The following is a 57671-nucleotide window of genomic DNA, read 5'->3' as shown; positions in this document are numbered from 1 at the left end:
AACAGAATGTGAAGTGGCGGAGATCAGCTACGCCAAGTTCCGCGAGCTCAGTCAGCATGATCCTGAATTGATGTACGCCATTGGTGCGCAGATCGCCGAACGGCTGCGCAACACCACGCGCAAAGTAGGCGATCTGGCATTTCTGGACGTGACTGGCCGCGTCGCCCGCAGCTTGCTCGATCTATGCAAACAGCCCGACGCGATGACCCACCCCGATGGCATGCAGATCAAGATCACCCGCCAGGAGATCGGCCGTATCGTGGGGTGTTCCCGAGAAATGGTCGGTCGTGTGCTCAAGTCGCTCGAAGAGCAGAATCTGGTGCATGTTCGGGGCAAAACCATGGTGGTGTTCGGCACCCGCTAACGACGTGATCGATGCCCGCAGCGGAATCAGGTCCGGGCGAGCAGTCGTGTGTAGCGGTCACTCAGGCGGGTCAGAAAATCCGGCGCGTCAAATAGCTCATGCAAAGCAATATGGCTTTCTGCTTTGCAGCGTTGATCCAGCTCGCAGGTCTCATTGAAACGGTTGACCGCGTTGACCATTGCCACGCGCTCATCATCCAGCAGCATCGCGGCATGGGCCAACACCACCGGCCGTTTGCCACCCTGACTCTGGCGCCAGCGCTGCGCGGTGCCGACCATCTTGCGAGCGTTGAGGTTGACGTTGAAGCGGCCATCGCAGAAGGCACCTTCGACTTCGCCCAGGGATGCAGCGCCGCCCAGCTCACCCAGCGTATCGAGGATCGGCTGACACAGGCGCATGTAGGCATTTTCGATGCGGTCGCGATCCAGATCGGTGTCCGGCTGGACATACACGAGCGCCACGTTGACGGTTGAAGATGATTGCGGCACCGGCTCGCCACCACTTTCACGCAATAGCACGGGCCAGCCGCTGTCAGCGAGGGTTTCGCTGGCTTCAGTGAAACCGGGAAGCCGACTCAACCGGCGTGGCATGACCAACGCGCGATCAATAGGCCGCCAGAACAGCAAGCCGCTGTCAGCGTGGCCATCACATACCGACGCCAAGAGGTCTTGCTCGGCCTTGAGGCCGGCTTCAACGCAGGTTTCCAAGAGCTGAAGGGTCATGCTGCCTCCTGACGCGAAGAGCGATGGCTTTCTGGCCTACAACCCTGGATCAGTCCAGCCCGCCGGACTTGATCGCCGTGCCTTTCTCCGGGAAGAACAGTCGCTGCAGTTCCACGCCCGGCTTCTCGGCGCGCATGAACGCCTCGCCCACCAGGAAGGAATAGACATCGCTGATTTCCATGAGCTCGACATCGGCGCGGTGGAAAATACCGCTTTCGGTGATGACCAGCCGATCACGGGGAATACGTGGCAGCAGGTCGAGGGTGGTTTCCAGGCTGACGTCGAACGTGTGCAAGTTGCGGTTGTTGACGCCCACCAGCGGGGTGTCGAGGGTTTTCAATGCCCGCTCCAGCTCGTCGCCATCGTGGACTTCAACCAGCACGTCGAGGCCGACATCTTTGGCGACCGACGCTAGCTCGGCCATCTTCACATCATCCAGTGCCGACACGATCAACAGAATGCAATCGGCGCCCAATGCCCGCGCTTCGACAATCTGATACGGGTCGATCATGAAGTCCTTGCGGATCACCGGCAGCGAGCACGCCGCCCGGGCTTGCTTCAGATACTCGTCAGCGCCTTGAAAGAAATCAATGTCAGTGAGCACAGAAAGGCAGGTGGCCCCGCCCGCTTCGTAGCTCTTGGCGATCTCCGCTGGCTGGAAGTTTTCGCGGATCACGCCTTTGCTCGGCGAAGCCTTCTTGATTTCCGCAATGACGGCCGGCTGCTTGCGCTTGGCCTGGGCAATCATCGCTTTGGCGAACCCACGCGGCGCATCGGCTGCGGCCGCCAGGGTCTCTAATTCGGCCAAGCTGACACTGGCTCGACGCGCAGCGACTTCCTCAACCTTTCGGGCCAGAATCTTTTCCAATACCGTCGGCACGCTCATCCTTCATTCTCCTGCTTGAATACCGCGGTAAAGGCACCCAGTTCTTCCAGCTTCTCGCGGGCCAGGCCCGTGTGCAATGCGTCGTGGGCCAAGGCCACGCCTTCTCTCAATGACGACGCATGGTCAGCCGCGTAAAGCGCGGCGCCGGCGTTGAGCACGATCATTTCAGCGGCTTTCTGGCCGTGCTCGGATTTGCGCCGACCCAACGCGTCGCGAATCAATTCCAGCGACTGCGCCGGGCTGTCGACCACCAGGCCGAACAGGCTCTGGCTCTTCATGCCCAGATCTTCCGGCTGCACCCAATATTCGGTCACTTCGCCGTTCTTCAGTTCCGCGACAAACGTCGGCGCGGCGATGCTGAATTCGTCCAGGCCATCCTGGGAGTGCACCACCAGCACGTGTTTGCTGCCCATGCGCAGCAGCACCTCGGCCAATGGCCGGCACAGCGCCTGACTGAACACGCCGACCACCTGATGCTTGACGCCGGCAGGATTGGTCAGTGGGCCCAGCATGTTGAACAGGGTCCGCAGGCCCAGTTCCTTGCGTGGCCCGGCGGCGTGTTTCATGGCGCCATGATGGGTTTGCGCGAACATGAAACCGATGCCGACGCTGTCAATGCAGCGCGCCACTTGCACCGGGGTCAGGTTCAGGTAAACGCCTGCGGCTTCCAGCAAATCAGCGCTGCCGCTCTTACCGGAGACCGCGCGATTGCCGTGTTTGGCCACCGTGCAACCGGCCGCCGCGATCACAAATGAAGCGGCGGTCGAGACGTTGAAGATGTTCGCCCCATCGCCACCGGTGCCGACGATGTCGACCACGCCGTCGAGGGTTTTGAGTTGGACCTGATCTGCCAGCTCGCGCATGACCGACACGGCACCAACGATTTCGTCGATGCTTTCGCTCTTCATGCGCATGCCCATCAGGAATGCGCCGATCTGCGCCTGGGTGCACTGGCCGGTCATGATCTCGCGCATGACGTCGCGCATTTCATCGGTGCTCAGGTCCAGTTGATTCACAACCCGGCCCAGCGCGGTTTTGATATCCATTGCCATGTCGAATTGCCCTTAACCCTGACGGGTGCCGCCGGTCTGCTTGAGGAAGTTGGCGAACAGCTCGTGGCCCTGCTCGGAAAGAATCGACTCAGGGTGAAATTGCACGCCCTCGACGTTCAGGGTCTTGTGGCGCAGACCCATGATTTCATCAACGGAGCCGTCTTCACGTTGGGTCCAGGCGGTCAATTCCAGGCAGTCCGGGAGGGTTTCGCGCTTGACCACCAGCGAGTGATAGCGGGTCACGGTCAGCGGATGCTTGAGGCCTTCGAATACACCTTTGTCTTCGTGGATCAGCTCGCTGGTCTTGCCGTGCATGACCTGGCGCGCACGAACCACGTCGCCGCCAAACGCCTGGCCGATTGACTGATGGCCCAGGCAGACGCCGAGCACGGGCAGCTTGCCGGCAAAGTGTTTGATCACGTCAATGGACACGCCGGCTTCGTTCGGCGTGCACGGGCCGGGGGAAACGACAATGCGCTCGGGGTTCAGGGCTTCGATTTCGGCGACGGTCATCTCGTCGTTGCGAATCACTTTGACGTCGGCACCCAGCTCGCCCAGGTACTGCACGACGTTGTAGGTGAAGGAGTCGTAGTTATCGATCATCAGCAGCATGGTGCTTAACCTTTTGAATGACTGACTTTTAACGTGGCCTTCTGTTTTCTGACCTCAGTGGCACGCAGAGGGGGTCGCAGGAGGGGTTCCGGCGAGGCACTGCAAAACCGAGACATCAGAAGGCATATCAATACAGATCCGGCGGGGCCGGCGGGGGAAATGGTCAGGCGCGCCAACGCCAACGGGCGTGGCCCTTGATAACGCGCATCAAGAAGCTGCTGACAATCGACACAGGAAAGGTCTCGTTCATACGTTGCCGCACAGTAGCGTACCGCCGCAGGCCGCGCAATATCGCAATGCCCGTATGGCGCGGCCCAGAGGCCGATTGGCAGGATTTGAACGCCCGCAAGGTGCAGATTGCAGCATGGAAGCCGGTACAGAATATTTGCCGTGAATGCCACAGCATCGTGGGTGATTTTTGTCGCGGCTGCTACCTTCTCGTACAGCACTAAAACAATAAGGGATGCCCCCATGCTCAAAGCCACACTGCGCTGGCCGTTCGCGGCTTGCCTGCTCTCGCTCGCCTGCTCCTCCGCCCTAGCCGCCTCTTCCCCCTATTCAACGATGATCGTGTTCGGCGACAGCCTCGCCGACGCCGGACAGTTCCCCGATGCGGGCGGACCACCGGGCGCCACCTTGCGCTTCACCAACCGCACCGGCCCGACGTACCTCAACGGCAGCGGAGAGGCATTTGGTCTGAATTCATCAACGTTGCTGGGCGGAATGCTTGGCGTAGCGCCCGGTGATTTGCAGGCGTCGACCTCCCCCGTTCGCGCGGCGCAAGGGTTGGCGGACGGCAATAACTGGGCCGTGGGCGGCGACAGGACCGATCAGATCCTCGCGGCGATCACCACCCAATCACAGGTTGCCAACACCGACGCGTCGACGGGCGTCACGAGGGTGTTCCGGACACGACCCGGTTATCTGGTTGAACACAGCTCGCGGGCTGACCCGAACGCCCTTTACTACCTGACCGGGGGCGGCAATGACTTCCTTCAGGGCCGGGTGCTGAGTGCGGGACAGGCCGTCAACGCTGCCAACAACCTGGCGAACGGTGCACAAATCCTGTCCCAGGCCGGCGCGCGTTACATCATGGTCTGGCTGCTGCCGGACATCGGCCGCACACCCGCTGTATTCGGCACTCCATTACAGGGGCCATCGACGTTGCTGAGCGGTGTGTTCAACCAGCAGTTGGTGAATCGGCTGGGGCAAATCGATGCCGAGGTCATTCCGCTCAATGTGCCGGGGCTCATACGTGATGTCCTGACCGACCCGGCGCGCTACGGACTGGCGGCGGATCAGAACCTGGTCGGCACCTGTTTCAACGGCAACAACTGCACCGCCAACAGCGTCTACGGGATTGGCGGCCGGACGCCGGATCCGACCAAGCTGCTGTTCAACGACGGCGTGCATCCGACCGTCGCGGGTCAGCGCCTGATCGCCGACTACGGGTATTCGATTCTGTCGGCACCGTGGGAGATCACCCTGCTGCCGGAAATGGCCAACGGTACGTTGCGCGCGCAACAGGATGAGCTGCGCAGTCAGTGGCTGGCGGACTGGGGCAACTGGCAGAACGTTGGTGAATGGCGCGCCATTGTCGCCGGTGGCGGTCAGAAAATGGATTTCGACGCGCAAAGCAATTCCGCGAGCGGCGACGGCCATGGCTACAACCTCACGGTGGGCGGCAGCTACCGCTTCGCCGAGGACTGGAGAGCTGGCCTGGTTGCGGGCGCTTACCGGCAAACCCTGGAAGCCGGTGCCAAGGATTCGGACTACAAACTCAACAGCTATATCGCGACTGCGTTCGTGCAGTATCAGGCGCAACACTGGTGGGCAGACCTGGCAGCCTCGGGCGGAAAACTCGACTACGACAACCTCAAGCGCAAGTTCGCGTTGGGCATCAGCGAAGGCGCGGAGAAAGGCGACACGGACGGCGATCTGTGGGCGATCAGTGGCCGCGTGGGCTTTGATCTGGCCGAGCAGAGCAGTCGCTGGCATTTCTCGCCGTTCATCAGCGCTGACTATTCCCACGTCAACGTCGATGGCTATTCGGAGAACAGCGCCCGTGCGACAGCACTGAATTATGACGACCAGACGCGCAAGTCGAAGCGGCTAGGCGCGGGGCTTCAAGGCAAGTTCGACGTCACGCCGCAGACTCAAGTGTTTGGCGAAGTGGCCCATGAGCGTGAGTTCGACACCGATCAGCAGGACGTGACCATCGCGCTGAACAGCGTACCGGGCGTGGACTTTGACCTGAAAGGCTACGATCCGCAGCGCAGCTTGAATCGCGCAAGCCTGGGCCTGAGCCAGAAGCTGGCGCCGGACCTGACGCTGCGGGCCGGCTATAACTGGCGCAAGAATGATGACGTGACGCAGCAAGGGGTGAATCTGGCGGTGAGTCTGGATTTCTGACGCACTTAAAACATGTCGGAGCGCCCCGGGTGGCGCTCCACCGGCTCGCGAAGGTTTCGTTGAGCACGCTAAAGATTCAGCGGCGCGAAATCAGCCTTCGCGAGCAAGCTCGCTCCCACAGGGACGTCTAAACTTTCAAACCTCGGGCGTTTGCTGCGCCAGGGCTACGGCGCGGAACATCGCGCGGCGCTTGTTGAGGGTCTCTTCCCACTCCAGCGCTGGCACAGAGTCGGCGACAATCCCGCCGCCGGCCTGCACGTGCAGCTCGCCGTTTTTGATCACGGCGGTGCGGATGGCAATCGCGGTGTCCATGTTGCCGTTCCAGGCAAAGTAGCCCACTGCGCCGCCGTAAACCCCGCGCTTGACCGGCTCCAGCTCGTCGATGATTTCCATCGCGCGAATCTTCGGTGCGCCCGACAACGTGCCCGCCGGCAGGATGGCCCGCAGCGCGTCCATCGCCGTCAGGCCGCTTTTCAGCTGACCGGTGACGTTGGACACGATGTGCATGACGTTCGAATAACGCTCGATGACCATCTTCTCGGTGAGCTTCACCGAACCGACTTCAGAAACGCGCCCGGTGTCATTGCGGCCCAGATCGATGAGCATCAGGTGCTCGGCGATCTCTTTGTCATCGGACAGCAGGTCGACTTCCAGCGCGTGATCTTCTTCCTCGGTGGCGCCACGGGGACGCGTCCCGGCAATCGGGCGCACAGTGATCAAGTTGTCTTCGACCCGCACCAGCACTTCAGGCGAACTGCCAACGACATGGAAGTCGCCGAAGTTGAAGAAGTACATGTACGGCGTCGGATTGAAGCACCGCAGCGCGCGATACAGGTCGATCGGGGCGGCGCTGAAGTCGATGGACATGCGCTGGGACGGTACGACCTGCATGCAATCGCCCGCCAGGATGTATTCCTTGATCGTGTCGACGGCTTGTTCATAATCCGACTGGGTGAAGCTGGATCGGAACACCGGATCCGCCGCCTGCGGACGGGTCAGGTCCAGACCACGACGGGGCGTGATCGGCTGGCGCAGTTTCTCCATCAGCGCCTCGAGTCGCGCCAGGCCACCTTCGTAGGCTTCAGGCTGAGCCGGGTCGACCAGCACGATTGCGTGCATCTTGCCGGCCAGGTTATCGAACACCACAACGGCATCGGACACCATCAGCAGAATATCCGGCATGCCCAGGGGATCAGGATTTGGGCACTTGCCCAGACGCGGCTCTACATAACGCACGCAGTCATAACCGAAGTAGCCCACCAGGCCGCCGTTGAAGCGTGGCAGACCGGCGATGGTCGGGACGTTGTAGCGAGCCTTGAAAGTCTCGACGAAGTCCAGCGGGTCTTTGACTTCCAGGCGCTCGATCTCGACACCGTCGTGGGTCACGCTGACGGAGTGGTCATGCACGCGCATGACGGTGCGGCATGGCAGCCCGATGATCGAATAACGCCCCCACTTCTCCCCGCCCTGCACCGACTCAAGCAGGTAGGAGTTGGGTTCGTGAGCGAGTTTCAGATAGATCGACAGCGGCGTATCGAAGTCGGCCAGGGTTTCGTAGGCAAGGGGGATGCGGTTGTAGCCTTCAGCGGCCAAACGCAGGAATTCTTCGCGGGTCATATCAGCCTCGTGGTCTGAGGGAAAACGGTCAGGGATGCAAACGCGCCGGGGTTCCGGCCAGATTCAAGTCAGGCGCGCCAACGCCAGCGGGCCAGGGCCTTGATGACTTTCATCCAGAGTTTGCGAGTGACCACCACGATGGATTCTCTAAAGGAGGGAGACTTGAGGTCGAGCAACGTTATCTCAGCGCCTTGCGCTAAGCAACCGGCAGAACTGCCCGGAATCAGCATGCGCAAATCGTCGATGACCAGTGCCGGTGACTCTTCCGCGATCGGGCGTCCGTGGTTGTAGCCGTAACTCAGCGCCACACAGGCCACACCCGCCGCTTTCGCCGCCAGCACGTCGTTACGCGAGTCACCCACGAACAGCGACTGCGACCCCGGTACGCCGGCCATTTTCATGACAAAGAACAGCGCCGCCGGGTCGGGTTTCTGCTGCGGCAGCGTGTCGCCACCCACGATCCAGCGAAAAAAACGGCCGAGCTTCAGGTCATCCAGCAAGGGCGCAACGAAGCGCTCCGGCTTGTTGGTGATCAGCGCCATTTCGACGCCCATCTTCTGCAGCCATTTCAGGGTTTCGCGCACGCCAGGGTAGACCTTGGTCAGCGCGTGGCTGCCGCTGTAGGCCTCCATGAAAATCGCCAGCGCAACCTCCGTGGACTCTTCATCCACGGCGGTGTGATCCATGCCGTTCGCCAACGCGCGGCGTACCAGCACGCGCACACCGTTGCCGATCCAGTCACGTACCCGTTCGATTCCTGCCGGCGGCCGGCCAAGCTGGATCAAGGTTTTATCCACAGCTGCAGCCAAATCCGGCACCGAGTCGACCAGTGTGCCGTCGAGGTCGAACATGATCAGCCTGGGCAGACGGCCCGGAAACAGCTGCTCGAAGCCGCTGGTCAACGGGCCAACGCCAGTTCTGCGTGCATCTTCGCAATGACTTCGCGGTAATCAGGGGCGTTGAAAATGGCCGAGCCTGCGACGAAGGTGTCGGCACCGGCTGCGGCGATCTCACGGATGTTGTTGACGTTGACGCCGCCGTCGATCTCCAGACGGATGTCGCGACCGGACGCGTCAATGAGTGCGCGGGCCTCGCGCAGCTTGTTGATCGTGCCGGGGATGAATTTCTGACCGCCGAAGCCCGGGTTGACGCTCATGAGCAGGATCATGTCGACCTTGTCCATGACGTATTCGAGCAGGTTCAGCGGGGTCGCCGGGTTGAACACCAGCCCCGCCTTGCAGCCGCCTTCGCGGATCAGTTGCAGAGAGCGGTCGATGTGCTGGGTTGCTTCCGGGTGGAAGGTGATGAAGGTTGCCCCGGCTTCGATGAAGTCGCCGATGATGCGATCCACCGGGCTGACCATCAGATGAACGTCGATGGGCGCGGTGATGCCGTATTTGCGCAATGCCGCGCAGACCATCGGTCCGATCGTCAGGTTGGGGACATAGTGGTTGTCCATGACGTCGAAGTGGACGATGTCGGCGCCAGCGGCCAGGACGTTGTCGACTTCCTCTCCCAGGCGGGCGAAATCGGCGGACAGAATCGAAGGAGCAATAGCGAAGGGCTGCATGACGCACCTTTTATGAGCGAAATCACGGTGGCGCGCATTGTACTCCAAGAGTTTGAAACGTGGGTTGGGTCGCACGCGAGTGAGCTGGAAGGCTTGATTCAGAGAGCCGAACAGCACAAGGCCCGGTGCAACAGAAGTGCGCACCGGGCCCAGGCTTGATTCAGGTATTCAGAGTCAACAAGAGACGGCTGAAACCTTACACAGTCTCGACCAGCAGACGAGGACGCGAGCTCAGGGCATAACGGGCCAGACCAAAGCTCAACGCCGCGCCGATGATCAGCATGAAGAACGTGCCCCACGCCGCTTTGGCGACCTGCTTGGCCGCGACATCCGCCGCTTCACGGGCTTGTTGCTCAGCCTGCTGCTTGAGCTCCGCCACTTTGGCCGCTGCCTGTTGATAGGCCTGAGCGTAGTTGTCGACGATCTGCTGCGCCTCAGCTTTGCTCTTGCCAGTGCGGGCCGCCACGATGTTGACCAGCGCGTCTTTGTCGGCTGCATTCAAGGCCGGTTCGCCGGCTTTCTGGACGCGATCAAACCACTGCTTCAACTGATCGGCCGCCTGGGTTGGATCGGTAGACGCTTGTTCTGCTGTCTGCTTGGCATCGGCGCCAGCGACGTCAGCTTTCTGATCCAGCTTCGAAGGATCGAGCTCTGGCTTGCCGGACTGCTTCAGGGTGGTGTCCAGCTGTGATTTCAGGCTGTCCCAATCCAGGCTGATGCCGTTCTTATCCAGCTCTTGCTTGATGCTCTGGCCCACACCGGGTGCGGCAGCAGCCACGCCGTCGGCCGCCAGGGAAATACCCTTGCCGGCGATGTTGCCGGCAGTGCCGACGAGCGAGCCGGCCAGCGATGCGAGGAGCCAGGTGGTCAGCAACGTGCTGACTGTCCAGCTCAGCAAACCGTGCAGACCGCCGCGGTCCGGCGCAGTACGACCCGACACCCAGGCACCGGCGGCAATGGCCACCAGGGTACTGATGAACAACCAGGCGCCGGCGCCCTTGCCGAAACCGCTGAGCGGGTTGCCTTGAGCCATCGGATCAAGCGCACCCGCGCCGATCGCCGTGCCAAGCACGCTGAGCACCAGATAGGTCACCAGCGTGATTGCCGCACCAGCGAACACCGATCCCCAAGACACTCGAAACGGCGAAGCGCTGCCCAGAACAGCAGATGTTGCGTAGGTCGAAGCCATGAAAATTTCCTCTGGTGCAGGGGGTGCACATCAGGCGTGCAACCGACGTATCAGTGCAAATGCACCCCCTGCGTTGATAAGGGCGAGCCTGCGAGGGCGGACTCACCGCGTCTTATGAGACGTGAAACCAGTTTGATCAGCGCGTTGAGCGATGTGATGGCGCATTTGCACCGCTTCGTCTGGTGCATTCGCACCGACCCTCGCAAGCATGCCTGCACTAAGCTGCAGCACTAAGCTTTTGCCAGCCGGTCCGATAGTGTGGAGCGCCCGGCTGACCGAAGCCCGACCGCATTGAGACGTCAGGAGAGCAAGCATGTCAGAGGCCATCCTCGCCAGAGAAACCAACCGCCGCCAGTTGCAGCAGATCATCTCGGGTCTGTCGGACGGGGTGATGCTGGTGGAGGTCGATCAGACCATCATCTGGGCCAACGAAGCGGCGCTGCTGATGCACGGGGTCGAAGAGATCAGCGAACTGGGCGCCAACGGCGAGGCCTATCGCGAAAGGTTTTCCCTGCGCTATCGCAACAATCATCCGCTGGACGTTGATCAATACCCGATCAGCCGCGTGGCGGCAGGCGAGGTGTTCAGCGACGTGCTCATCGAGGTCAGCAAGATCGGTGAAGAAGAGGAGCGCAGCTGGGTCCATCGCGTTCGCAGCATGGTGCTTGAAGACAGCACCGGCACTCCCGAATCGCTGGTGCTGATCCTCGCCGACGCAACGGAGTGGGCCGGCGCCGAACAGCGCTTCGAAAAGACCTTCAACGCCAACCCCGCCCCCGCCGTGATCTGCCGCCTGAGTGATCTGCGCTTCATCAAGGTCAATCAGGGCTTTCTGGAAATGACCGGGCACTCGAGAGAGAACGTGATTGGCCGCTCGGTGTACGAGGTGGACGTGCTGGAAAATGCCGAGCGCAAGGACCTCGCCATCGAGCGCTTGAATCAGGGCGCGACCATCCCGCAGATGCAGGCTGAGCTGAAGCTGCCGGAGGGCGGTACCAAACTGGTCATCGTCGCCGGGCAGCCGCTGGACATGAACGAAGAAGATTGCATGCTGTTTTCGTTCACCGACCTTGAGCCGAGACGCAAAGCCGAAACCGCGCTGCGCCAGAGCGAAGAGCGTTTTGCCAAAGCGTTCAAGCTGACGCCGGTGCCGACGCTGGTGTGTACAGCCGATCGGCAACAGATCGTCGAAGCTAACGAGGCGTTCTTCAGCACACTCGGTTACACCCCCCAGGAGCTGATTGGCCGGACTGTCGCGGAGTTAGGCTTCATTGAGGACGGCGCGGTGATGGACGGGCTGTTCAACGTCCTGGAAACCACCGGCCGCGTCGACGGGCTCGACCTGAAGGTCCGCAAGAAAGGCAGCGAGTCGATGGATTGCGTGCTGGCCGCTGACACGGTGACGATTCAGGACAACGCCTGCTACCTCTTCGTACTGATGGACATTACCGAGCGCAAGCGATCCGAGCTTGAGCTGGTCGAGGCCATCGAAACGGTGATGCAGGACGCTTCGTGGTTCAGCCAGACGCTGATCGAAAAGCTGGCCAATGCCAAGCGGGTCAACGGTCGACAGATGCCCAGCGCTTCATTCACCGACCTGACCGCTCGCGAGCGGGATGTGCTGGGTTTGATCTGTGAGGGGCTGGCGGACAAAGAGATCGCTGCACGGTTGAACCTCGCGCTCAACACCATTCGCAACCACGTCGCGACGGTGTATTCCAAGCTCGACGTGCACAGCCGGGCGGAAGCCATTGTCTGGGCGAGGGAGCGAAACCTGTTCGCCAATCAGGGCAAAAGCAAACGCTGAGTGATGCAAATGCGCCAGTGCCTCTGGTGCATAGTCACCTTCATGGGGTGATGCCCGGGCTCTACGCTATCAGTGTGGCTGACCCGTCTGGGTCAGCGAGATATTCATCACTGATACTCATTTCCTGGAGCCAAGATATGAAAAGCGAACAAGTGAAAGGCGTTCTGGAGCAGGCAGCTGGCAAGGCTCAAGACGTCTTCGGCAACCTGACCGGTGACGAGCGCACCCAAATGGAAGGCAAGGCGCGTCAAGCAGCGGGTGAGCTGCAGGAACGTTACGGCGATCTGCTGGACGAAGTGGCGACCTTCACCCAGCAACGGCCACGTACCACGCTGATGGTGCTCGCTGGCCTGACGCTGACCGTCGGCTGGTTGCTGGCCCGTCGTAAGGGTTAAGTGGTGTGGATCAGCACGCCTGATCAATACGCCGCGCGGTAGATTTTCTCGATGTCGGCGGCGGTCAACTTCCTCGGGTTGTTGCGCATCAGGCGCTCGATCTTGCTGGCCTCCTCGGCCATCGCGGGAATGGCGTCTTCGGGCACATTAAAGCTGCGCAGGCCAGACGGGATCTCCACTGCTGCGCACAAATCGGCCATGGCTTTCACGGCCAGATCGGCGGCGTCCCTGTCGCTCAAGTGTGCGACGCGGACGCCCATCGCGTCGGCAATGTCGCGCATCCGTTCGACGCAGGCCAGCTTGTTCCACTCCATCACATACGGCAGCAACAGCGCGTTACTGACACCGTGAGCAATGTTGAAACGTCCTCCCAGCGGATACGCCAACGCATGCACCGCGCCAACCCCGGCATTACCGAACGCCATGCCGGCCATGAGGCTGGCGGTGGCCATGTCTTCTCGCGCCTGCAAGTTCGACGGATTGGCGTAGGCCTTGGGCAGCGCTTTGACGATCAGCTTGATGGCGCCCAAGGCTATGGCGTCGGTGATCGCCGAAGCATTCACTGATAGATAAGCTTCGATGGCGTGCACCAGGGCATCGACTCCGCTGGCTGCCGTGACACTGCGCGGACAGGTCAGGGTCATCAACGGGCTGACCAGCGCGACGTCGGGCAACAGGTGATCGCTGACGATGCCTTTTTTCAGCTGTGCCTGCTTGTCCGAAAAGATCGCCACGTTGGTGACTTCCGAACCGGTACCGGCCGTGGTGGGGATGGCAATCAGCGGAGGGCCTTTGCGCTTGACCTGATCAACCCCGAATAACTCGGCCAGCGGCCCTTCGTGGCTGGCAAACGCGGCGACGCCTTTTGCGACATCGATAGCACTGCCGCCGCCCACCCCGATCAGCCCGTCGTGACCGCCCTCTCGGAAGGCCCGTGTGCAGTCCTCAACAATAGAAATTTCTGGCTCGGGTTTGACCTGATCAAACAGGCCATAACGACGACCGCCCAATTGGGCCAGCGCGAGGTCGACCGTTCCGGATTTGACCAATATCGCGTCGGTGACGATCAGCGGGTTTTGAACGTTGAGCCGGGTCAGCTCGGCCGACAACTGCTCGATGGCGGCCGGGCCGGTGATCAGTTTGTTGGCGATTTTGAAGGCAGAAACACTCATCGGGCTCGTCCTTTACGTTGTTGTTGGAGACGTGGCTCTTTTACGAGGCAGGGTCAGCGTGCGTTGAGTGAAACATAGACCGGATCGTGCAGGGCGTCAGTTTTGTGGTGTGGCGGGAGAAGAATGTGGTTTTCACCAGAGACTTCGACCCCTACCGAGATCCTGTGTGGGAGCGAGCTTGCTCGCGAAGAGGTCGGCACATCCAACTGATCTTCAGCGGCTTGACTGCCGTCTTCGTGAGCAAGCTCACTCCCACAGGGGCTGTGTTGACTGCGCGATAGAGCGGCATCTGGGAGACCGTCGATCTCCTGCACATGCTGGTGTCACCAAAGATCATGGACGCCATCGAAACCCATTATCTGGATTGATCATTCCACCGCCGTGCGCAATTTCTCGCTGCGACCACGCAGCCATTCCAGCACCAGCAGCAGCACCACCGAGAACCCGATGAGCAACGTCGCGGCGGCGGCAATCGTCGGGCTGAGGTTTTCGCGGATGCCGCTGAACATCTGCCGGGGCAAGGTCGCTTGGCCTGGGCCTGCGAGGAACAGCGTGACCACCACTTCATCGAACGAGGTCGCGAAGGCAAACAGCGCACCGGAGATAACCCCCGGCGCAATGAGCGGCAGGGTCACACGCCGAAACGCCGTCGTTGGCGAAGCGCCCAGACTCGCCGCTGCGCGCACCAGGTTGTAATTGAAGCCCTGCAACGTGGCCGACACCGTAATGATCACGAACGGCACACCCAGCACGGCATGCACGAGGATCAGCGAGATGTAGCTATTGCCCAGACCCAGCGGCGCAAAAAACAGGTAGCTCGCCACCCCGACAATCACCACCGGCACCACCATCGGCGAAATCACCAGCGCCATTACCAGCGCCTTGCCGGGGAAGTTGCTGCGGGTCAGACCGATGGCCGCCAACGTCCCGAAACCCATCGCCAGCACCGTGGCGGCTGGCGCCACGATCAGGCTGTTCTTCAGCGCGCGCATCCACTCCGCCGAACCAAAAAAGTCCTGATACCAGTGGAGCGAAAAGCCTTGCAGCGGGTAGACCAAAAAGCTGCCGGCGTTAAACGACAGCGGCACGATCACCAGCACCGGCAGCACAAGAAACAACAGAATCAACCCGCACAGCGTGCGCAGCGTGTAATGCCAGACCCGCTCGATGGGCGAGGAATAAGGGCTCAACATGGTTGTTCTCCTCAGCTCAGACGCAGGCGGCTGGCGCCGACCAGCCAGTTATAGATCAGGTACAACACAACGGTTGCCAGCAGCAGCAACCCGCCCAGCGCCGTCGCCATGCCCCAGTTGATGCTGGTGTTGGTGTAGAACGCCACGAAATAACTGACCATCTGATCGTTCGGGCTGCCGAGCAGCGCCGGGGTGATGTAGTAGCCGATGGCAAGAATGAACACCAACAGACAGCCCGCGCCCACACCGGCGTAGGTCTGCGGGAAATACACGCGCCAGAAACTCGCGAACGGGTTGCAGCCCAGGGAAATCGCGGCGCGCATGTAGGTCGGCGAGATGCCTTTCATCACGCTGTAGATGGGCAGGATCATGAACGGCAGCATGATGTGCACCATCGAGATGTAAACGCCAACCCGGTTGAACACCAGCTCCAGCGGTTTATCGATGATGCCCATGGCCATCAGCGCGCCGTTGATCAGGCCGCTCGATTGCAGCAACACAATCCAGGCGGCGACGCGCACCAGGATCGACGTCCAGAACGGCAGCAGGACCAGAATCATCAACAGGTTGCTCTGCCGTGCGGGCAGATTGGCCAGCAGGTACGCCAGCGGATAGGCCAGCAGCAGGCAGATCACGGTGATCACCAGGCCCATCCAGAAGGTGCGGGCGAAGATGTCGATGTAAATCGCCTGATCGGGTGTGGCGGGCGCCAGCTCACCGAGGTCATCGATGCGGTGGTCGACAGCGGCCAGCAAATAATAGGGGGTGAAGCTTGAGGTGTTGCGGCGGATCGCCTGCCAGTACGCGGGATCGCCCCAACGTTCATCGATGGCTTCCAGCGCCTCCTTATAAGAAGCCGGTTCTTCCTTGAAAGGCATGGCGCGGGCCGTTTTCGCCAAGAGACTGCGGTAGCCCGCCAACTCCTGGTTCAAGCGCTTGGACAGATCACCCAGCGTCTGATTCTTGCGCGCTTCGCCCAGGTCCTGGCTTGCGGCTTTGTAGACCGCGTCAGGCGGCAGCCCCTTGCCGTCCCATTTCGCCACCTCGACCACAGTGAGCGGCATGCCACCCACCACTTCCGGGTTGCTGACGCTTTTGTAGAGCAGTGCCGCGATCGGCACGAGAAACACCAGCAGCAGGAAGATCACCAATGGCGCGATCAACGCCTGAGCCTTCCAGCGATTGACGCGCTCGGCACGAGCCAGGCGTTGCTTCAGGGTCGGGCTGGCGCCTTCAGTCAGGGGCACGGCGATGGCCATAGTGAACTCCGAAATCTTTTAACAAAGAGCGCGTCCCCTGCCCTGCTTTCAGACAGGTCAGACGACGCACCCGGATCTAACTCACAACGAAGCGCTTACTGGGCAGTGCCCTTATTTGGCGGCCCACGAGTTGAAACGCTGTTCCAGCGACTCACCGAAGTCGGCCCAGAATTTCACGTCGATCTGCACCTGATCCTTGATGTTCTCAGGGGTGGTCGGCATGTTTTTCAGGGTGTCAGCGCTCAGCAAAGGGACCGCGCCAGTATTGGCCGGGCCGTAAGCGATGTTTTCGGAATAGGTCTTTTGCTGCTCTGGCTTGAGGGAGTAAGCGATGAACTTCTTCGCTTCTTCGGCATTTTTTGCGCCCTTGGGAATGGCCCATGCGTCGAAGTCATACACGCCGCCGGTCCAGACCACTTTCAGGTTGCTCTCCTTCTGCACGGCAGCGATGCGACCGTTGTAGGCCGAGCTCATCACGACGTCGCCCGATTGCAAATACTGAGGCGGCTGTGCGCCCGCTTCCCACCACTGAATGCTTGGCTTGAGCTTGTCGAGCATCTTGAAAGCGCGGTCCTGGCCTTCCTTGGTCGCCAGCACTTTGTAGACGTCTTTCGGCGCAACGCCGTCGGCCATCAGGGCGAATTCCAGGGTGTATTTGGCGCCCTTGCGCAGGCCACGCTTGCCCGGGAATTTCTCGGTGTCCCAGAAATCAGCCCAACCGGTCGGCGCGGATTTCAGCTTGTCGGCGTTGTAGGCCAGCACGGTGGACCAAACGAAAAAGCCTACGCCGCACTCGGAGATTGCGCCCTTGACGTAGTTGTCCTTGTTGCCCAGATCGACCGACGCCAGCGACTCGAACATGTCTTCGTCACAGCCACGGGACAGCTCTGGCGATTCCACTTCCACCAGATCCCAGGTCACGCTTTTGGTGTCGACCATGGCTTTGACCTTGGCCATCTCACCGTTGTATTCGCCGGCGATGATCTTGCCGTTGCCGGCTTTTTCCCACGGCGCGTAGAAGGCCTTTTCCTGGGCCGCCTTGTTCGCGCCGCCGAAGGAAATGACCGTCAGGTCCGCTGCCATGGCTTGCGCCGCGCACATCATGCCGACCGATAAGGCGGTGAGCTTCAATGTCTTGAGCATCAGTTTTTCTCTCCACGAACAATGTTGGTTAAGCGATGGGGCGATTGGCTCGCCTCTGGGTTCTTCGGTTGACGCATAACGCGGGTGTATCAATGTGCATCCAGCAACGGGTCCAGCGCGCGCGCGTGCTCGACCTGCCATCCAATGGGCACGACATCGCCAACGCTCAGGGCAGGGTCAAGCTCGGCGATGGGCTGCTTGACGAAGAAATCGGTTTTACCGGCCACTTCCAGGCGCACGCGCACGTGGTCGCCCAGGTAGATGAATTCGGCAACACGGCCGGAGAAGCGGTTGACGCAACTCTCGCTGCGGCCGTTGAGGTTCACTCGTTCGGGACGAATCGACAGCGTGACCGGGCTGCCGGTGGCGCCGACGTTGATCGCCAGCGCTTCGACTTTTTCGCCGCGCGCCAGGCCGACCACGCACCGATCGCCGTTCTGGCTGAGCAAGGTGCCGTTGATGCGGTTGTTCTCGCCGATAAAGTTGGCGACGAAGGTGTTTTTCGGCTCTTCGTAGAGGGTGCGCGGTGGGGCGATTTGCTGGATCTCGCCTTGGTGAAACACTGCGACGCGGTCGGACATGGTCAGCGCTTCGCCCTGATCGTGGGTGACGTAAACAACGGTCACGCCCAGGCGCTGGTGCAGGTGTTTGATCTCCATCTGCATGTGTTCGCGCAGTTGCTTGTCGAGCGCACCGAGGGGTTCGTCCATCAGCACCAGCTGCGGTTCGAACACCAACGCGCGGGCCAGCGCGACACGTTGCTGCTGGCCACCCGACAACTGCGCGGGGTAGCGATGGGCGAAGGTGCCGAGCTGGACCATGTCGAGGGCACGTTTGACCTTTTCGGCGACGTCGGTCTTGCTCATGCCGCGCACCGACAGCGGGAACGCGAGGTTCTCAGCGACGGTCATGTGCGGGAACAGCGCGTAGTTCTGGAACACCATGCCGATGTCGCGCTTGTGCGGCGGCACATTGTTGATCGAGCGGCCGGCCAGCAAAATCTCGCCAGCGGTGGGCGTCTCGAACCCGGCGAGCATCATCAGGCTGGTGGTTTTGCCGGAGCCCGACGGCCCGAGCAGGGTGAGGAATTCGCCTTTGCAAATATCCAGGTTGAGGTCTTTGACGATCAGGGCTTCGCCGTCGTAGCTCTTTTGCACACCGCGAAAGCTGACCAGAACATCACTCGCCCCAGCGCTTGAATCGACGTTGCTCATTGCCCACACCTTTGTTTGATCCACCGTAGGGATCAAGCCTAGATGAGCCTGAAGGCCGCGCAAATCGGGGCGTGAGAGAGAATGACCTAGGTGGGCTGGAAGGTTTCGGGTAGGGATTGCCCTACAGGGATGGCGGGGATAGGTATGTCGCCCGGAAGTTATTTATGGCCTGGTCTGGCGTCTTCGCGAGCAAGCTCACTCCTACAGGGGATCGCAATAACCTGTAGGAGTGAGCTTGCTCGCGATAGCGTTTTACGAAGCACCACAGGAAGTCGTTTTTAGACACGCAATCAAACCAACTTGTGCTCCATCGCATACTTCACCAGCTCGGCCAGCGAATTGATTTTCAGCTTCTGCATCAGGCGCGCCTTGTGGGTGCTGATGGTCTTGCTGCTCAGCGCCAGTTGCTGGGCGATGTCGTTGACGTTGGCGCCCTGGGCCAGGCGCTCGAACACTGAAAACTCGCGCTCGGACAACAATGAGTGCAAAGGCCGGCTATCCGTCAGCCCGACTTCAAATACCATGCGATCGGCCAGGTCCGGGTCGATATAACGCCCGCCTGCGGCCACGCGCCGGATTGCCGTTAGCAGCAACGCGGGGTCGCTGTCTTTGGTCGCGTACCCGGCGGCGCCGACCTTCAAGGCCCGCGCGGCCATTTGCGCCTCATCGTGCATCGACAGCACCAGAATCGCGGGCGGATTGTTCAGCGCGCGAATTCTCGGGATCGCCTCCAGGCCGTTCACCCCCGGCATGGAAATATCCAGCAGCACGACCTCGCACGGGATGTGGCGCAAAGCCTCCAGCAACTGCTCGCCATTGCTGGCCTCCCCGACCACTTGCAGATCTTTCGCCAGGCCGATCAGCTGTTTGATGCCCTCGCGGACAATCGTGTGGTCTTCGGCAACCAATACGCGAATCAATGCACGTGCTCCTCAGCGACCGGGTCCAGCGGAATGTGGATGCGCAAGGTTGTGCCTTCTCCGGGCAAGGTGTCCAGATGCAATTGCCCGCCCATGATCAGCACCCGCTCGCGCATGCCCACCAGTCCGAACGACGCCGGCCGTTCTGCGCGCTGATCGAAACCCTTGCCGTCATCGGCGATGCGCATGCACAGCACGCCATCGCTGAGGGTCAGGCTTAGCTCGACCGTGTGCGCTTCGGCATGGCGCATGACGTTGGTCAGCGACTCCTGAAGAATGCGAAACAGCCCGATGGCCGTGGCGTCCGGCAGGCTGGGCAGGTTGTCCGGCACCTGCACCAGGCACGGAATCTGGGTGCGTGCTTCAAAGCGGCGGGCCTGCCATTCAATCGCCGACGCAATGCCTGCATCGAGAATCGGTGGCCGCAGCGCGGTCGCCACGTCCCGCACCAACTGGAACAACTGCGCAATCAGGCGCTTCATGCTGTTCAACCGATCACGCAGGCCAGGGTCAAGATCGGCGTAGGCCAGCTCACACATGGACGTTTCCAGCTTGAGCACGGTCAGCATCTGACCCAGCTCGTCGTGAACTTCCCGGGCGATTCGGGCCTTTTCTTCTTCGCGCACGGTTTCCAGGTGCGCCGACAGCTCGCGCAACTGCTCGGCCAGCACCTGCAACCGCGCTTCACTTTCTTGCAGCGCGGCGAGGGATCGACGGCGTTCGGTCACGTCAGTGATGAACACCACCAGGTACTCGGCGTCGCGAAAACGCAGGAAGCTCAGCGACACATCGGCAGGCAGGATGCTGCCATCGGCGCGCACGCAAGTGCTTTCGTAGTTCTGCGGCCCTTCCTCGCTGGAGCGCGCGGTTTTCCACAGAGTGAGCCAGCGGTCCATGTTCAGCCCCGGCTCGAAATCAATCAGCGGCCGGTCCACCACTCCACCCGGCGCATAACCCAACATGGTTTCGGCGGCCTGATTGGCGTAGCGCACGTGGCTGTCCCAATTGACCCAGAGAATACCGACGGTGCTCTGATCGATGGAGAACTGCGCCAGCCGCAATGCCTCCTCCCCTGCCAGGCGCCTGGCGATGTCATCCCGGGCGGCGAGTAATTGTTTCTCCAGTTGCTGCTGTTGTTTGCGCTGCCAGTAAACAATCGCCGCGCTGGCCAGAAGCAGGACCAACAGCAGCAGCGCGATGTTCTTCCACAGCCCCGGCGATTCACTGATCTGCGGGTATTTGGGCTGGAGCCACTGCGCATGCAGTTGTTCGAGATCCCGGGCCGGAATGGCGCTCAATGCCTGGCTGATAATCTCGGCGAGCTGCGGCGTGTCACGTCGGGAGGCCACGCGCAGCAGCTGCGGGAAGCCAATGTCGCCAACCACGGCGAGCCCGGCAAACTCGGCTTCGCGGGACAGGCGACTGAGTTGCGCCTCATCGATCACGGCGTATCGCGCCTGCTGACTGAGCAAGAGCTGCAACGCCTGACGCTCCAGCGGCACGCCTTGCAGATTGAGGTGGGTGTAATTGCTGCGCAGGTAGTCAGCGGTGGCGCTGGGCATGCGCACGGCGACGCGCACCTGGCCGTCGAGCTTCTCCAGATCCACCGCGCCTGCGCCGTCACGTTCGCCAACGATCAGTTGCGGCACGCGCATGTACGGATCGGAATACAGCCACAGGCGCAAGCCGCCGGGCGTCTGGGTCAGGCCCGGCGCGAAGTCGATCTGGCCGTCGGCAAGGGCTTTTTCGAGCTCGGCCTGATCGGCATAACTGCGCCACAGCAGCTCCACCTGAAGGGTCTTTGCCATGAGGTTGATGAGGTCGACGTTCGCGCCGGACAACTGCTGCGCACGGCGATCGAGCTGGGCGTAAGGCGTTTGGAGGACGAGCCCGACGCGCAACTGCCCGCGCTGGGTCAGCCAGTCCCGTTGCTCGCGGCTTAAGGGGTCGGTCTGCGTGGGCGAGGCGACGGCATGGTGCGATATCGGCAACGCGATCAGCATCAAGCCGATCAAGAGCGCGCGGGTATCGCCGATAACCCGAAGGCACAGCGCACGGATTCTCAAACTGTCGTCTCCATTTCCCTGAATCCCATGCCGATCATGCTCTGTGTCTGTCGCTCGCTTGAGACACGACGATTGCCTGGCCTGACAAACCGCCGTCAACCCATTAGTCTGCCGGAATTGTTTCCGGCCTTTGGAATATTCGATGTCCTACACCCTTCGCGCACTATTTCCTGCGCTGTGCCTGACGCTGATACTACCTTGCTCGTCGCTCGTCATGGCTGCGGATCCGGCGCCGGACAAAGACGCCAAGCCTGCTGACGCGCCGGTCGAGCGAGCGGCATTGCCGTCGCGCACTGAAGAAGACACCTTGGCGCTGGAGCGTCAGGTGCCGCAAGCGGAGCAACAGCAGTTGCAGGCGGGCGACGAGACGTTTCTGGCGTTGTGGAAACCGGCGAATGTCGACGCGCCCAAAGGTGCGGTGATCATCGTGCCGGGCGCCGATGAATCAGCGGACTGGCCGACTGCGGTAGCACCGCTACGTCGCAAGTTGCCGGACGTCGGGTGGTCCAGCCTCAGTCTGAGCATGCCGGACGCACACAATGACGGCGTATTCGCGCGCGCGGCGGATGCTCCGGCTGCGGCCTCTACGGGTGATAAACCCAAGGACGCGCCGGTGAAGGCACCGGATCCTGCAGCCACTGCTGAAGCGGAGGCCGCAGCAGCCGCTGAACAAGCCGCTGCCCAGGCCGAGATGGCCAAGGCCAACGCCGAGAAAATCTTTACCCGGATCGACAGCGCCGTGGCCTTCGCCCAGCAGAACAAAGCCCGGAGCATCGTCCTCCTCGGTCACGGCAGCGGCGCTTATTGGGCAGCGCGTTACATGAGCGAGCGGCCCTCGCCGGCCGTTCAACGCCTGGTCATGGTCACGGCCGTGGACACTGGCAAGGAAACGCCGTCGCTGATGGAGCTGCTGCCGACGCTAAAGGTCCCGACGGCCGACTTCGTCAACAAGGACCGTTCGGTGCCGCGTCAGCAGGCACAAGACCGCCTGGACGCCAGCAAACGAAACAAAAACGCCAGGTTCACCCAAGTGGCGTTGAGCGCCATTCCCGGCAATCCCGCGATGGAGCAAGATCAATTGTTTCGTCGCGTTCGGGGTTGGCTGGAGGGTGACGCCGCAAAGTAACCATTACCGCCTTCGACGCTTGTGCTGCCCTTGCTGCGGGCAGCATCCAGACCCGAAGCGTCAGCGAAACCCCCGCCGATCGCGAATGACCGCGTAGGCGTGGTGCAGCTCGCGGGTTTTCTCGGTGGCATCACGAACCTGTATCTGATTGGCGCCACTGCCAGCGATCTTGTCCGGGTGATGGCGACTGAGCAATCGACGGTAGGCGCGCTTGATCTGCGCTGGTTCCGCATCCGCTTTCACGCCCAGCAAACGCAGCGCGTCCTGAAACTCGCCGCCACTGCTGGCGGGAGCACCCCGCGAACGCTGCTCGTCTTCGGTCGATGACAAGCCTTCGACTTTGCCCGCCGGCCAGCCCAGCCATTTGCCCCACAGCACAATCAATTCACGTTCGGTGCGCGACGCCCTGCCATCCGCCCACGCCATCCTCCAACAGGCACGCAACAAACCCTCCGCCGCATGGGGCTGGCTTTTCAGGCGCGTAAGGTGGACGCGCAAATTGTCGCGCCCGTCCTTGCCCCGATTGAATGCCTGAATGGCCCGACGCTGCGCTGCCTCGCTGAGGTCCAGTCGGCGCATTTCAACGCGCGCCTGTTGAATATGCCCGTCGACCACACGGCCATCGCTCTTCGCCAGACGGCCCAGCAGCATGAAAATAAGCTCGTCGTCGCGCGGCACCGTGCGGCCATTGGCACGCTCGCGCATTTCCGCCCAGCTCCGGAAATGCAGCCGCCGATCAAGCGCCTGCCCCAGAAGCGCGCCAAGCATGGCGCCCGGAATGCTGGCAATCAGGTACCCGACGCCACCGCCAACCACCGTGAATGGCCACAGCATCTAGGGCTTCACCGCAAGGATCTGCTCGACTTCGGCCAGTCGCTCATGGGTACCGACATCCACCCAGCGACCGGCAAAACGTTCGCCGGTCACCAAGCCTTTCGCCATGGCGTTACGCAACAGAGGCGCCAGCTTGAACGCGCCTTCGGTGCAGCCCGCGAAGAGTTGCGGGTGCAGCACCGCGATACCGCTGTAGGTCAGGCGCGGCTGATCAGCATCGTCGTGAACGTGCCCGTCGACCAGCGCGAAATCCCCGCCGGGGTGATGCGCCGGGTTGTCTACGAGCACCAGATGGGCAAGCCCCTTGAGCGGCTTCATCAACACGCTGAAATCGAAGTCGACCCAGATGTCTCCGTTGACCACCAGAAACGGCTCGTCGCCCAGCAGCGGCAGCGCACGAAAGATCCCGCCGCCCGTCTCCAGCGGTTCGCCCTCAGGGGAGTAGGAGATATTCAGACCCCACGGGCGGCCGTCGCCCAGATAATCTTCGATCTGCTGGCCCAACCACGCATGGTTGATCACAACGTCCTCAACGCCGGCCGATTTGATCGCGCGCAGGTGATATTCAATCAGTGGAACGCCGCCGGCACGCACCAGCGGTTTGGGCATGTGCAGGGTCAACGGGCGCAGGCGCTCGCCTTTACCCGCCGCCAGAATCATCGCTTTCATGCGGCCCTCATCGAGACAATCTTCAAGTGCAGTCCCTCTTCAATTGCAGTCCATTCCATCACACAACAGATGCTGGTTTTGCCTGTGTCGGTTTTGTATGGCCAAGGCTGGTCAGCAGATTACTCAGTTCAACCAGCTCCGGGCGTCGCGCCAACACCGCTTCTATATAGGAGAAGAAGCGCGGCACGTCGGCGATGTAGCGTGGCTTGCCGTCACGGTGACAGATGCGGGCGAAAATGCCGATCACCTTCAAATGCCGCTGCACCCCCATCAAATCACTGGCACGACGGAATTCATTGAATTCGCCCTGCACCGGGATGCCCGCCGCAGCGGCCTTGTTCCAATACAGCTCGAGCCAGGCCGCTACACGCTCCTCCGGCCAACTCAAAAAAGCATCCTTGAACAGACACGTGATGTCGTAGGTGACCGGGCCGTACACCGCATCCTGAAAATCCAGCACGCCAGGGTTCGGTTCGCTGAGCATCAGGTTGCGCGGCATGAAATCGCGGTGCACCAACACCGTCGGCTGGGCCAGCGCGCTTTCGATCAGCAGATCGCTGACTGCCTGCCAACTGGCCTGCTGCGCCTGGTCAAACTCGACGCCCAGATGACGCTTCACGTACCACTCGGGAAACAGCTCCAGCTCGCGGCGCAGCAGTGCCACATCATAACTTGGCAACGGCGCGTCCATCGGCAGTTGCTGGTAGGCGAGCAATGCGTCGATCGCGTTAATGAACAGCTGATCGGCGTTTGCCTCGTCGATGACATCCAGGTAGGTCTGACGACCCAGGTCATTCAACAAAAGAAAGCCCTGATTCAGGTCTTCGGCATAAATTTTCGGAACATTAATGCCCGACCCGCTCAATAAATGAGCGATATCCACGAAGGGTTTGCAGTTTTCCTGGGGCGGCGGCGCGTCCATGACAATAAAAGTTCGGCCCTCCCCCTCCCAGCGAAAGTAGCGACGGAAACTGGCGTCGCTACTGGCGGCAGTCAACGTGGCCGGGGGAATCGGGCCCCAGCCCTGGGCCTCAAATAAACGCGGGAGCTGCTCATCGAGCCAAACTTTCAGGTGTTGCAGGCGTACATCTTGATCTGGCATTGCAAGGGTCTCCGACGGCGCTAGCCGTCAAGCGGGTCATGCTTTATTATCCGACATCTTTTTCAGCCCATCGAGAGGCGTGCGGCCCCCCCGCGGGCAGATGGCGCGCAGGAAGCCCGGACTAATAAGATGGCATTGAAATCCCCCGCGTTTCGTAAAAAATTTCCGTTGCTCGTAACCGGCAGTTTGCTGGCGATGCAACCCCTGGCCGTCCCGTACGTGGTTGCCGCCGAACAGTATGACTGCTCGGTGTCTGCAACAGGTGCATGGGATTGCTCTCCGAAAACCAACGCAGCCCAGTTGCCTCCGCGCCCCGTGCACGACGCCAACAGTGTTTCGTCCAACAGCAGCACGGCAGATGGCGCTCAGACGACCACCACCTCCGATGGCGAAGTCGTGCCCAAGACGATGCTGGTCACCGAGGCCAAGGGCCGTGGCCTGAAATCGCGCAGCGCCGATTACAGTCACCTGGACTGGGTGCCACGCGAGAAGCTGACCGCAGCCCAACTGGCCGAGACCGGTCCGTATTGCTCGGGCGCCTACATCGAACCGATCCGTCCGGGCATGGACGACAAGACGCCGAAGAGCGACGCACCGACTTTCATCGGCGCCAAGGCTTCGCGTTATCAGCAGGAAGAGCAGGTTGCGACCCTGGCCGGCGACGTCGTCCTGCGTCAGGGCAGCATGCAGGTCGAGGCTGACGAAGCCAGCCTGCATCAGGCCGAGAACCGTGGCGAGCTGAACGGCGATGTCCGTCTGCGCGACAACGGCGCCCTGATCGTCGGCGACCATGCTGAAGTTCAGCTCGACACCGGCGAAGCCAAAGTCGACAACGCCGAGTACGTGCTGCACAAGAACAACGTTCGCGGTAACGCCCTGTACGCTCGTCGTGCCGAGAACGCGATCATCCGCTTGAAGGACGGCACGTACACCACGTGCGAACCGAACAGCAACGCGTGGACCGTTAAGGGCAACAACATCACCCTGAACCCGGCCACCGGTTTCGGTACTGCCACCAACGCCACACTGCGCGTTCACGACATTCCGATTCTTTACACGCCTTACATCTATTTCCCGATCGACGACCGTCGCCAGTCCGGGTTCCTGCCGCCGACCATCGGCACGGACAGCGACACCGGCTTCTCGTTGCTCACCCCGTACTACTTCAACCTGGCGCCGAACTACGACGCCACGTTGTACCCGACCTACATGGCCAAGCGCGGCATGTTGCTGGAAGGCGAGTTCCGTTACCTGACCAAGACCAGTGAAGGTCAGTTCGGTGCGGCTTACCTGAACGACGACAACGACGATCGCAAAGATCAGTCGGACTACAAAGACACCCGCTGGTTGATCAACTGGCAGGATCGCAGTGGTCTGGATTCGCGTCTGACCAGCAAGGTCGACTACACCAAAGTCAGCGATCCTTACTACTTCAAGGACCTGAAAAGCGGTCAGGAAGGCGTGAGCACCCACGATTACCTGAACCAGCAGGGCGCGGTCTACTACCGTGGTGATAACTACACCGCGACGCTGAACGCTCAGCAGTATCAGCTGACCACCGTGACTCAGATCACTCCTTATGGCCGCCTGCCCCAGCTCACGCTGAATGGTTCGCTGCCGTTCCAGCCTGCAGGCTTCAAGTTCGATTACGAGACTGAGCTGGTTCGCTTTGATCGTGATTTGAGAACGGGTGGCTACACCAACGAAGACGACGTGACCTCCCCGCGTCTGGACACCAACGTTCGGGGGCTTGCTCGTGCGAATGGCGATCGTCTGAACCTGGCGCCGTCCATCAGCCTGCCGCTGACTGCCAGCTACGGTTTTGTAACGCCCAAGCTCAAGTACGTTTACACCCAGTACGATCTGGACCTGGACTCGCAGGGCAAGAGCACGTTGCTGGCGGATGAGACTTATCACAGCAGCGAAAACCGCAGCGTGCCAATTTTCAGCGTCGACAGCGGCCTGTATTTCGATCGCAACACCAACTGGTTCGGGAAAAACTACCGCCAGACGCTGGAGCCTCGTGCGTACTACCTCTACGTGCCAGAGAAAGATCAAACCGATATCCCGATTTTCGACTCGGGTGAAACCACGTTTAACTACGCCTCGCTGTTCCGCGACAACCGCTTCGTCGGCTCCGACCGTATTGGTGACGAGAACAAGCTGTCGCTGGGCGTAACCAACCGCTGGATCGAAGACAACGGTTTCGAGCGTCAGCGTGTCAGCATCGGCCAGGCGGTGTATTTCGCCGACCGTAAGGTGCAACTGCCAGGCATTGCCTACGAAGACCGCAAGGACGCTCAGTCCGACGTGTCGCCTTACGCACTCGAATACGAATACCGCTTCAACCGCGACTGGCGGGCGACGTCGGACTTCAACTGGGACCCGGACAGCCGCAGCACTCGCTCCGGCAGCGCGATGGTTCACTACCAGCCTGAAGACGAGCCGGGCAAGATCATCAACGCCGGCTACCGCTATCGCAATGACCAGGTCCGTTACGATCAGACAACAGGTCGCTGGAGCGTAGGTGGGGGTGACTACACCTACCCGGATGGCACCGTCATCAAGGACTACTACAAGATTCAGCAACATGACTTCTCGGTCATCTGGCCTGTGGTACCGCAGTGGAGCGCCATCGCTCGCTGGCAGTACGACTACAACCGTGACCGTACCCTCGAAGCCTTTGGTGGTTTTGAATATGACAACTGCTGCTGGAAGCTGCGTCTGATCAACCGGTACTGGGTCGACTATGACGAGTCCACCCAAGAGATACCGCAGAACGAGAAAGGCGACCGCGGCGTCTTCCTACAAATCGTGTTGAAGGGACTTGGCGGCGTCGTTGGCCAAAAAGTTGAAAGCTTCCTCGACAAAGGCATCCAAGGTTATCGTGAACGTGAAGACCAAGCTTTCTGATTGTCTGCGCCCGCTGATGCTGGGCGCGCTGCTTATCGGTACTGTTGCGCACGCTGAAGTGCGCACCATCGACAAGGTAGTTGCCATCGTCGACAACGACGTGGTCATGCAAAGCCAGCTCGACCAGCGCACCCGTGAGGTTCAGCAAACCATCGCCAAGCGTGGGCAGGGTGTTCCGCCTGCCAGCGCGCTGGAGTCTCAGGTCCTGGATCGTCTGATCCTGGAAAACCTGCAGATTCAGATCGGCGAACGCTCCGGCATTCGCATCAGCGATGAAGAACTGAATCAGGCGGTTACGACCATCGCTCAACGCAACAACATGACTGTTGACCAGTTCAAGGCTGCACTGACCCACGACGGGCTGTCCTACACCAGCGCACGTGAACAGATTCGCCGGGAAATGATCATCAGCCGTGTGCGTCAGCGCCGGGTTGCCGAACGTATTCAGGTCTCGGAGCAGGAAGTGAAGAACTTCCTCGCTTCCGACCTGGGCAAGGCTCAGTTCTCCGAAGAATTCCACTTGGCCAACATCTTGATCCCGACGCCGGACAGCGCGACGTCGGATCAAATTCAGGCCGCTGCAGCCAAAGCCAAGGACCTCTACGGCAAGCTGCAACAGGGTGCGAACTTCGAGCAGATGGCGATCGCGTCGTCGGCCAGTGAAAGTGCTCTGGACGGTGGTGACATGGGCTGGCGTAAAGCCGCTCAGTTGCCGCCTCCGTTCGGCGACATGCTGTCGTCGATGCGTCCGGGTGAGGTCACCCCGCCTGCACGCACACCGGGCGGCTTCATCATTCTCAAGCTGCTGGAAAAACGCGGCGGCGAGACTCAGACCCAGATGCGCGACGAGGTTCACGTGCGTCACATCCTGATCAAGCCAAGCGAAATCCGCAGCCCAGCCGAGACCAAGCTGCTGGCGCAACGGATTTACGACCGGATCCAGAATGGCGAAGACTTCGGTGAACTGGCGAAGAGCTTCTCTGAAGATCCAGGTTCGGCGCTCAACGGCGGCGACATGAACTGGGTTGACCCGCGTTCGCTGGTTCCGGAGTTCCGCGACGTCATGAACGAGACACCTCAGGGTGTCGTGTCCAAGCCGTTCGAGACTCAATTCGGCTGGCACGTTCTGGAAGTCCTCGGCCGTCGCTCGACTGACAGCACCAGTCAGGCCCGTGAGCAACAGGCGATGACCGTGCTGCGTAACCGCAAGTACGACGAAGAGCTGCAAACCTGGCTGCGTCAGATCCGTGATGAAGCGTACGTCGAGATCAAGCTCCCCGGAGCTGATCAGGCGGCCAAGTGAAACCCCAGCGTTTCGCCCTGACACCGGGCGAGCCAGCCGGCATCGGTCCTGACCTTTGCCTGCTGCTCGCCGCGCAGTCCCAGCCCCATCCCCTGATTGCCATTACCAGCTGCGACCTGCTCACCGAGCGGGCCGCCCGGCTGGGTGTGGCTGTTAGCCTGATACCCGTCACACCCGCCGCCTGGCCTGACGTCCCCGCCCCCGCTGGCAGTCTGTATGTATGGGATACGCCGGTTCAGGCGCCGGTCATTGCCGGCCAGCTCGACAAAGCCAACGGCGGCTTCGTGCTCGAAACCCTGACCCGCGCCGGCCAGGGCTGCCTGGACGGCCACTTCGCGGGCATGATCACAGCGCCGGTGCACAAGGGCGTGATCAACGACAGTGGCATCGAGTTCTCCGGGCACACTGAATTTCTTGCCGAGCTGACCCACACCGAACAGGTGGTGATGATGCTGGCAACCGGTGATTTGCGGGTGGCGCTGGTGACCACTCACCTGCCCCTGCGTGAGGTTGCCGATGCGATCACCGTTGAACGGCTGGAGCGCGTGACGCGCATCCTGCACGCGGATCTGGTCAACAAATTCGGTATCGCCCGCCCGCGGATTCTGGTCTGTGGCCTGAACCCCCATGCCGGCGAGAGCGGCCACCTGGGCCGCGAAGAAATCGACATCATTGAACCTACTCTGGCGCGTCTGCGCAGCGAGGGCCTGGATTTACATGGCCCGCTGCCTGCCGACACGCTCTTCACCCCCAAATATCTGGAGCACTGCGACGCAGTGCTGGCGATGTACCACGACCAGGGCCTGCCCGTGCTGAAGTACAAAGGCTTCGGCGCCGCCGTCAACATCACGCTGGGCCTGCCGATCATTCGCACCTCCGTCGATCACGGCACGGCGCTGGATCTGGCGGGCACCGGCAAGATCGACACTGGCAGCCTCAGGGTCGCTCTGGAAACCGCCTATCAGATGGCCGAGACCTATTCATGAACGAGCAATTCCAACACAAGGCGCGCAAGCGTTTTGGCCAGAACTTCCTGCACGATGCCGGCGTGATCGACAAGATCCTGCGCTCCATTCGTGCCAAGACCGAAGACCGCATGCTGGAAATCGGCCCGGGGCAAGGCGCCCTGACCGAGGGCCTGCTGAACAGCGGCGCACAATTGGACGTCGTCGAGCTCGACAAAGACCTCGTGCCGATTCTCATGCATCAGTTCGGCAGCAAGCCGAATTTCAGTCTGCACCAGGGTGACGCACTGAAATTTGACTTCACCAGCCTGAACGCCGCCCCCAACAGCCTGCGTGTCGTCGGCAACCTGCCGTACAACATCTCGACGCCGCTGATCTTCCATCTGCTGCAGAACGCCTACCTGATCCGAGACATGCACTTCATGCTGCAGAAAGAAGTGGTCGAGCGTCTGGCAGCAGGTCCGGGTGGTGGTGATTGGGGCCGCCTTTCCATCATGGTTCAGTACCACTGTCGCGTGGAGCATCTGTTCAACGTCGGGCCCGGCGCGTTCAATCCGCCGCCGAAAGTGGATTCGGCCATCGTTCGTCTGGTGCCTCACGAAACCCTGCCGCACCCGGCCAAGGATCACCGCGTGCTTGAGCGCGTCGTCCGCGAGGCCTTCAACCAGCGCCGCAAGACCCTGCGCAATACGCTGAAAGCCCTGCTGACCAGCGAAGAAATCACCGAAGCCGGCGTCGATGGCAGCCTGCGTCCGGAGCAGCTGGATCTGGCGGCGTTTGTGCGACTGGCCGACAAGCTCAGCGAAAAGCCAGTCGCCGCCTGACCTTCTCGGGACATGTCCGGTCAAAGCCTCATCGGTCTTTATCCGTGACATGTCCTAGACTGATTTCCAACCGGACGACTTCCGGCTATTTCCGCTTTCGCTTCTAAGGCCTCTTGCATGTCTGATTCTCGTTACCAGGTCGACGTCAGCGTCGAGACCCGATTCCTAGCCGAACAGTCTCAGCCTGAGCAAAACCGCTTCGCCTTCGCCTACACCATCACTGTGCAGAACAACGGCGAGTTGCCAGCCAAGTTGCTGTCACGCCATTGGGTAATTACCGACGGCGACGGTCAGGTTGAAGAGGTTCGCGGCGACGGCGTTGTGGGCCAGCAACCGCTGATCCAGCCGGGACAAAGCCACACTTACACAAGCGGCACCGTGATGACCACCAAGGTGGGCAACATGCAGGGCACTTATCAAATGCTCGCCGAAGACGGCAAGCGCTTCGACGCTGTCATCGCTCCGTTCCGTCTGGCTGTCCCGGGGGCGCTTCACTGATGGCAGTCTACGCAGTCGGCGACCTGCAGGGCTGCCTTGAGCCGTTGAAGTGCCTGCTCGAACGCGTTGCATTCGAGCCCGGCAAAGACAAGCTCTGGCTGGTCGGCGACCTCGTCAACCGAGGACCGCAATCACTGGAAACCCTGCGTTATCTCTACGCCATGCGCGACTCGATCGTCTGCGTGCTGGGCAATCACGACCTGCACCTGCTGGCGGCCGGCCGCAATATCGAGCGGTTGAAGAAAGGCGACACGCTGCGGGAAATCCTCGAAGCGTCAGACGCCGTCGTGCTGCTCGACTGGTTGCGCCAACAGAAGCTGATGCATTACGACGCCGAACGCGACATCGCACTGGTGCACGCAGGTATCCCGCCGCAATGGACGCTGAAGAAAGCGCTGCGCTGCGCCGAAGAGGTGGAACAGGCATTGCGCGATGACAATCGCTTCGAGCCCTTTCTCGACGGCATGTACGGCAACGAGCCTGCCAAGTGGGACAAAGACCTGCAGGGCGTCACCCGGCTGCGCGTGATCACCAATTACTTCACGCGCATGCGTTTTTGCACCAGCGATGGCAAGCTCGACCTCAAGAGCAAGGAAGGCCTCGACAGTGCGCCGGCGGGTTACGCGCCGTGGTTCAAGCACAAGGAGCGCAAGACCAAGGGCGTCGGTATCATTTTTGGTCACTGGGCCGCACTTGAAGGCCGATGTGACGAGCCCGGGGTGTATGCGCTGGACACGGGCTGTGTCTGGGGCGGCGCCATGACGCTGCTCAACGTCGACACTCGCGCGCTGATCCGTTGCGAATGCGACGAGCGTGGCAACGCAAAGGTACCCGCCCCTGCGGCACTCCCCGTCAGCGAGCCGATTCCGCTGCAGCAGTAAATTCTCCCTACGTTCTCGACCGTTCGAGGACCCGACGGCCCAGGAGCCCGAGCCATGACTGACTTCAAACGCATTTCACCCGAACAAGTCCATGCCCTGCGCGAACAAGGCGCGGTGCTGGTGGACGTACGTGACGCGCAGACCTACGCGACCCAGCACATTCCGGATTCCCATCACCTCGACAACCACTCCATCGCCGACTTCATCCGTCAGGCCGATCTGGACAAACCGTTGGTCGTCCTCTGCTATCACGGCAACTCCAGTCAGAGCGCAGCGGCCTATCTTGTAGGTCAGGGCTTCTCCGAGGTCTACAGCATGGATGGCGGTTTCGAGTTGTGGAAAACCCAATTCCCGGCGGAAACCACGCAAGGCTGATCGAAAAATATTTTTGCTGGCCGCTATCCCGCGTCCTACGCGGGCTCGCGCCCTCATCTGACGAACGGGTATGCCCTGTTCATCTCCATCGCTTCTTTCTGTGCCCGAATCCGAACTACTCTTAGCCTCAGGCCATCCGAATCAGGGGAGAGCCGGTACACCGGCGCGTGGGTCATCGGTAGCTACTTTTATGGTGTTTGGGGGGTAATGGCAGCCGCGTGATCGGCTTCCATCCAGCATCAACTGACGATCCGCCGCCGGCTCCACGTATCGAGCGAGGTGACGTCATGAGTATTTTTAGCCACTTCCAACAACGCTTTGAATCGACACGGCAGGAAGAGCTCTCGCTACAGGAGTATCTCGAGCTCTGCAAAACCGATCGCAGCGCATACGCTTCCGCCGCAGAACGTCTGCTGATGGCCATCGGTGAGCCTGAGTTGTTCGACACGTCGACCAATTCGAGGCTGTCCAGAATCTTCTCCAACAAGGTCATTCGGCGCTATCCGGCGTTCGAGGATTTCCACGGCATGGAGGACTGCATCGAGCAAATCGTCTCGTACTTCCGCCATGCCGCCCAGGGCCTGGAAGAGAAGAAACAGATCCTTTACCTGCTCGGCCCGGTAGGCGGCGGCAAGTCGTCCCTGGCTGAAAAACTCAAGACGCTGGTCGAAAAAGTACCGTTCTACGCCATCAAAGGGTCGCCGGTTTTCGAATCCCCTTTGGGCCTGTTCAAACCCACCGAAGACGGGACGATCCTCGAAGAGGACTACGGCATCCCGCGCCGGTACCTGAACACCATCATGTCGCCATGGGCGACGAAACGACTGGCCGAGTTCGGCGGCGATATCAGTCAGTTCAAAGTGGTGAAACTCTACCCTTCCATTCTCAACCAGATCGCCGTGGCCAAAACCGAGCCCGGTGACGAGAACAACCAGGACATCTCGGCGCTGGTGGGTAAGGTCGATATCCGCAAGCTCGAGGAATACCCACAAAACGACGCCGATGCTTACAGCTATTCGGGCGCGCTGTGCCGGGCCAACCAGGGCCTGATGGAATTCGTGGAAATGTTCAAGGCGCCGATCAAGGTGCTTCACCCACTGCTGACCGCCACCCAGGAAGGTAACTACAACAGTACCGAAGGCCTGGGCGCGATTCCGTTCACCGGTATTTTGCTGGCCCACTCCAACGAATCGGAATGGCACAGCTTCCGCAACAACAAGAACAACGAGGCCTTCATCGACCGGATCTACATCGTGAAGGTGCCGTACTGCCTGCGGGTCAGCGACGAGATCAAGATTTACGACAAGCTGCTTTTCAACAGCTCGCTGGCCAAAGCCCATTGCGCGCCGGACACGCTGAAAATGCTCGCGCAGTTCACCGTGCTGTCGCGGCTTAAAGAGCCGGACAACTCCAACATTTATTCGAAGATGAGGGTCTACGACGGCGAGAACCTCAAGGACACCGATCCAAAAGCCAAGTCGATTCAGGAATACCGCGACAGCGCCGGTGTCGACGAAGGCATGAACGGACTCTCTACCCGGTTCGCGTTCAAGATTCTTTCGAAAGTCTTCAACTTCGACCCTCACGAGATCGCGGCCAACCCGGTCCACTTACTGTACGTGCTGGAGCAACAAATCGAGCAGGAGCAGTTCCAGGCTGAAACCCGCGAGCGGTATCTGCGCTTCATCAAGGAATACCTGGCGCCGCGCTACATCGAGTTCATCGGCAAGGAAATCCAGACCGCCTACCTCGAGTCCTACAGCGAATACGGTCAGAACATCTTCGACCGCTACGTGCTGTACGCGGACTTCTGGATTCAGGACCAGGAGTATCGCGACCCGGAAACCGGCGAAATCCTGAATCGCGTGGCGTTGAACGAGGAACTGGAGAAGATCGAAAAACCGGCGGGCATCAGCAACCCGAAAGACTTCCGCAACGAGATCGTCAACTTCGTGCTGCGCGCCCGTGCCAACAACAATGGCAAGAACCCGACCTGGCTGAGCTACGAGAAACTGCGGGTGGTAATCGAGAAGAAAATGTTCTCTAACACCGAAGACCTGCTGCCGGTCATCAGTTTCAACGCCAAGGCCAGCAAAGAGGATCAGCAGAAGCACAACGACTTTGTCACACGAATGGTCGAGCGGGGCTACACCGATAAACAGGTAAGGCTTCTTTCCGAATGGTACCTACGGGTCCGGAAATCGCAGTAAGGCAGCTGCAAGCGTCAAGCCACAGGCTGCAGGAAGCAAGCGCGTCATCTGCTATCCGGATAACCGCTTCTACCTGCAGCTTGCGGCTCACAACTTGAAGCTCCCCGGAGGGGCCTATGAGCTATGTGATCGACCGACGTCTCAATGGCAAGAACAAGAGCACGGTAAATCGGCAGCGCTTTCTTCGCCGTTATCGTGACCACATCAAGAAGGCAGTTGAAGAGGCCGTCAGCCGGCGCTCCATTACCGATATGGAGCATGGCGAACAGATCAGTATTCCGGGGCGGGATATCGACGAACCGGTGTTGCACCATGGTCGCGGCGGCAAGCAAACGGTTGTTCATCCGGGTAACAAGGAGTTCACCACCGGTGAGCACATCGCACGCCCGCAAGGTGGCGGCGGTGGCAAAGGGCCTGGCAAGGCGGGCAACTCCGGCGAAGGCATGGATGAGTTCGTGTTCCAGATCACTCAGGAAGAGTTTCTCGAATTCATGTTCGAGGACCTGGAGCTGCCCAATCTGGTCAAGCGCAACCTAAGCGGCACTGACACGTTCAAGACCGTTCGCGCGGGCATCAGTAACGAAGGCAACCCGTCACGCATCAACATCATCCGCACATTGCGCTCGGCACATGCGCGGCGTATCGCGCTGTCCGGCAGCAGCAGGGCCAAGCTGCGCCAAGTGCAGGCTGAGCTGGAACGCCTGAGGATCGAGGAGCCTGACAACTTCGGCGATATCCAGGAACTGGAAATCGAGGCCGCAAAACTTCAGGCGCGCATCCGTCGCGTCCCGTACCTGGACACCTTCGACCTCAAATACAACCTGCTGGTCAAACAGCCGAACCCCAGCTCCAAAGCCGTGATGTTCTGCCTGATGGACGTTTCCGGGTCGATGACCCAGGCCACCAAGGACATCGCCAAGCGCTTCTTCATCCTGCTGTACCTGTTTCTCAAACGTAACTACGACAAGATCGAAGTCGTCTTCATCCGCCACCACACCAGTGCGCGGGAAGTCGACGAAGAGGAGTTTTTCTATTCACGGGAAACCGGCGGCACCATCGTTTCCAGCGCATTGAAGCTGATGCAGGAAATCATGGCCGAGCGCTACCCAACCAACGAATGGAATATCTACGCAGCCCAGGCCTCGGACGGCGACAACTGGAACGATGATTCGCCCATTTGCCGCGATATCCTGATCAAACAGATCATGCCGTTCGTGCAGTACTACACCTACGTCGAAATCACCCCGCGCGAACATCAGGCGCTGTGGTTCGAATACGAGCGCATCGGCGAAGCCTTCGCCGACACGTTTGCCCAGCAGCAGCTGGTCTCTGCCGGTGATATCTATCCGGTGTTCCGTGAACTCTTCCAGCGCAGGTTAGTGACATGACCGCTAGAGAGCAGAAGCGCCAACCCCTCTCCACGGGTTCAGAGTGGACGTTCGAACTGATCCAGGCCTACGACCGGGAGATCAGCCGCATCGCCGAACGTTATGCACTGGACACATACCCCAACCAGATCGAGGTGATCACCGCCGAGCAGATGATGGACGCCTATGCGTCTGTCGGCATGCCCTTGGGTTATCACCATTGGTCCTACGGCAAGCACTTCCTCAGCACGGAAAAATCCTACTCTCGGGGCCAGATGGGCCTGGCCTACGAGATCGTCATCAACTCCGACCCGTGCATCGCCTATCTGATGGAAGAGAACACCATCTGCATGCAGGCGCTGGTGGTGGCCCATGCCTGCTATGGGCACAACAGCTTCTTCAAGGGCAATTACCTGTTCCGCACCTGGACCGATGCCAGTTCGATCATCGATTACCTCGTGTTCGCCAAGCAGTACATCATGCAGTGCGAAGAGCGCCACGGGATCGATGCGGTCGAGGATCTGCTCGATTCCTGCCACGCGCTGATGAACTACGGCGTGGATCGCTACAAGCGGCCCTATCCGATTTCGGCGGAGGAAGAACGCCGCCGCATGAAGGACCGGGAAGAGCACCTGCAGAAGCAGATCAACGATCTGTGGCGCACGATCCCGAAAAGTGCGAGCAAGAACGACAAAGAGGATTTCTCGCGCTTCCCCGCCGAGCCCCAGGAAAACATCCTCTACTTCATCGAAAAGCACGCCCCATTGCTGGAACCCTGGCAGCGTGAAGTGGTGCGCATCGTCCGCAAGATCGCCCAGTATTTCTACCCGCAGCGTCAGACCCAGGTGATGAACGAGGGCTGGGCCACGTTCTGGCATTACACCCTGATGAACGATCTGTACGACGAGGGGCTGGTGACTGACGGCTTCATGCTGGAATTCCTGACCTCCCACACCAGTGTTGTCTACCAGCCTGGCTTCGACAGTCCTTACTACAGCGGTATCAATCCCTACACACTGGGCTTTGCCATGTATCAGGACATCCGACGGATGTGCGAACACCCGACCGAGGAAGACCGCCACTGGTTTCCCGATCTGGCCGGCACTGACTGGCTTACGGCGGTGAAGTTTGCGATGAGCAGCTTCAAGGATGAGAGCTTCATCCTGCAGTACCTGTCACCCAAGGTGATCCGAGACCTGAAGCTGTTCAGCATCCTGGACGATGACCAGAAGGACGATCTCCTCGTGCCCGCCATCCACGATGAAACCGGCTATAAGGTGATTCGTGAAACCCTCGCCGCGCAGTACAACCTTGGCAACCGCGAACCCAACGTGCAGATCTACAGCATCGACCGTCGCGGCGACCGTTCCCTAACACTGCGTCATCAACAGCACGACCGTAAACCCCTCGGCGACTCCACGGACGAAGTGTTGAAACACCTGCACCGGCTGTGGGGTTTTGATATCCATCTGGAAACCCTGCAAGGCGACCAGATAATGAAAGTCCACCATGTGCCGCCGAGAAGCGAACACGCTGACAGTGAATATCCCCGGCTGGACCTGGCGGTCGTCCACTTATAGACCATGACTGTTTCCAGCCTCCGCGATCGCGACTTAAGGTTTATCCTGTCGCCCTCACGGAGGCTTTTTTATGCAGATTTATAAAGTTGGCGGCGCGGTACGCGATCGCCTGCTTGGCAAACCGGTCACTGACATCGACTGGGTAGTGGTGGGTGCGTCGACCGAGGAGATGCTGGTCAAGGGCTACCGCCCGGTGGGAACGGATTTTCCCGTCTTCCTGCATCCGCTGACCGGTGAGGAATACGCGCTGGCTCGCACCGAACGCAAGACCGGCAAAGGCTACGGCGGCTTTGTTTTTCACGCCCACCCGGACGTCACGCTGGAGCAAGACCTGATCCGCCGCGACCTGACCATTAATGCCATTGCCGAAGACAAAAACGGCCAGCTGACTGATCCCTATCATGGCCAGCAAGATCTCGAAGCCCGACTATTACGTCACGTTTCCCCCGCGTTCGCCGAAGATCCACTGCGCGTGCTGCGTGTGGCCCGATTTGCTGCACGCTATGCTCCCGACGGGTTCACCATCGCCCCGGAAACCCTCGAACTGATGCGCCGACTGAGCGGTTCGGGTGAACTGGAAGCGCTGACACCGGAGCGCAGCTGGAAGGAAATTTCCCGCGCGCTGATGGAAAAAGAGCCGCAGGTGTTCATCGAAGTCCTGCGCGAATGCGGCGCGCTGAAAGTGCTGATGCCAGAAGTCGACGCGCTGTTTGGCGTGCCTCAGCCGGAAGCCCATCACCCTGAAATCGATACCGGTGTGCACGTTCTCAGCGTGTTGCATCAGTCAGCCCTGCACCGCCAGCCGCTAAGCGTGCGTTGGGCTTGCTTGCTGCACGACTTGGGCAAGGGCCTCACCCCGCAAGAGGAATGGCCGCGCCACATCGCCCACGAGCACAAAGGGCTCAAGGCGATCAAGGCAATGAACCAGCGCTTCAAGGTGCCGAGGGACTGTCAGGAACTGGCGCTGCTGGTGGGCGAATATCACACCCATGGCCATCGCGCGCTGGAGCTGAAACCCTCGACCCTGCTGGATCTGCTGCAAAGCTTTGACGTGTATCGCCGACCGCAACGCTTCGAGGAGTTCATTGCCGCCTGCGAAATGGACGCCCGGGGCCGCAAGGGGCTTGAGGAGCGCACGTATCCGCAAGCCGAATATTTGCGCGGCGCTGCCGAAGCGGCGCGGCAAGTGGCGGTGCAGCCGCTGCTGGAGAAAGGTTTTCAGGGCCAGCAATTAGGCGAGGCGCTCAAGCGAGAGCGGCTGGATACGCTGAAGGTGTACAAGGCGTCGTATCAGCTTTGAGCCGCCGAGTTGGCTGCGGCTCAATCTGGTTGCCTGTTCGACGCCTGTCTGATGCTGATTACACGGCAGCCAGCAGGGTGGCCGGGGTGAGTGGCTCGCCGCGCCATTCGAAGGCAACCGGCCAGAGTTTCTGATCGATGTTCGCATCAGCCCACAGCTGGGCAAACGACACGCCGGCCTCAGGGTGCAGGCGATGCGGCGCGATCAGTGACAACGGCCACAGCACGAACGCGTTTTTGAGGATTTCGGCCCGGGGCAGGATCAGGCCGTCGAAGTTGCCGACCTGTTCGCCATACAGCAGGACGTCGATGTCCAGCGGCAGACCCTTGCGATCAGGGGCATATCGCCCGTTATCGGCTTCGATGAATTTGAGGCGGCGATCCAGTTCAGTCAGCGGCAGGTCGGTCAGCGCCGACACCACCAGATTGAAAAACGGCCCGCTCTTGATCCCCACCGGATGACTTTCGAACACGGGCGAGCAGGTCATGTCGGTCAGAAAGCCGGCAAGGGCGTCGAGGCCAGCGCACAGGTGACGCTCCCGCTCGATGTTGCTGCCCAGTCCCAGAAAAATCCGTGTCAGCGACATCCGCGCTCGATCTCCACCCCAACGCCCTTCGCCGCAGGCACGGCTCCCGGCTTGGTCAATTTGAGGTGCAGCCAAGGGATATTGAACTCGCTCATCAGCACTTCGGCCAGGCGCTCGGCGAAGGTTTCGACCAGTTGGAATTGGGAGACTTCAGCGAACGCCTGAATTCGCGCGTACACACTGGCGTAATCGAGCGCCTTGCTCAGGTCGTCGCCTGCGGCTGCAGGCCGATTGTCCCAGGCAAAACTCAGGTCCAGACGCAGGCACTGGCGAATGCCACGCTCCCAGTCGTACGCGCCGATGACGGTATCGACCTCCAGACCCTCAATGAAAACTCTGTCCAAGCCTGTTTCTCCGCTGCACGACAAGGGCGCAATGCGCCGTTAGAATCAAGGCAACCTCGCCCGGAATGGTTAGCATGTTTTGGTTACTGGCGGTCCTCGCCTACCTGCTCGGCTCACTGTCCTTTGCCATCCTGATCAGCCGTCTAACCGGTCGCCCGGACCCGCGCGCCAGTGGCTCGGGCAACGCCGGCGCCACCAACATGCTGCGTGTGGCCGGCAAAAAACTCGCCGTGTTGACCCTGATTGGCGACGTCTGCAAAGGCATGATCCCGGTGCTGATCGCCAGAGGATTGGACCTCGACCCACGACTGCAAGCCTGGATCGGACTGTGCGCAGTGCTGGGGCATCTGTTCCCGCTGTACTTCCGCTTTCGTGGCGGCAAGGGCGTGGCCACGGCCGCCGGCATGTTGCTGGCCTTGTATCCGCCAGCCGCCCTGCTCGCCATCGGCGCCTGGCTGCTGACGTTCTACCTCACTCGCACCAGCTCCTTGGCGTCCCTGATTGCCACGCCGCTCACCCTTCCGCTGCTTGCCTGGCAGGAACCCCACGCTTTGCTGCCGATGAGCGTATTGACGTTGCTCATCGTCTGGCGCCATCGGGGGAATCTACGCGACCTGTTTGCCGGGCGCGAACGGCATTTCTGAAGCGAACCCCGTCACAGCCCACCCGGGCGCTTGCACCGCTTTGCCATCAAAGACCTGGCAACTGCTCCATCGGCCAGCGCGCCTGAACCGTAATGCTCAGACTTTCCCTCTGCCCCGCCTGCAAACGCTGGCAGCCGGCAAAGGCGATCATCGCGCCGTTGTCGGTGCAGAACTCAGGTCGCGCGTAGTAGACATTGCCACCCAGGCCATCGAGCATCTGCTCCAGCGACAGGCGCAACGCCTTGTTCGCGCTCACGCCCCCGGCAATGACCAGACGTTTGAGCCCGGTCTGCTTCAGCGCGCGCTTGCACTTGATGGTCAAAGTGTCCACCACCGCCTGCTGGAAGGCCAGCGAGATGTCGCAACGAGTTTGCTCGCTGTCGTCCCCGGTGCTCTGGCACTGCTGCCAGGTGTTCAGCGAGAAGGTTTTCAGCCCGCTGAAGCTGAAATCCAGCCCGGGACGGTCCGTCATCGGACGCGGAAAGACAAATCGCCCGGCCACACCGGATTGCGCCAGACGGGAAATCTCCGGACCGCCAGGGTAATTCAGGCCCATCATCTTCGCGGTTTTGTCGAAAGCTTCGCCTGCGGCGTCGTCCAGGGTCTCGCCAAGCAGCTCGTAAAGACCAATGCCATCGACGCGAACCAGCTGCGTATGGCCGCCGGAAACCAACAAAGCGACGAACGGAAACTCAGGCGGATTTTCCTCCAGCATCGGTGCCAGCAGATGCCCTTCCATGTGGTGAACACCCAGCGCCGGAATGTCCCACGCAAACGCCAGAGCCTGTGCGCACGAAGCGCCCACCAGCAGGGCCCCGACCAGTCCAGGGCCGGCGGTATAAGCGACGGCATCGATCTCGGTAACGGCGCAGTCCGCCTCGGCCAACACCTGACGAATCAAGGGCAGCATGCGTTTTACGTGGTCACGCGAGGCAAGCTCCGGGACCACACCACCATAGACCCGGTGCAGGTCGATCTGGCTGAATAATGCATCGGCAAGCAACCCGCGTGCGCTGTCGTACAGCGCGACACCGGTCTCATCGCAGGAAGTTTCCATTCCCAGTACTAGCATGGGGTACGCCTTGTGGAGGCTGAATTCGAAGGCGCGCATAATAGTCGCCGCTCATGCCTGCGACCAGTGCTTTTCGATCAGAGGCTTTGCATTCCGCGAAGCAAGGGGTTAACATCCGCAACCCTTAAAAACCGACGTACTTAGTGCAAGCGTTGCAGTAAGCGTTGACCCCGGTAATGAATGAAGGTAGCTCTGGATGCCAGCCGTCAAAGTTAAAGAGAACGAACCCTTCGACGTAGCTCTGCGTCGTTTCAAGCGCTCCTGCGAAAAAGCCGGTGTTCTGGCTGAAGTTCGTAGCCGCGAATTTTACGAGAAGCCGACTTCTGAGCGTAAGCGTAAAGCAGCAGCTGCTGTTAAGCGTCACGCCAAGAAAGTACAGCGCGAACAGCGCCGCGCCGTTCGTCTGTATTAATACAGACGTCTGACGCAAGCTTCTGCCTTGCCCGGCCTTCAAAGCCGGGCTGTCGGCAGTTGCAGTTTTAGCCTAATGCGACACCGATCAAGCAACACAAGACAGAGGCTGTTGACGCCGCAGATGCGACCGAGACAAACCCCGTCGATTTCTTCCAGCCTGATTCAGGCCGCGTTGACCCGTCTACACTGACCAAGCAACCGTCGTTACGGTTTGGATTCGCCACGATCTTTCTGGCGGGGCGCCTGATGATGAGAACGCCATGGCCGGACTGATTCCCCAAGGTTTTATTGACGACCTCCTGAACCGCACCGACATCGTCGATGTTGTCAGCTCACGCGTTCAATTAAAAAAGACCGGCAAGAACTTCAGCGCCTGTTGTCCCTTCCATAAAGAGAAGACACCGTCGTTCAGCGTCAGCCCGGACAAACAGTTCTATTACTGCTTCGGCTGTGGCGCGGGTGGCAATGCCCTCGGCTTCATCATGGACCACGACAACCTGGATTTCCCCCAGGCCGTCGAAGACCTGGCCAAAGCCGCCGGGATGGAAGTCCCTCGCGAACAAGGCGTCAAAGGGCAAAAGCCCCGGCAGCCTACCGATTCGCCGCTCTACCCCTTATTAACGGCCGCTGCCGATTTTTACCGGGCTGCGCTGAAAAGTCATCCAACGCGAAAATCTGCGGTGGAGTACCTAAAAGGTCGCGGCCTGTCAGGCGAGATTGCCCGCGACTTCGGACTGGGTTTCGCCCCTCCTGGCTGGGACAACCTCTACAAACACCTTAGCAGCGACACCCTTCAACAGAAGGCGATGATCGATGCCGGCTTGCTGATCGAAAACGCCGAAACCGGCAAACGCTACGACCGCTTTCGCGACCGGGTGATGTTCCCCATTCGCGACAGTCGCGGCCGTGTGATTGCATTTGGCGGGCGGGTACTGGGCGACGACAAGCCCAAATACCTGAACTCTCCTGAAACCCCGGTGTTTCATAAGGGTCAGGAGTTGTACGGTTTATTCGAAGCTCGCAAATTTAACCGTAACCTGGACGAGATTATCGTCGTCGAAGGCTACATGGACGTTATTGCACTGGCCCAACAAGGCTTGCGCAATGCCGTTGCGACGCTGGGTACGGCGACCAGTGAAGAGCATTTGAAGCGGCTGTTTCGTGTAGTACCGAACGTGTTGTTCTGCTTTGACGGTGACCAGGCTGGCCGAAACGCCGCCTGGCGCGCACTGGAAGCGACGATTCCCGGCCTGCAGGACGGCCGGCGTGCGAGGTTTCTGTTTCTGCCCGAAGGGGAGGATCCAGACACCTTGGTTCGCGCCGAAGGCACCGACGCATTCAAGGCCAGGATCAACCAGCACGCACAACCGCTGGCCGACTATTTTTTCGAGCAACTTACCAAGGAGGCCGACCCGCGCTCCCTGGAAGGCAAGGCACACATGGTAACGCTGGCCGCGCCGCTGATCGAAAAAGTGCCGGGCGCCAATTTACGCGAGCTGATGCGTCGACGATTGAAAGAGATCACTGGGCTAGACACCGCTGCAGTCAGCCAGTTGATGCAGTCCGCTCCGGCGGAAGCTCAACCCAGCTACGATCCGGGCTTCGATTACGACGCCGTGCCGGATTACGGCGATTACCAGCAGCACGATTACCAGGCGCAGCAGGAATGGACACCGAGCGCGCCGGGCGGTCAGCAGAAGAAATGGGACAAGAAGCCGTGGGACAAAGGCAAGAAATGGGACAAGAACGGCAAGCGTCCTGATTTCGAACCTCGGGGACCACGCACACCGGCGACGGTTGAGCCGCCGGCGTTGACAGCACTCAGAACGTTGCTGCATCACCCTGAACTGTCAGCGCAGGTCGCCAACGCCAGTACGTTCGCCGATGAAGAGAATGTGTATTCACAGCTTCTGGTGGCCCTGATCGACGCTACACAGAAAAACCCGAAGCTGCGCACGATGCAGTTGATTGCCCGCTGGCATGGCACCGATCAAGGACGATTGCTGCGTCAACTGGCGGAAAAGGAATGGCTGATCTCGGCCGATAACCTTGAACAACAGTTTTTCGACACTATAACTAGCTTGTCTGCCCGCCAACGCGAGCGGCATCTGGAGCAATTGATCAGGAAGGAACGGCAGTCAGGCCTGAGCGCGGAAGAAAAAGTTCAGCTGCTCAACCTGTTAAATCGCAAAGTTCCTGCACAAACCCCGACCTCAACTGGCGTGTGAGGTCATAGCTCGGGTATAATCCCCGGCTTGTTTTTTGCCCGCCAAGACCTTCAGTGGATAGGGTGTTATGTCCGGAAAAGCGCAACAGCAGTCTCGTATCAAAGAGTTGATCACCCTGGGTCGTGAGCAGAAGTATCTGACTTACGCAGAGGTCAACGACCACCTGCCTGAGGATATTTCAGATCCCGAGCAGGTGGAAGACATCATCCGCATGATCAACGACATGGGGATCCCCGTACACGAGAGTGCTCCGGATGCGGACGCCCTTATGTTGGCTGACGCCGATACCGACGAGGCAGCCGCTGAAGAAGCCGCTGCCGCGTTGGCTGCGGTGGAGACCGACATCGGTCGCACGACTGACCCAGTGCGCATGTATATGCGCGAAATGGGTACCGTCGAGCTTCTGACACGTGAAGGCGAAATTGAAATCGCCAAGCGTATCGAAGAAGGCATCCGTGAAGTGATGGGCGCGATCGCGCACTTCCCTGGCACGGTCGAGCACATTCTCTCCGAGTACACCCGCGTCACCACCGAAGGAGGTCGCCTGTCCGACGTCTTGAGCGGCTATATCGACCCGGACGACGGCATAGCGCCGCCAGCCGAAGTCCCGCCGCCGGTAGATCCCAAGGCCGAGAAGGTCGAAGGGGCTGACGACGAAGAGGACGACGCTTCCGACGATGAAGAGGACGAGGTCGAAAGCGGTCCGGATCCCGTCATCGCCGCACAGCGCTTCGGTGCCGTTTCAGACCAGATGGCAATCGCCCTCAAGGCGCTGAAAAAGCACGGTCGTGGCAGCAAGCAGGCCAACGCCGAACTGTTGGCTTTGGCCGAACTGTTCATGCCGATCAAGCTGGTTCCGAAACAGTTTGAAGGTCTGGTTGAGCGCGTCCGCGGTGCCCTTGAGCGTCTGCGTGCCCAGGAACGCGCCATCATGCAGCTGTGTGTTCGTGATGCACGCATGCCGCGCGCCGACTTCCTGCGCCAGTTCCCGGGCAACGAAGTTGACCAGAGCTGGACCGATGGGCTGGCCAAAGGCAAAAGCAAATACGCTGAAGCCATTGGTCGTCTTCAGGCCGACATTCAGCGTTGCCAGCAAAAGCTGACCGCGCTGGAAGAAGAAACCGGCCTGACCATTCTGGAAATCAAGGACATCAACCGTCGGATGTCGATCGGTGAGGCCAAGGCCCGCCGCGCGAAGAAAGAAATGGTTGAGGCCAACCTGCGTCTGGTGATCTCGATCGCCAAGAAGTACACCAACCGTGGCCTGCAATTCCTCGATCTGATCCAGGAAGGCAACATCGGTTTGATGAAGGCGGTGGACAAGTTCGAATACCGTCGTGGTTACAAGTTCTCGACGTACGCCACATGGTGGATTCGTCAGGCGATCACTCGCTCGATCGCTGACCAGGCACGCACCATTCGTATTCCGGTGCACATGATCGAGACGATCAACAAGCTCAACCGCATTTCCCGTCAGATGTTGCAGGAAATGGGTCGCGAACCGACGCCGGAAGAGCTGGGCGAACGCATGGAAATGCCTGAGGACAAGATCCGCAAGGTGTTGAAGATCGCGAAAGAGCCGATCTCCATGGAAACGCCGATCGGTGACGACGAAGATTCCCACCTGGGTGACTTCATCGAAGATTCGACCATGCAGTCGCCAATCGATGTCGCCACGGTAGAGAGCTTGAAAGAAGCGACGCGCGAAGTGCTATCGGGCCTCACCGCCCGTGAAGCCAAGGTCCTGCGTATGCGTTTCGGTATCGACATGAATACTGACCACACCCTTGAGGAAGTCGGTAAGCAGTTCGATGTAACCCGTGAGCGTATCCGTCAGATCGAAGCCAAAGCGTTGCGCAAGCTGCGTCACCCGACGCGAAGCGAACACCTGCGCTCGTTCCTCGACGAGTAAGCGACGCGTCATACCAAAACCCCCGGCATTGCTGGGGGTTTTGCGTTTTAAGGAATAAATTTTCGGCACAGTGCCACTGTTGTCCACCCCGGCTACACTCGTTTGATTATTACCAATGAATCACCGAGGCTGCCATGATTTGGATGCCGGCCATTGCTCTCATATGCTTGCTTGCCCCCGCTGCAGTCTCCGCCCAGGCATTGCTTCACAACGAAGATGACGGGCAAGCGATGCGGCAAGGGTTACAGTCCAACGAAGACGCCCAATCCAGAAATCCAGTCGGTATAAACCACAACTTATCCGCTCTCCTGCTCAGCAATCGATTCGTCGGTGTCGATCAAACGCGCTCACCAGAACAATTCAACGATCTGAAGGATTCGTCAGTCGCACTGCCGGCAGGTATCCATGCCAGCGAACGCAGCGAGCTCTGGCACGAGTTTTTACTGATCGGACTGCCCGGACTGCTGGTGCTGACCATTGTGGTGCGGATCAACCGCCGTCTTAGCTCGGAAATTTCCCGCCGGATCGCGCTGGAACAAGAGCTGCGCAGCAGCGAGTACCACTATCGCGGGATGATCGAGAGCCTTTCGGCCATCGCGTGGGAAGCCAACACTCACGATTACTCATACAACTACGTCTCGCCCCATGCGCAGGAATTGCTGGGGTATCCACTGCACCAGTGGCGAAGGCCCGGATTCTGGCGCAGCATCGTTCATCCTGAGGACATCGATTACGCCCAAGCCTACTGCGACCGTGAGGTGGCAGAAGGCAATGATCACAGCGTCGATTACCGAGTCCTGAGCGCTGACGGCAGGGTGGTCTGGATTCGCGACATCGTGAGCATGATCGGCTATGGCCGAGAGCCCGTGATGCGCGGGCTGATGATCGACATCAGCGAAGCCAAGCAGACCGAAGAAGCGCTACGCCTGTCAGAAGGGAAATTCGCCTCGGTGTTCGCGCAATGCCCTGACATGCTAGTGATCGCGCGCCTTTCCGATGGCTGTTTTCTGGAGGCCAATCCGGCATTTGCAGAGCAGATTGGCGTCAGCCCGGTCGACGTTGTTGGACGGGTGCCCTCCGAGTTGAATATCTGGGGCATTCCCGACATCGGCCACAGTCTGCTGCAACGCCTTCAGAAGGGCAGCATCCGCAACCTGGAAATGCCGTTTCGGCGCAGTGATGGTCGCCTGTTCACCGGGCGTCTGTCAGCCGAGCCCTTTGATCTGGACTCCACGGCCGCAGTGGTCCTGGTGGTGAGGGATATCACGCCGCTCAAAGAAGCCCAGCAACAGCTGCAAATGTCCGAAGAGAAATTTGCCAAGGCGTTCCACTCTTCGCCAGACGGCCTGCTGATTACACGGCAAAACGACGGATTGCTGGTGGAGGTGAACGACGGTTTCAGCCGGATCACCGGCTATCACAGCTCGCTGTCCGTAGACCGTACCACCCTTGACCTGGGCATCTGGGTAGACCTGAACGAGCGACAGCAACTGCTTGAGCAATTGAGCCGCGACGGCTTCGTGAAGGACTTCACCAGCCACATTCGTCGAAGGGATGGTCAGATCCGCCTGTGCGAGATTTCCGCGCGACCGCTGCCGATTGCCGGTGAGGATTGCATGCTCACCATCGCGCGCGACATCACCGACCGCCACCAGATGCAGGAGAAACTGCAACTGGCCGCGACGGTGTTCGAGAGCACGGCGGAGGGTGTGTTGATCACCGACACCCGACAGCGGATCAATGCCGTCAACCGCGCCTTCAGCGAGATCACCGGCTACAGCGAACAAGAAGCCCTCGGCGAGACACCGCGTCTCCTGGCGTCCGGATTCCACGACAGCGCGTTCTACGCCGCCATGTGGTATCAACTGACGGCCGAAGGTCACTGGCAGGGCGAGATCAGCAACCGGCGCAAAAATGGTGAAATCTACCCGAGCTGGCTGACCATCAGTGCCGTGCGCAATCGCGATAAATTCATCACCCATTTTGTCGCGGTGTTCGCTGATATTTCCAGCCTGAAGCAGGCTCAGGCACGGCTGGATTATCAGGCGCACCACGACCCGCTGACCGGCCTGCCCAATCGGACGCTGTTTGAAAGCCGACTGCACGCCGCGCTGATTCACTCGAGAGCGGCTTACAGCCTCGGCGCAGTGTTGTTTCTGGATCTGGATCGCTTCAAGCACATCAACGACAGCCTCGGCCACCCCGTCGGCGATCTGCTGCTGAAGAGCATTGCGGTGCGCCTGAAGGAGAACCTGCGCGACATCGACACTGTCGCGCGACTCGGGGGCGATGAATTCATCATCCTGTTGCCTGGCCTGCAGAACCCAGGTGACGCCGAAGTCGTGGCAACCAAGCTGCTCAATAGCTTTTCGGCACCGTTTCAGGCGGGCGAACACGAATTCTTCATTAGCACCAGCATCGGCAGCGCGCTGTTTCCCACTGATGGTGCAGATGTCGCCACGCTGATCAAAAATGCTGACGCGGCGATGTATCGCTCCAAGGCCAAGGGGCGCAACCGCGTCGAGCACTACACGCGCGATCTAACCGCTCAGGCCAGCGAGCGGATAGCCCTGGAGCACGCGCTGCGGCGCGCCATTGAGCGTAATGAGTTCACCCTTTCCTACCAACCCAAGATCAGCTTGCTGACACACCGGTTGGTCGGCGCCGAAGCGCTGATACGCTGGTTCCACCCCACCTTCGGCGATGTTCCACCCGAGCGGTTCATTCCGCTGGCAGAAGAAAACGGCATGATCCTGCAGATCGGCGAATGGGTGCTCGATACGGCCTGCCGGCAATTGCATGAGTGGAACCAGCGCTACGCCGTGTTCGGCCCTTTGTCAGTGAACCTTGCCGGCGCGCAGCTGCGTCAAACCAACCTGGTCAACAGAATCGAGCGTCTGCTGCTCCAGCACCAGTTACAGCCAGGCTGTCTGCAATTGGAGATCACCGAAAACTTCATCATGTCGCAGACCGAAGAGGCGCTTTCAGTGCTGCATCGCTTGAAAACACTCGGCGTGCAATTGGCGATCGATGATTTCGGCACCGGCTACTCATCACTCAGTTACCTCAAGCGCCTGCCGCTGGACATCCTCAAGATCGACCAATCGTTCGTGCGCGGTTTACCTGATGACCCCCATGATGCGGCGATTGTCCGCGCCATCATCGCGCTGGGCCGCAGCATGCAACTGACGGTCATCGCCGAAGGCGTCGAAACCCTCGAACAACAGCAATTCCTGGCGAACGAGGGCTGCGAACAAATCCAGGGCTACCTCGTCAGCCTCCCCCTGCGCGCGCAGGAATTCTGCACGACATTTCTTCGTACAACCGTTTCAGACGTTTCGGATAGCACAGCGCGTAAACCGTCGTTATAATCCGCCGCCTACTGAGGGCCTATAGCTCAGTTGGTTAGAGCAGGGGACTCATAATCCCTTGGTCCACGGTTCGAGTCCGTGTGGGCCCACCAAATAAAAAGCCGCGCATTGCGCGGCTTTCGTGTTTCTGGATGGTCCTCCACTGATACAGTCCTATGGTCCAAGGGGACAATTTAGGTACAGTGCTGATGCGCTAGTACACCTTTGGAGTGCTTTCAGATGGCAACACTAGTCAAAACCCCTTCTGGCACTTGGAAGGCACTCATTCGTAAAACTGGCTGGCCCACGGAAGCCAAAACCTTCCGTACGAAGCGAGATGCAGCGGACTGGTCACGACGCACCGAAGATGAAATGGCCAGGGGGTTTACATCCAGCGTAGCGGCTCTGAACGGAGGACACTGGAAGCAGCCCTGAAGCGCTACCTGAGCGACATTACCCCCACCAAGAAGCCCACCACTCAGCGTGGCGAACCTCGGAAGCCAAGAAACTCCTCGAGCACCTGGGCAAATATTCACTGGCTGCGCTCTCCGCTGACATCATCGCCGGCTATCGCGAGAAGCGCCTGAACGAGCCCTGCCGTGGTGGGACCATTAGCAACAACACTGTGCGCCTTGAACTGGCCCTATTGAGCCACCTCTACACCGTAGCGATTCAGGAGTGGGGTTTGGGTCTGACCTTCAACCCAGTGCTTAACATCCGTAAGCCTAGCCCTGGGGATGGTCGTGATCGGAGGCTATCACCGGAGGAAGAGCGTCTTCTGCTCGCGGCCGTGAATCGACATAGCAATCCTATGTTGGGCTGGATTGTTTGCATCGCGTTGGAAACGGGCATGCGCTCGTCAGAGATCTCATCCCTACGTCGACCTCAAGTGGATCTGGCAAAGCGCGTCATACGTCTCTCCGACACAAAGAACGACGGCTCGCGCACTGTGCCTCTAAGCAAGCGCGCCACCGAAGTACTCAAAGCTGCGATTGATAACCCGGTGCGACCAATCGACTGCAATCTGGTGTTCTTCGGCGAGCCTGGAAAGGACGGGAAGCGTCGGCCGTATACCTTCACGAAAATTTGGGGTCAGCTGAAGAAGAAGCTCGACCTACCTGACTTCAGGTTTCACGACCTGCGCCATGAGGCAGTGAGTCGGCTTGTCGAAGGCGGGCTATCTGACCAAGAGGTTTCTGCCATCAGTGGTCATAAGTCGATGCAGATGTTGAAGCGCTATACGCATCTTCGGGCGGAGGATCTGGTTGTGAGGCTTGACAGCCTGAAGGAAAAAAATAAGTAAAAATAAATTATATCAAATACCTAAAATTAATAGTTTTCAATCAACACCCTATAAATCCTAGACCTAACACCAAAAAGCACGACCAAGACTATATAAATTGGCAAATGCAGATAGGCAACTCCACTAATCCAAACTAATACGTCCTGGTCGAAAATCAACACATACCCATTTGACGGCTGCCTATAACTACTCAAAGATACGCTCAACTGCTACCAACATGGTCACAATGACAAACGACCAGTACGGAGACCTCATGACTGCTGAAGAATATCTTTTGGACCGATTCGGTCCTTTGATGAGCATGGCCCAAGTCGCGGACTTGCTGGATAGGTCTCCAGACGGTTTCAGGGTCGCAATGTACACGGACTCAGACTTGTCTCGAAAGCTAAAGCCAACCGTGGTAAGGGTTGGACGCCGGGTATTTTTCCGCGCGATCCAAGTCAATGACGCCCTAGGGTTAGATGCAATAGTGGAATAACTATCCTCGACGACTGGATCTGGACAGCCCTAGCCAGTCAAATCGAAGGTTTCGGGAAGGGTTACGCCAAGTTACTTTCACTAGCGAACGATCAGAATTTCCGTTAAAGATCTAGGCAGCATGCCGCATGGTGCAGTAACCAAAAAGCAGAAACCAAAAGGCCCGGCGTGGTAGCCGGGCCTTTTGGAGTAGTTAGAACAGGTTTTCTCTTTCGACGGTAGAAACCTGTTTCTAATCCCCCTCGATTCACATAAGAAGGTGAGCTGATTATGGCTGGCACCTCGACTTCGCACAAGTCGAAGAAACCAGTTTTAATCATCTTACCGCCGAATGGCGGGAACATGAACGCAATTTCAAATGCTTTGGCCTCGGCATCCGTTACCGATAGCGCACAAAGCAAAAAACAGACAAGCAAGGCTAAAGCCGTCCCAACCCGCTACTTTGAAGAGGGGACCGCCCTCAACAGAATTCTTATTGAATCGCCTTACCTCGCGCGTTGTAGTGATAACAAAACCGCCGCGCTGGTTCGACCACGTGTGCATGCAATTCGATTCCCCTACATGCAGATCAACCGGCGCGAAATGGTGTCGTGGTTGATCTTTGACCTAGATCACGCGAACTCCTTGATCTGGGATGATCTAGGCCTTCCGCAACCCAATCTGATAGTGCGTAACCGCGTAAACGGGCATTCCCATCTGTACTATGCCATCTCCCCCGTATGCACGTCAGAGAAGGCCAGAGACAGACCGATTCAGTATATGAAAGCGGTTTACTTTGCCTTTGCGTTGATTCTCAAGGCAGACCCGGACTACAGCAGCGGACCAGTAGCCAAGACACCAGGCCACCCTTGGTGGCTTACGACGGAGCTACATGACAGCGTCTATGAGCTTGCTGATCTGGCTGATTATGTGGACACGCAGGTTTCGTCTTGGAGCAAGGCATCGAGACTTGAAGACCTGCCTGAATCCAGGCACGTAATTTTATTTGAGAAGCTGCGCTACTACGCATACAGCGTGGTCGGCCAACAGCGTGAGGAAGGAAATTTCGAGTCGTTCTGTCGGTTGCTCGATACATATGCCGCAAACATCAACAATTTCAGCCGTCAGGGGTTCCAGACTGGAAACCTACCCTTGTCCTCAATCCGTGCCACCGTTAGGTCTGTCAGCCGTTGGACGTGGACCAAGTATTGGGGCAACTCGAGCTGCTGCCGGGGAGTTATGGCGTTAGATCGCTCACTTCCACTGAAACAGCGGCAAAGGCTTGCAGCAAAGCGTACACATGAAGTGCGGCAGAAGGAAACTGAAAACAAGATCCGCATTGCCTGTCATGCCCTCCATAGGAGGGGCGAACAGCTTCGCTTGACCCTTGTGGCAAAGGAAGCACGAGTTACACGTCAGACGGTTGCTAACTACAGACATATTATTGCTGATGTAGCGAACCCTTCATCGCCGCCCCATGCAGCCAGCGAGGCGCGAGAGCTATGCAAGCGGCAGTCACTTTCAGAAAACCGACCTATCGCGATATTGGCTGCTTTGAAATGCTGCTATTTGGACAATGAGGGAGACGATTATAAAAATGTTAAGCATGCTGTACATCAGATATCATCACTTGTTCCGATGCCGTTGGCTTCACGTTTAGAGGATTCACGAGACAGCAATTCTTCGTAGAACGCTCAATATATTATTGATAATTTCGGTCTGTCTTGATTTCTATATTAACGTCCATTTCGGCAGCACCTCCTTCGCGATTAATGCATGCGTTTCCTGAAGGCCTTACGACACCCTCGGGCCACGTAGATTTCATGGGTGAAAGCAGTTGGTGTTGGCCCATACGTGTATTGCAGTCACATAACCAGGAGTACGAAGGCATCACTTATCTATCGCAGAACGAAGAACCTTCGGCCGGCTCGGCCGCTCAGCCATATGAAGCTGGAGAGCAGATTCAAATCTATGGTTTGAGGTCGATGGCGCTCTGCACACGCCGGAAGAAACTGAGGTCTGACCATGCATAAAGACGGTCGAAGTCAGGCACCCTACCCGGCCTGAAGCCGCCGGTTGCAAGTCATGTCAATCGCTACCGCACATACCTGTGAGTATTTACTTACGAGCCAACCGTACCTACGGAAGTACGAATTACGCACATCGACAGTCAGCGTTCTGAGGCTAGCGTAGATTCCTAGTTGACAAGTGCCTCGCGGGTTGAGAACTTGAGACCTACACCTAAAGGAATGGATTTCTATGTCGTGCAATGACCTCAAGCCAGGCACCAGTCTTATCAGGATTATCACGTTTCGCTGTCTGCGTCGACAGTGACTAAACGCACGGCATAAAATTGAAGTGGAAATTTCATTCTACGAATTCTCTGGGAGCATCGTATGACATTCAAAGTTATCGGAAAAACCATCGATCTAAAAAGTGGTTCTCACGTTATATACTGCCAGGCATCACCGGAGCGCTATTTAGACATTGTGGGAGAGCGATTTGGAGAGTTCTCCATACAGCGCAAAAGAGAAACTCACAAAGCATATAAACGGTTAAAAAATGATATAATTGAAGGATCATTACTTCCTTCAATTACGCTGTCCGTGAAGCATCATCTCGTGGATGAGATAACTAGCAGTTTTCATGATGACGCCGCATTGGAGCAACTACTATCTGGGCATGATGTAGTAGACATCCTCGACGGCCTTCAACGAACCTTCATTCTTTCTGACATAAAGTCAGAAGGCATACAGTTCAAAGAAAATCAAGAGCTTCTTTTGGAGTTCTGGCTTGAGCCGGAAATCAGCAAGTTAATTTACAGAATGATAGTGCTCAACTCTGGGCAAAAAGCTATGTCCATGCGACACCAAGTTGAGCTATTGTTTCTTTCACTACGAGAAACCATTGTCAGCAAAGTTGATGGAATCGAAATTATCAGGGAGAAGGATACCAAAAGAAGAACTCAGCCAAACAAATACTCTCTAAATAATATAGCTTCGTCGTATCATGCCTTTATCACGGCGCAACATGAGACTGACAAAGAAAATCTTGTAGCACAGCGTCTCATTGATGAAGACGCCTTCGATTCCACCGAGCAAGAACTCACAGAGCAATTCGAGGACTACATAAAATATCTACGGATATTTTATGAGCTGGATCAACTGTGTTGGAACCATTACACTTCTCTAGATTTTGAACTGCTATTTGCAGAAAAAGATGATGACAATCTACAATTTCAACGAGAAGCTCTGCAAGATGCTGCCCCATGGCTTGGCACGGAAAACGTAATGTTAGCGTTTTTTGGTGCAGTATCACAATACATTAATCTTGACAAAAGAAACAGAGTTGACGCTGCGCTTGCATCACTAGTTGAAGACGCTAAAAATGCAGAAATAATCGACCCGCTGGGCATCGTAAGCTTTAATACAGTCAAGTCAGGTTTGAACGCGAGAAAAACAAACGTTGGCTTTGCCACAAGAAAACTTATAGCGACGGGATTTAAAGAATTTTTCCGCGAAGACGGTGAAGTAAAACTGCAAAGATGCTGGCCATCTGCGGCGGAGTGATAAATGAACCTTAAAGGGATTTCAAAACATATTCAGTCCATTATCCAGCTTTTTGAAAACGCTGGCAGTGAATTTCATCCTGAGTGGAGTACAGAAGAGCATTTTATTATTAATAATTTTATTGCTTTGCCTGTCTTCGAGCTAGAATGCTCAATCAATGCAGAAGAAGATATTGATATCAATGATGAGCATGGGAATTTATTGGGGGTATTGTGTCCAACGGGGGCAACGGGTGATATTTATTCAGTCAATGAGTTGAGCGCCCATAAACTAAATGCATTTATTCACGACATAGACGATGATCAGTTCGGGCTTAGCCAGTCACACAATTTCAAAAGCCACTACTTGCTTATTCATAAAGACTTCATCACTCGCTACGTTTCAGACTTCCTTGAGTCCGCCCCAATTTGGGGCGGCTTCACTCATAAACCACGTAGCCCTAGATACAAAAAGTCAATTACAAAGATAGTAATGTCTAGAAAAATGTTCACACCCACAATTCGTCATAATGCAGACCTTGAAAAAGCCATATCAGCCGCGAATGGTTTTGATCGATTCTTAAAATACTACCATCAGCTTGAGCTTCTCTTTGATGTTATTTTTGTTTCGAAAGTAAGAGGTCTACCCAAACATTCCATTGAAGGTTTTAGCAACGTTGTAAAGGATTATCAAAAAAAAGAACTTGAGTCTTTAAAAGGAATATTTAAAGACTACGCCAGCGACTCACAAGCACTACTATCTATCATGGCAAACTGCACGCCATATACCACGACTATGGAAGCCGTCTTCCAAGATCACTCAAAAGATGGAAACCCCGTAACTTCTGATCAAACAAAATGGGCTAACTTACTCATATTTCTTCAAGGTAATGATCATACTCACTCAAAAGCAAAACAGTTAAGCTTGATTTCGAAGGACACAAGCAAATCACTAGATCAATTCATATTAAACTTAACAGCTTATTGGATTTATCGTATACGCTGCTCCATAGCCCACAACAAGATTGGAGAGTTTATGTTTAGCGATTCACATGAAGAATTTATAGTAGAGATTGGAGAAAAGCTACTAAAGGAAGTAATTATGCAGATCTTCTCTAACAACGCCCTCGAAAGTATTTTATCTAGCTAGAACAAAGCACTAAAGCCAAAATTTTTCATGAGCAGGAAATGCAATGCGTATGGTATAGACAGGGCAGATATGTGCGGCGGGATGGAAATATGTAGTCGGATCGAATGTAAGACCTACCGGTAGCTAGGAAAAGACATGGTCAGTTGGTACATTGTCCATGTGGATACGGAACAAAAAATCAAAGAAGCTACGTACAAACTCCGCGCTTCGCTTGGGCAACCCCTTCGGTTGCATTCCGCGTCCTATCCTTGCCGGACGGGCGGCAGGGGCAGGTCCGGCGGCTTCGCCTTGTTCCTTCCCCTGTCGCTAGGCTTGGTCGCTTACAGCTGCATCAAGGGTAAAGGCTTTGCCCATCATCCTCACCCGTTCGGTGCTCGCCCTTCGGGCTCCGCTCCGCTGCGGCCTGCGGTGATGCCCTTGACCCAGCCTCCAGCTATTGAGCAATTTCTACAGAGATAAATTCAGCAAGGGTCAGCTTGCCGTTCACGAAGGCCTGGGCACGTTGCTCTTCATCGTTGCTGATTACAAAACCCTCAAGCGCAAGCGACGCGCGAGCGTAATCAACTGCTTTTTGACGACGAAGCATTTCCGCATCCGAAACGTCGATGATTTCTGGAGTATTCATGGGCACTCCAACTACTCAATGATCAAAAACAAGACAATTTCAGCGCTAGGTAGGCAGGGGGGGTCAAGGGCGTCACCGGAGGCCGCAGCCCGCGAAGCGGGACCGGGCGAGGATGACGGCGAAGCGAACCCTTGGCGCAATGCAATCCAAATCCTATGTGCGGGGGCTGCTGGGCGCTTTTCCCAGCGGCCCCTGCTACCGGCGAGGTCGGGAAGTCCAGAGGGGCAGAGCCCCTTTGGGTAAGCCCGCCAGGGCGCGCAGCGCGATTCACTGCACTGCTGTTTTAATCTGCTAGCTACTGACCTTCCCTCCCCTTGCCTTACCCCAGTTACGCCCAAGGTTTTGCATCACGTGCTGTCGATAAGCCGGGTTCCAAGCAGTGTTGCCCGGTAAGCGCTCCATAAACCCCACATTCGAAGCGCTTAGCTGATGTTGGATGCTGTGCTCCCGATTCTCTCAGGAGCCAGCTCACCATGATGCGACCCGATGCCAAAGTCGAA

General features: G+C 58.6%; 45 protein-coding genes, 1 tRNA gene and 2 pseudogenes (1 of these 48 running past the window's edge). 26 read left to right on the top strand and 22 right to left on the bottom strand.

Going from position 1 to position 57671, the window contains the following annotated elements; all coding sequences use genetic code 11:
• Positions 1-364 carry the 3' portion of a cAMP-activated global transcriptional regulator CRP gene (gene crp, locus QWI20_RS24270; protein WP_369307574.1) on the top strand. It extends 281 nt beyond the left edge of the window, so 364 of the gene's 645 nt are visible here — the last part of the coding sequence; its start codon lies beyond the left edge, outside the window; the stop codon is at positions 362-364.
• A gap of 26 nt (positions 365-390) precedes the next feature.
• Here crp and QWI20_RS24265 read toward each other — a convergent pair whose 3' ends face one another.
• Genes QWI20_RS24265 through QWI20_RS24250 form a run of 4 tightly spaced genes read right to left on the bottom strand, consistent with a single transcriptional unit; the run spans position 391 to position 3636 of the window.
• Entirely contained in the window at positions 391-1086 is a 696-nt protein-coding gene (locus QWI20_RS24265; protein WP_369307573.1) for a biotin/lipoate A/B protein ligase family protein, read from the bottom strand.
• Between the two features lie 49 nt (positions 1087-1135).
• Complete coding sequence (trpC, locus tag QWI20_RS24260; protein WP_192173089.1) at positions 1136-1972, bottom strand: indole-3-glycerol phosphate synthase TrpC; 837 nt, start codon at positions 1970-1972, stop codon at positions 1136-1138.
• Positions 1969-3018 (bottom strand): anthranilate phosphoribosyltransferase, encoded by a 1050-nt coding sequence (trpD, locus tag QWI20_RS24255; RefSeq protein WP_369307584.1) that lies wholly within the window; start codon positions 3016-3018, stop codon positions 1969-1971. The genes trpC and trpD overlap by 4 nt, the downstream gene beginning before the upstream one ends.
• An 18-nt stretch (positions 3019-3036) precedes the next feature.
• Entirely contained in the window at positions 3037-3636 is a 600-nt protein-coding gene (locus QWI20_RS24250) for an aminodeoxychorismate/anthranilate synthase component II (protein ID WP_122536584.1), read from the bottom strand.
• 471 nt (positions 3637-4107) lie between these two features.
• On the opposite strand from QWI20_RS24250, the gene estP reads away from it, so the two are divergent.
• Complete coding sequence (gene estP / locus QWI20_RS24245) at positions 4108-6048, top strand: esterase EstP (RefSeq protein WP_369307572.1); 1941 nt, start codon at positions 4108-4110, stop codon at positions 6046-6048.
• A gap of 135 nt (positions 6049-6183) precedes the next feature.
• On the opposite strand, the gene trpE is transcribed toward estP, so the two are convergent.
• From trpE to QWI20_RS24225, 4 genes are all read right to left on the bottom strand, one after another.
• Positions 6184-7665, bottom strand: coding sequence for an anthranilate synthase component I (gene trpE, locus QWI20_RS24240; protein WP_369307571.1), 1482 nt, complete (start codon positions 7663-7665; stop codon positions 6184-6186).
• Positions 7666-7733: 68 nt separating this feature from the next.
• Positions 7734-8516: a phosphoglycolate phosphatase gene (locus QWI20_RS24235; protein ID WP_369307583.1), complete on the bottom strand. Its 783-nt coding sequence runs from the start codon at positions 8514-8516 to the stop codon at positions 7734-7736.
• A 47-nt stretch (positions 8517-8563) separates the two neighbouring features.
• Complete coding sequence (gene rpe / locus QWI20_RS24230) at positions 8564-9235, bottom strand: ribulose-phosphate 3-epimerase (protein ID WP_122536580.1); 672 nt, start codon at positions 9233-9235, stop codon at positions 8564-8566.
• A 196-nt stretch (positions 9236-9431) separates the two neighbouring features.
• Positions 9432-10424, bottom strand: coding sequence for a hypothetical protein (locus tag QWI20_RS24225; protein ID WP_369307570.1), 993 nt, complete (start codon positions 10422-10424; stop codon positions 9432-9434).
• Positions 10425-10737: 313 nt separating this feature from the next.
• Here QWI20_RS24225 and QWI20_RS24220 point away from each other — a divergent pair, with 313 nt between their 5' ends.
• Positions 10738-12231: a helix-turn-helix transcriptional regulator gene (locus QWI20_RS24220; RefSeq protein WP_369307569.1), complete on the top strand. Its 1494-nt coding sequence runs from the start codon at positions 10738-10740 to the stop codon at positions 12229-12231.
• A 137-nt stretch (positions 12232-12368) separates the two neighbouring features.
• Positions 12369-12626 (top strand): CsbD family protein, encoded by a 258-nt coding sequence (locus QWI20_RS24215; RefSeq protein ID WP_369307568.1) that lies wholly within the window; start codon positions 12369-12371, stop codon positions 12624-12626.
• Between the two features lie 23 nt (positions 12627-12649).
• On the opposite strand, the gene QWI20_RS24210 is transcribed toward QWI20_RS24215, so the two are convergent.
• From QWI20_RS24210 to QWI20_RS24180, 7 genes are all read right to left on the bottom strand, one after another.
• Positions 12650-13798 carry an iron-containing alcohol dehydrogenase gene (locus QWI20_RS24210; protein WP_369307567.1) on the bottom strand — a complete coding sequence of 383 codons (1149 nt, stop codon included), beginning with the start codon at positions 13796-13798 and terminating at the stop codon, positions 12650-12652.
• Positions 13799-14166: 368 nt separating this feature from the next.
• A complete protein-coding gene (locus QWI20_RS24205) occupies positions 14167-14991 on the bottom strand; it encodes an ABC transporter permease (protein ID WP_369307566.1) in 825 nt (274 codons plus the stop codon).
• Between the two features lie 11 nt (positions 14992-15002).
• Entirely contained in the window at positions 15003-16250 is a 1248-nt protein-coding gene (locus QWI20_RS24200; protein WP_369307565.1) for an ABC transporter permease, read from the bottom strand.
• 111 nt (positions 16251-16361) lie between these two features.
• The gene (locus QWI20_RS24195; RefSeq protein ID WP_108121131.1) at positions 16362-17393 is read right to left on the bottom strand and encodes a polyamine ABC transporter substrate-binding protein; all 1032 of its coding nucleotides are present in this window, start codon (positions 17391-17393) and stop codon (positions 16362-16364) included.
• Between the two features lie 89 nt (positions 17394-17482).
• Positions 17483-18607 (bottom strand): ABC transporter ATP-binding protein, encoded by a 1125-nt coding sequence (locus QWI20_RS24190; RefSeq protein WP_369307564.1) that lies wholly within the window; start codon positions 18605-18607, stop codon positions 17483-17485.
• Positions 18608-18897: 290 nt separating this feature from the next.
• Positions 18898-19527 (bottom strand): response regulator transcription factor, encoded by a 630-nt coding sequence (locus tag QWI20_RS24185; RefSeq protein WP_122536572.1) that lies wholly within the window; start codon positions 19525-19527, stop codon positions 18898-18900.
• Positions 19524-21530 (bottom strand): transporter substrate-binding domain-containing protein, encoded by a 2007-nt coding sequence (locus tag QWI20_RS24180; RefSeq protein WP_369307582.1) that lies wholly within the window; start codon positions 21528-21530, stop codon positions 19524-19526. The genes QWI20_RS24185 and QWI20_RS24180 overlap by 4 nt, the downstream gene beginning before the upstream one ends.
• A 205-nt stretch (positions 21531-21735) precedes the next feature.
• Here QWI20_RS24180 and QWI20_RS24175 point away from each other — a divergent pair, with 205 nt between their 5' ends.
• The gene (locus QWI20_RS24175) at positions 21736-22719 is read left to right on the top strand and encodes an alpha/beta hydrolase family protein (protein ID WP_369307563.1); all 984 of its coding nucleotides are present in this window, start codon (positions 21736-21738) and stop codon (positions 22717-22719) included.
• 60 nt (positions 22720-22779) lie between these two features.
• On the opposite strand, the gene QWI20_RS24170 is transcribed toward QWI20_RS24175, so the two are convergent.
• Genes QWI20_RS24170 through QWI20_RS24160 form a run of 3 tightly spaced genes read right to left on the bottom strand, consistent with a single transcriptional unit; the run spans position 22780 to position 25324 of the window.
• Entirely contained in the window at positions 22780-23553 is a 774-nt protein-coding gene (locus tag QWI20_RS24170; protein ID WP_369307562.1) for a DnaJ domain-containing protein, read from the bottom strand.
• Positions 23554-24222 (bottom strand): N-acetylmuramate alpha-1-phosphate uridylyltransferase MurU, encoded by a 669-nt coding sequence (murU, locus tag QWI20_RS24165; RefSeq protein ID WP_369307561.1) that lies wholly within the window; start codon positions 24220-24222, stop codon positions 23554-23556.
• A 58-nt stretch (positions 24223-24280) separates the two neighbouring features.
• A complete protein-coding gene (locus tag QWI20_RS24160; protein WP_369307560.1) occupies positions 24281-25324 on the bottom strand; it encodes an aminoglycoside phosphotransferase family protein in 1044 nt (347 codons plus the stop codon).
• 129 nt (positions 25325-25453) lie between these two features.
• Here QWI20_RS24160 and QWI20_RS24155 point away from each other — a divergent pair, with 129 nt between their 5' ends.
• The 11 genes from QWI20_RS24155 (at position 25454) to QWI20_RS24105 (ending at position 39540) form a co-directional block, all read left to right on the top strand.
• Positions 25454-28237: an LPS-assembly protein LptD gene (locus tag QWI20_RS24155; protein ID WP_369307559.1), complete on the top strand. Its 2784-nt coding sequence runs from the start codon at positions 25454-25456 to the stop codon at positions 28235-28237.
• The gene (locus QWI20_RS24150) at positions 28218-29540 is read left to right on the top strand and encodes a peptidylprolyl isomerase (RefSeq protein WP_369307558.1); all 1323 of its coding nucleotides are present in this window, start codon (positions 28218-28220) and stop codon (positions 29538-29540) included. The genes QWI20_RS24155 and QWI20_RS24150 overlap by 20 nt, the downstream gene beginning before the upstream one ends.
• Positions 29537-30526, top strand: a complete 990-nt coding sequence (pdxA, locus tag QWI20_RS24145) for a 4-hydroxythreonine-4-phosphate dehydrogenase PdxA (protein WP_369307557.1) — start codon at positions 29537-29539, stop codon at positions 30524-30526. Before QWI20_RS24150 ends, pdxA begins: the two co-directional genes overlap by 4 nt.
• Positions 30523-31329, top strand: coding sequence for a 16S rRNA (adenine(1518)-N(6)/adenine(1519)-N(6))-dimethyltransferase RsmA (rsmA, locus tag QWI20_RS24140; RefSeq protein ID WP_192173105.1), 807 nt, complete (start codon positions 30523-30525; stop codon positions 31327-31329). Before pdxA ends, rsmA begins: the two co-directional genes overlap by 4 nt.
• A gap of 117 nt (positions 31330-31446) precedes the next feature.
• Positions 31447-31827 carry a Co2+/Mg2+ efflux protein ApaG gene (gene apaG, locus QWI20_RS24135; protein WP_192173106.1) on the top strand — a complete coding sequence of 127 codons (381 nt, stop codon included), beginning with the start codon at positions 31447-31449 and terminating at the stop codon, positions 31825-31827.
• Positions 31827-32708, top strand: coding sequence for a symmetrical bis(5'-nucleosyl)-tetraphosphatase (locus QWI20_RS24130; protein WP_369307556.1), 882 nt, complete (start codon positions 31827-31829; stop codon positions 32706-32708). Before apaG ends, QWI20_RS24130 begins: the two co-directional genes overlap by 1 nt.
• A gap of 54 nt (positions 32709-32762) precedes the next feature.
• Positions 32763-33083, top strand: a complete 321-nt coding sequence (gene glpE, locus QWI20_RS24125; protein WP_369307555.1) for a thiosulfate sulfurtransferase GlpE — start codon at positions 32763-32765, stop codon at positions 33081-33083.
• Between the two features lie 287 nt (positions 33084-33370).
• Positions 33371-35293: a PrkA family serine protein kinase gene (locus QWI20_RS24120; protein WP_192173109.1), complete on the top strand. Its 1923-nt coding sequence runs from the start codon at positions 33371-33373 to the stop codon at positions 35291-35293.
• Positions 35294-35409: 116 nt separating this feature from the next.
• The gene (locus tag QWI20_RS24115; protein ID WP_074886967.1) at positions 35410-36681 is read left to right on the top strand and encodes a YeaH/YhbH family protein; all 1272 of its coding nucleotides are present in this window, start codon (positions 35410-35412) and stop codon (positions 36679-36681) included.
• Entirely contained in the window at positions 36678-38240 is a 1563-nt protein-coding gene (locus tag QWI20_RS24110; protein WP_369307554.1) for a SpoVR family protein, read from the top strand. The genes QWI20_RS24115 and QWI20_RS24110 overlap by 4 nt, the downstream gene beginning before the upstream one ends.
• 70 nt (positions 38241-38310) lie before the next feature.
• Positions 38311-39540: a multifunctional CCA addition/repair protein gene (locus tag QWI20_RS24105; RefSeq protein ID WP_369307553.1), complete on the top strand. Its 1230-nt coding sequence runs from the start codon at positions 38311-38313 to the stop codon at positions 39538-39540.
• A gap of 58 nt (positions 39541-39598) precedes the next feature.
• On the opposite strand, the gene folK is transcribed toward QWI20_RS24105, so the two are convergent.
• A complete protein-coding gene (gene folK / locus QWI20_RS24100; protein ID WP_369307552.1) occupies positions 39599-40126 on the bottom strand; it encodes a 2-amino-4-hydroxy-6-hydroxymethyldihydropteridine diphosphokinase in 528 nt (175 codons plus the stop codon).
• Positions 40117-40470 carry a dihydroneopterin aldolase gene (gene folB, locus QWI20_RS24095; protein ID WP_369307551.1) on the bottom strand — a complete coding sequence of 118 codons (354 nt, stop codon included), beginning with the start codon at positions 40468-40470 and terminating at the stop codon, positions 40117-40119. The genes folK and folB overlap by 10 nt, the downstream gene beginning before the upstream one ends.
• Positions 40471-40544: 74 nt before the next feature.
• Here folB and plsY point away from each other — a divergent pair, with 74 nt between their 5' ends.
• On the top strand, positions 40545-41114 hold the full coding sequence (gene plsY, locus QWI20_RS24090) for a glycerol-3-phosphate 1-O-acyltransferase PlsY (RefSeq protein ID WP_369307550.1): 570 nt from the start codon (positions 40545-40547) through the stop codon (positions 41112-41114).
• Positions 41115-41160: 46 nt separating this feature from the next.
• Here the strand turns inward: plsY and tsaD are convergent, their stop codons facing one another.
• A complete protein-coding gene (gene tsaD, locus QWI20_RS24085; RefSeq protein WP_369307549.1) occupies positions 41161-42186 on the bottom strand; it encodes a tRNA (adenosine(37)-N6)-threonylcarbamoyltransferase complex transferase subunit TsaD in 1026 nt (341 codons plus the stop codon).
• A 196-nt stretch (positions 42187-42382) separates the two neighbouring features.
• Between tsaD and rpsU the strand changes: the two genes are divergently transcribed.
• The 9 genes and pseudogenes from rpsU to QWI20_RS24040 all read left to right on the top strand — a co-directional run bounded on the left by rpsU (position 42383) and on the right by QWI20_RS24040 (position 56546).
• Positions 42383-42598, top strand: a complete 216-nt coding sequence (rpsU, locus tag QWI20_RS24080; RefSeq protein WP_002551877.1) for a 30S ribosomal protein S21 — start codon at positions 42383-42385, stop codon at positions 42596-42598.
• A gap of 262 nt (positions 42599-42860) precedes the next feature.
• Complete coding sequence (gene dnaG / locus QWI20_RS24075; protein WP_369307548.1) at positions 42861-44828, top strand: DNA primase; 1968 nt, start codon at positions 42861-42863, stop codon at positions 44826-44828.
• Positions 44829-44895: 67 nt separating this feature from the next.
• Positions 44896-46740, top strand: a complete 1845-nt coding sequence (gene rpoD, locus QWI20_RS24070; RefSeq protein WP_133775473.1) for an RNA polymerase sigma factor RpoD — start codon at positions 44896-44898, stop codon at positions 46738-46740.
• A gap of 428 nt (positions 46741-47168) precedes the next feature.
• A pseudogene (locus QWI20_RS24065) lies at positions 47169-50111 on the top strand (EAL domain-containing protein); the annotation flags it as partial.
• A gap of 15 nt (positions 50112-50126) precedes the next feature.
• A tRNA-Ile gene (locus QWI20_RS24060) sits at positions 50127-50203 on the top strand.
• 127 nt (positions 50204-50330) lie between these two features.
• Positions 50331-51393: pseudogene (locus tag QWI20_RS24055) on the top strand (site-specific integrase).
• A gap of 747 nt (positions 51394-52140) precedes the next feature.
• Positions 52141-53538 carry a replication initiation protein gene (locus tag QWI20_RS24050; RefSeq protein ID WP_369307547.1) on the top strand — a complete coding sequence of 466 codons (1398 nt, stop codon included), beginning with the start codon at positions 52141-52143 and terminating at the stop codon, positions 53536-53538.
• A gap of 707 nt (positions 53539-54245) precedes the next feature.
• Positions 54246-55418, top strand: a complete 1173-nt coding sequence (locus QWI20_RS24045) for a hypothetical protein (protein WP_369307546.1) — start codon at positions 54246-54248, stop codon at positions 55416-55418.
• 3 nt (positions 55419-55421) lie between these two features.
• The gene (locus QWI20_RS24040) at positions 55422-56546 is read left to right on the top strand and encodes a hypothetical protein (RefSeq protein WP_369307545.1); all 1125 of its coding nucleotides are present in this window, start codon (positions 55422-55424) and stop codon (positions 56544-56546) included.
• 433 nt (positions 56547-56979) lie between these two features.
• Here the strand turns inward: QWI20_RS24040 and QWI20_RS24035 are convergent, their stop codons facing one another.
• A complete protein-coding gene (locus QWI20_RS24035; protein ID WP_004887784.1) occupies positions 56980-57171 on the bottom strand; it encodes an antitoxin VbhA family protein in 192 nt (63 codons plus the stop codon).
• Between the last annotated feature and the right edge of the window lie 500 nt (positions 57172-57671).

This window comes from Pseudomonas sp. W2-17, assembly GCF_041060445.1.
Classification (GTDB): domain Bacteria; phylum Pseudomonadota; class Gammaproteobacteria; order Pseudomonadales; family Pseudomonadaceae; genus Aquipseudomonas.
This window is presented reverse-complemented; position numbering and strand designations above follow the sequence as displayed.

Excerpts from the sequence above, each read along its gene's own strand:
- QWI20_RS24265 (WP_369307573.1), bottom strand. The coding sequence starts at position 1,086 with ATGACCCTTCAGCTCTTGGAAACCTGCGTTGAAGCCGGCCTCAAGGCC.
- trpC (WP_192173089.1), bottom strand. The coding sequence starts at position 1,972 with ATGAGCGTGCCGACGGTATTGGAAAAGATTCTGGCCCGAAAGGTTGAG.
- trpD (WP_369307584.1), bottom strand. The coding sequence starts at position 3,018 with ATGGATATCAAAACCGCGCTGGGCCGGGTTGTGAATCAACTGGACCTG.
- QWI20_RS24250 (WP_122536584.1), bottom strand. The coding sequence starts at position 3,636 with ATGCTGCTGATGATCGATAACTACGACTCCTTCACCTACAACGTCGTG.
- estP (WP_369307572.1), top strand. The coding sequence starts at position 4,108 with ATGCTCAAAGCCACACTGCGCTGGCCGTTCGCGGCTTGCCTGCTCTCG.
- trpE (WP_369307571.1), bottom strand. The coding sequence starts at position 7,665 with ATGACCCGCGAAGAATTCCTGCGTTTGGCCGCTGAAGGCTACAACCGC.
- QWI20_RS24235 (WP_369307583.1), bottom strand. The coding sequence starts at position 8,516 with ATGTTCGACCTCGACGGCACACTGGTCGACTCGGTGCCGGATTTGGCT.
- rpe (WP_122536580.1), bottom strand. The coding sequence starts at position 9,235 with ATGCAGCCCTTCGCTATTGCTCCTTCGATTCTGTCCGCCGATTTCGCC.
- QWI20_RS24225 (WP_369307570.1), bottom strand. The coding sequence starts at position 10,424 with ATGGCTTCGACCTACGCAACATCTGCTGTTCTGGGCAGCGCTTCGCCG.
- QWI20_RS24220 (WP_369307569.1), top strand. The coding sequence starts at position 10,738 with ATGTCAGAGGCCATCCTCGCCAGAGAAACCAACCGCCGCCAGTTGCAG.
- QWI20_RS24215 (WP_369307568.1), top strand. The coding sequence starts at position 12,369 with ATGAAAAGCGAACAAGTGAAAGGCGTTCTGGAGCAGGCAGCTGGCAAG.
- QWI20_RS24210 (WP_369307567.1), bottom strand. The coding sequence starts at position 13,798 with ATGAGTGTTTCTGCCTTCAAAATCGCCAACAAACTGATCACCGGCCCG.
- QWI20_RS24205 (WP_369307566.1), bottom strand. The coding sequence starts at position 14,991 with ATGTTGAGCCCTTATTCCTCGCCCATCGAGCGGGTCTGGCATTACACG.
- QWI20_RS24200 (WP_369307565.1), bottom strand. The coding sequence starts at position 16,250 with ATGGCCATCGCCGTGCCCCTGACTGAAGGCGCCAGCCCGACCCTGAAG.
- QWI20_RS24195 (WP_108121131.1), bottom strand. The coding sequence starts at position 17,393 with ATGCTCAAGACATTGAAGCTCACCGCCTTATCGGTCGGCATGATGTGC.
- QWI20_RS24190 (WP_369307564.1), bottom strand. The coding sequence starts at position 18,607 with ATGAGCAACGTCGATTCAAGCGCTGGGGCGAGTGATGTTCTGGTCAGC.
- QWI20_RS24180 (WP_369307582.1), bottom strand. The coding sequence starts at position 21,530 with ATGCTGATCGCGTTGCCGATATCGCACCATGCCGTCGCCTCGCCCACG.
- QWI20_RS24175 (WP_369307563.1), top strand. The coding sequence starts at position 21,736 with ATGTCCTACACCCTTCGCGCACTATTTCCTGCGCTGTGCCTGACGCTG.
- QWI20_RS24170 (WP_369307562.1), bottom strand. The coding sequence starts at position 23,553 with ATGCTGTGGCCATTCACGGTGGTTGGCGGTGGCGTCGGGTACCTGATT.
- murU (WP_369307561.1), bottom strand. The coding sequence starts at position 24,222 with ATGAAAGCGATGATTCTGGCGGCGGGTAAAGGCGAGCGCCTGCGCCCG.
- QWI20_RS24160 (WP_369307560.1), bottom strand. The coding sequence starts at position 25,324 with ATGCCAGATCAAGATGTACGCCTGCAACACCTGAAAGTTTGGCTCGAT.
- QWI20_RS24155 (WP_369307559.1), top strand. The coding sequence starts at position 25,454 with ATGGCATTGAAATCCCCCGCGTTTCGTAAAAAATTTCCGTTGCTCGTA.
- rsmA (WP_192173105.1), top strand. The coding sequence starts at position 30,523 with ATGAACGAGCAATTCCAACACAAGGCGCGCAAGCGTTTTGGCCAGAAC.
- apaG (WP_192173106.1), top strand. The coding sequence starts at position 31,447 with ATGTCTGATTCTCGTTACCAGGTCGACGTCAGCGTCGAGACCCGATTC.
- QWI20_RS24130 (WP_369307556.1), top strand. The coding sequence starts at position 31,827 with ATGGCAGTCTACGCAGTCGGCGACCTGCAGGGCTGCCTTGAGCCGTTG.
- glpE (WP_369307555.1), top strand. The coding sequence starts at position 32,763 with ATGACTGACTTCAAACGCATTTCACCCGAACAAGTCCATGCCCTGCGC.
- QWI20_RS24120 (WP_192173109.1), top strand. The coding sequence starts at position 33,371 with ATGAGTATTTTTAGCCACTTCCAACAACGCTTTGAATCGACACGGCAG.
- QWI20_RS24115 (WP_074886967.1), top strand. The coding sequence starts at position 35,410 with ATGAGCTATGTGATCGACCGACGTCTCAATGGCAAGAACAAGAGCACG.
- QWI20_RS24110 (WP_369307554.1), top strand. The coding sequence starts at position 36,678 with ATGACCGCTAGAGAGCAGAAGCGCCAACCCCTCTCCACGGGTTCAGAG.
- QWI20_RS24105 (WP_369307553.1), top strand. The coding sequence starts at position 38,311 with ATGCAGATTTATAAAGTTGGCGGCGCGGTACGCGATCGCCTGCTTGGC.
- folK (WP_369307552.1), bottom strand. The coding sequence starts at position 40,126 with ATGTCGCTGACACGGATTTTTCTGGGACTGGGCAGCAACATCGAGCGG.
- plsY (WP_369307550.1), top strand. The coding sequence starts at position 40,545 with ATGTTTTGGTTACTGGCGGTCCTCGCCTACCTGCTCGGCTCACTGTCC.
- tsaD (WP_369307549.1), bottom strand. The coding sequence starts at position 42,186 with ATGCTAGTACTGGGAATGGAAACTTCCTGCGATGAGACCGGTGTCGCG.
- rpsU (WP_002551877.1), top strand. The coding sequence starts at position 42,383 with ATGCCAGCCGTCAAAGTTAAAGAGAACGAACCCTTCGACGTAGCTCTG.
- dnaG (WP_369307548.1), top strand. The coding sequence starts at position 42,861 with ATGGCCGGACTGATTCCCCAAGGTTTTATTGACGACCTCCTGAACCGC.
- rpoD (WP_133775473.1), top strand. The coding sequence starts at position 44,896 with ATGTCCGGAAAAGCGCAACAGCAGTCTCGTATCAAAGAGTTGATCACC.
- QWI20_RS24050 (WP_369307547.1), top strand. The coding sequence starts at position 52,141 with ATGGCTGGCACCTCGACTTCGCACAAGTCGAAGAAACCAGTTTTAATC.
- QWI20_RS24045 (WP_369307546.1), top strand. The coding sequence starts at position 54,246 with ATGACATTCAAAGTTATCGGAAAAACCATCGATCTAAAAAGTGGTTCT.
- QWI20_RS24040 (WP_369307545.1), top strand. The coding sequence starts at position 55,422 with ATGAACCTTAAAGGGATTTCAAAACATATTCAGTCCATTATCCAGCTT.
- QWI20_RS24035 (WP_004887784.1), bottom strand. The coding sequence starts at position 57,171 with ATGAATACTCCAGAAATCATCGACGTTTCGGATGCGGAAATGCTTCGT.